A 57671-nucleotide genomic window follows, 5' to 3' on the forward strand; every position below is an offset into this window, starting at 1 on the left:
GACACTAATGATTTACTGGATTAAATATGTTTAATTGTAGTATATTTTTCTCATTAGTATATTAATTTAACTGCTAAAGTTTAAAATAATTATGTAAGCAATCTCTATATAAAATATGGATAAATCACAACTAGTTAAAGAGGTTTTCGATTCTGTAGCAAATCGCTACGACATTATGAATGATATAATGAGCCTTGGAATTCACAGGCTATGGAAAGAGAAGATGGTAAGTAGTGTGCATTTTAAAAAGAACTCCAAGGTTTTGGATATTGCTGGAGGAACCGGAGATATAGCTATAAGAATAGCAAGAGGGGAGCCAAGTGCTCAAGTTACAGTATGTGATATAAATCAAAACATGCTGGACAAAGGGCGTGATAAAGCTATAAATTCAAATCAGCTAAATTTCAATTGGGTATGTGCAAATGCAGAGAGTTTACCATTTGAAGATTCCGAATTTGATTATTATACAGTAGCTTTTGGTATTCGAAACTTTTCCGACCGTAAGAAGGCTTTAAGTGAAGCATATAGGGTACTAAAGCCAAATGGACAATTTGTCTGCTTGGAATTTGCCCCTATGCATTATCAAAATGAGATATTCACCAAATTTTATGACTTATACTCATTTAAAGTAATTCCTAAAATTGGTAGCATAGTTGCTAAAGATAAGGGTTCTTATGAATATTTAGTGAAAAGTATCAGAGAATTTCCAACTCAAACTAATTTTAAAATGGAAATTGAAGAGATAGGCTTTAAGAATGTTGAGTTCTATAATATGAGCTATGGAATAGTAGCATTACATATTGGAACAAAATGAATATTAAACTCTGGTCTATTCAGTAGTTTTTTTGCTAACTTTCTGTAATTTCGCAGCGTTTTTCCTTCAGTAGAAATCAAGCTAAAGTTTCTTGAACGTATTGCTCTAACGAAGTACACTGTAAACTAATATTGTAACTTTTTCCTGAAGCTAAATACTTAACTTTAAAATAAAATGCGATCTAACATTAAGCAGCTATTTTACTATATAAAACCTAGTCTACATTATTTTAGCATAGCTTTTATTGCAGTTCTATTTTCAGCTTTAACGATTCTTCTTTTTGGTAGGGGCTTAAGCAACATAATTGATTCTGGCGCAGAGCATAACTTTACTACCAAGCTCGTAGTTGCAATACTGATAGTTTTAGGCATTTCTTTCACTGCATTTATTCGGTTATATTTCATTGGCATTGGCAGCGAAAAAGTTGTCGCAAGAATCAGATATGACTTATATAGCAGTATTACTGATTTACAACCAAGTTTCTTTGAGAATATAGGTGTGCAAGATGTTATCTCAGCATTAATTACTGATACCTCTGCATTGCAATCGATAATAAACAGCAGCTTATTGACAATATTGAGGAATGCAGTGGTACTAACTGGTAGTGTTGCAATGCTGTTATACACAAATCTACATTTAACCGCATATGCAGCTGCAATAATACCCATACTGCTCATTATCATGACTTCACTTGGAAAAAAAGTTCGCAATTATGCACGCTTTGCTCAGGATAAATTAAGTGAGCTTGCATCATTTAGTGAGGAAAATTTTAGATCTATAGTAACCATTAAATCATTTGTACTAGAAGAAAATGAAAAAATTCGTTTTCAGAAACATCTAAACTCAGTATCAAAATCATACGTAAAATTAGTACTCTTGCGTGCTATTTTAGTAACTCTAGTTATCACGTGTGTGATAGGTTCGCTAGTTATTTTGCTTTTTTTTGGAATAAAAGAAGTCTTAAGCAATAATATAACTATTGGAGAACTCTCCTCATTTGTGTTTTATTCAGCGCTTGCGGCAGGAGCTGTCAACAATTTGAGCGATAACGTCAGTGACCTACAACGAGGTCTTGGAATTGTAGAGCGTTTGTTTGAGTTTACGAACATGAAAAGCTCTATAGTAAATGGCGAAAATCCTATAAGAATTGATAGTATTCAAAAAGAAATTGCGTTTAACGATGTAACATTTTTTTATGCTGATAAGCCAGCATTAAATAACGTATCATTTTCTATAGAGGCAGGCCAATCAGTATCAATTGTTGGACCATCTGGCAGTGGCAAGAGCACCATTTTAAAGCTTCTGCTCCGTTTTCACGATCCAAGTGAAGGCAGTATTACTATCGATGGACAGAATATTAAGACAATTGCGCTAAATGATCTAAGATCGCTGTTTGGCTTAGTACCACAAGATCACATGATATTTTCTTGCTCAATAATGGAAAATATACTATATGGCAAACCGGGTGCTGAATATAAGGAAGTCAGGCGAGCTGCTATCAGCGCTTATGCGATGGAATTTATTGATAAGCTACCGGATAAATTTGATACATTTGTAGGAAAAAGAGGACTGAAACTTTCTGAAGGACAAAAACAACGCATCATAATAGCAAGAGCAATACTTAAAAACCCTCAGGTTTTAATACTTGATGAAGCAACTTCCGCCCTCGACTATAAAAGTGAAAGCCTCGTGCAAAAAGCACTTAGCAAGTTGATGCAAAACAGAACAACAATTATAATTACGCACAGACTGTCAACCGCACTCAAAACTGACAAGATTATAGTGATTAATCACGGAAAAGTAGAAGAAGTAGGAACTCATGACTCTCTAATGAGTAAAGATGGGCTGTATGCAAAATTGGTGAAGATATAGTAGAAGTTGAAAGAAAATTTGAGTCATACTAGATTTAGTATCTAGATTATTATTTTATTAATTATTTTAGCTTATAATAATATCATAGTATTTTTTAAGGATCATTATGGCTTGTACTCGTAATATTTCACCACAACAATATATGGCTTCTCATGCATTAATAAAAGCATCAGGATTGATCCATGCGCAGCCTTATATACTTGCAAATGTACCTAATTCACATAATAGCAACTTTGGCTCATGTCATAATCATTGCAGCCCACATTACAATTATCATGATACATTCCACAATTCTTATGATGGATTAGGGTTTCTCTATTAGAAAATTATTTTTGAATCATGTTGTAATAAACTTGCTTGAAAACATGGCAGACTGTCAGTTTATAGTAAGTTTTCTTATTTTATTTAACTTTATATAACAATTTTAGGAGGTTTTTATGCCCAAAAATATCAATACAGATAAATCTGTATTATATAAAAGAAGTCTTGCTGTATATGCAGGTGAAATTAAAGATGAGGTTGAACTTTTAATAGATAAGATCAAAGGACTTATAGGTGAAATAAAAGTTGTAACGAATGAAGCTAAGGTTGGTGAAGAAGAAGCTACAAGTGGTAAGGTTAAACCTTTAATAGATGATACCAAAGAATGTATAGAAAAAATAAAAGTTTTAATGGATAAAGTTGATGTAGATGAAAAAAATTCTATCATTAATGATTTAAAAGGACTTATAGGTGAAATAAAAGTTATAATGGGTGAAGCTAATGTTGATTTAAAACAGCTTACTATAGATGAAGGAAGGTCTGTCATGGATGAGTTCGAAGAACTTATAGAAAAAATAAAAGTTATAACGGATGAACCTGAGGTTGGTGTAAAACAGCCTACGGTTGATGAAGATGAATCTTCAGGAGATGATGTCGAAACAGATGGCAAAGGAAAGCCTACGGTTGATGAAGCTAAATCTTTAATAGATGAGGTCAAAGAACTTATAGGAGAAATAAAAGTTATAATTGATGGGGTTAAACCTAAAGTTGATGATACAGAAGACAAAGAAAAAGCTACAAGTGATAAGGTTAAACCTTTAATAGATAAGATCAAAGAACTTATAGGTGAAATAAAAGTTATAACGGATGAATCTAAGAGCCTGTTCATAATCTTTTCAGAAGCAAAGCAGCGAAAGCAAGAACGACCATTTGCAGGCTAGTGTTGAGTTTCCGCTCGCAATTTTTCCACAATCGCCTACATTTTTGCAACCAAGCAAAAGATCTCTCAACAACCCATCTTTTCGGCAATACGACAAAGGTGTGTAATTCGTTTCGCTTTATTACTTCAACGGTAGCGCCAATAGTTGCTTTTATTTGTGTTGCAAAATTTTCTCCTGTGTAGCCAGCATCAACTAGTATATTTTTAACTTCAGATAGGTTTTCTTTAGCATTTTTAACCATTCTCACAGCGCTACTACGATCAGTTATTTCTGCCGTTGTTATATAAATTGCGTGGGGTAAACCTTGTGTATCTACCGCAATATGGCGTTTTATTCCTGAAACCTTTTTGCCTGCATCATAGCCTTTTTCTTCAGCAGTATCTGCATTTTTTACGCTTTGTGCATCAATTATGCAGAAGCTGGTTTTTTCTTTCCGACCATTGTTTTGTCGGACCACGCCAACTATTTTTTTTTAATACCAGCTCCAGAACACTTTCTTTATTTGCATCTGCTTTTTCACTCCACTTCTTAAAATAGTCGTAACAATTCCGCCATTTTGGAAACTCTTTTGGTAACATTCTCCACTGGCAGCCACTTTTTAAGACGTATAACACTCCACAAAATACATGATATAAATCAAGTGTTCTTGGCTTTGTCCTCTTCCTGCAAGACTCCAGATCTGCTACAATAATCTCAAACTTTTCTCGACTTATATCACTTGGATATAAACTTCGCATATCCTACTTTATATACTTTATCCTCTCATTCTATCCCTTTTTTGAGATCACGTACAGGCTCTAAGGTTGATGTAGAACAGCCTACTGTAGATAAAGAAAAGTCTATCATGAATGAGATCAAAGAACTTATAGTAGATGGAATAAAGCTTATAATGGATGAAGTTAAACCTAAGATTGATGACAAAGTAGGTAAAGAAAAATCTATAGAAAGTGAGTGGAAACCTATAATGGATGAAATTAAACTCATAATAGATAAGGTTATACCTACGTTAGATGAGAAAAAACCTACGGTACACGAAGAAAAGCTTACAGTAGGTGAGATTAAGACACTCATCACAAATGAGGTTAAAACGATAAATGAGAAAAAACAGACAGAAAATGAGGTTAAATCTGCAATAGAAGGAATGAAACAATCTATAACGGATGCGGTTAAATCTTTAATAGATGAGAAAAAGCCTACAGTAAATGAGGTAAAACCTGTAATATGTGAGTTCAAGCCTATAATCGATGGTCTCTCGCATTCCAAGCATTATCATGGCAGTCCATGTCATAGTAGTTACGATGCAGGATGGAATCACTGTGGCCATAAGATGATGTACGATGTGTTACCTGATACAGTGCATCCAGGGCATTTTGAATATTTCTACTAATTGGCTTTCCTACATCGTACAGCCGTACTGTCAATAAGTAGTGTAAATTATTTACTATGGATAGAGATGCATGCTATGCATCTCTATCCACTAATTGTCTCTTAACAATCCTTTAAAAATACATACTTCAAACAAGTATAAACAACTGATATGAGATAACTCTTCAACTAGCCCCACTTGTCCGCTATACTGCTATAGATTTTATAACAGTATAGTGAATGAGCATTTTTAAGCGGATTTTTTCTCTAATTTTTGGCAAATTAGGTGAATTAAAGCAAACGGGTGTTATAAGCACAAGTGCAGAAAATTTTATCGTAGAGCCTCCAAGCAATAGAGCACATGGTGATATCTATACAAATGTTGCTATGGTGCTTGCAAAACATGAAAAGAAGAATCCCATTGAAATCGCAGAAGTTTTAGCTAAAGAGTTTGAGCTTTTTGATCCAGTTGCAAAAGTGGAAATAGCGGGCCCTGGGTTCATCAACATGCACTTTAAAATAGAAGTATGGCATGGAATTTTAAAACAAATAAATGAGCTGAAAACAGAGTTTGGCACCCTAGATATAGGGAACAATCAAGCCATCAATGTTGAGTTTGTATCTGCAAATCCAACTGGGCCAGTACATATTGGTCATGCAAGAGGGGCAGTATTTGGTGACGTTCTGGCAAATTTATTGAAAAAAGTTGGTTATAAAGTTACTAAGGAATACTATATTAATGATGCTGGAGCGCAGATAGATACACTAATAAAGTCAGTATATTTGCGGTATAAGGAAGCTCTGGGAGAAAAAATTAGCATCGAAAAAGGTTTATACCCAGGTGAATATTTAAAACCAATAGGGGAGGGGCTAGCTAAAAAATATGGCAAGGAGCTTAGAGAAGAGGAAGATAATCGAGTAATTAGAGAATATACTTTAAGTTCTATCTTAGAACTTATAAAGGAGGACATGAGCTTGCTTGGAGTCAATCATGATATTTTTACTTCAGAGTATGAGCTACAAAAAAATGGCAAAATCGAAGAGAGTATAAAGATATTATCTGACAAGGGTTTGGTGTATGAAGGGTACCTAGAGAAACCAAAAGGCAAAGAAAGTGAAAGTTGGACTTCCAGAAAAGAAATGTTATTTCGTTCTACAAAATTTGGCGATGATGTTGACCGCGCACTGAAAAAAGAGGATGGTAGCTGGACTTATTTTGCCTCAGATATCGCTTATCATTTCGATAAGATATCACGTGGTTTTAACAATATGATCGTAGAGCTTGGTAGTGATCACGGTGGTTATGTCAAAAGGCTAAAAGCAGTTGTCTCGGCGCTAAGTGATGATCAAGCAAAGATAGAGGTAAAACTGCATAATATTGTGAATTTTTTTGAAAATGGCAAACCTGTTAAAATGTCCAAAAGATCAGGGAACTTTCTTACAGCCAGGGATGTGGTGGAAGAGGTTGGCATGGATATCACTCGTTTTATAATGTTAACACGCAAGAATGATATGGTCTTGGACTTTGATTTTGTTAAAGTAAAAGAACAATCAAGAGACAACCCTATTTTTTACGTGCAATATGCCCATGCTCGTGCTCACTCATTAATGCGTAATGCTCCAAAAGAGCTTCCAACAGCAGATCCTTCACTTTTAAAGACTGATGGGGAGCTCTTCCTCATAAAAACCTTAGCAAAGTGGCCAGATGTGGTAGGAATATCTGCAAGGCTTTGTGAGCCACATAGAATTACTTTCTACTTACTTGAAGTTGCAGAAGCGTTTCACGTTTTATGGGGGTATGGCAAAAGTGATTTAAACATGCGGTTCATACTAGAAGATAACTTGAACCTCACCGCTGCAAGAATGTTTCTCGTCCAAGCCTTAGCGCACGTAATCGCTTCTGGGCTTTCTATTTTTAATATAGAGCCTTTGAAAGAGATGAGTTAATTTTAAGGCCAAAAATTATACAAGAGGTCTGTTAAAATCACGTATATCGATTGTCTTGAAGTCACACAATTGTTCTGTAGAGCTATGTCCTGTAATAATTACTATACCGTTCTGCTCAGAGCGTATTGAGATTAGGTTCAATACTAATTCACATGTTGTGCTATCAAGATTACAAAATGGTTCGTCTATCAGCCAAACGTTTGCATTAGAAATTAAGAGGCGAGCAAGCGCAACTCTTCTTTTCCAACCTGCAGAAAGTTCACCATATCTAATGTTAAATACAGGTTGCAACTCTAAACAATAAGCAGCTGCCATAACTAATTCTCTAGTGTTCCGTATTCTTGCCCAGAATTGTATGTTTTCACCAACTGTTGAGCTATCTTTACAAGCGTTCTTATGCCCTATGTAGACCATGGAAGGTATAAAGGATTTGGGGTCATCATATATGTCTTTTCCGCAGTATCTTATATTGCCTGATACTGGTGGTAAGAGTCCAGATAAACTTCTGATTAAGCTGGTTTTGCCGCTACCATTTGGACCAGTGATTAAGATTTTTGATTTTGGCTCAGCTTTAAAATTGAGGTTTTTAAATAATACTTTGTTATTACGAGCACAGGATAGATTTTTACATTCAAGCATGGATTATCTGCCTTTTCCTTTATATTTACCCTTAGTTGAAGACTGAGCTTTTATAAATAGCTCCCAAAATCCTTTCTTATCACTTTCTTTGTGTATCAATTGTGCAAAATGTTTCATTAAACTATTACCCATCATAACCATCTTTGTCCATTTGCCTAACGGTTTTGCTATATCAACTATTTCTAGATCTTCTTTGTAAACTTGCATATTCTTTTGTTTCTCCCTTAGCATTTCCTGTTGTTTCATCAACTCTTTTTGCTTATTTTTTTGATATAATTCATTAAATCTTCTATTTTCTTCCCACTCTTCTTTGAGAACTTTTAGAGGAAATATAATTTTTCTAATATGATTTTTGTATATTTTTCTCAAAAAGAGAAATACTGCAATTACAGCAAGTAGTTCCGTACTGTATATAATGATTTGTCCGAACGGCATTTTTATACTCAGCTTATTGGCAAGCGGTATTTATAATTATACCATAACTATAGAAATTTTACAATTTTTTTCTGGATAAAGATAGTAGACTAAAAATTTCTAAAGGACAAAAGCAACGTATTTACGTACAGGCTATCAACTACTACACTCAAAACTGACAAGTGATTAATCATTGGAGAGTAGAGGAATCACGGCTCTCTAATGAATAAAGATGGACTGTGTCAAGCTGGTGAGTAAGGTGGAAATTGAATAATTGTTGGTTATCATGCTAGATCTATAATATAAGTTATAAAATTTTTAATTATTTTGGCTTATAATAATTTCTGAGTTAACCTGAGATTTTCTGAACTGTGGTTTCTTTTACCCATGTTGAATGATTAGCTTTTACACTCTAATTTAATTCCAGTTTTGACTGTATAGGAGGTCACAATGTCAAACAATATCTATAGCGATCAAGTTAATAATAGTAATTTATATGCCAACAAACTTTTTTATGGTGAAGATGATGATGAATTAGAAGGAGATTTACTTCGTGACTGTAGAGATGAAACTGAGAAGGTAAAAGATAAGTTAGTAAAGTGTACAAAAGGTACTGCGGAATTGCAAGAAGAAATTGGAAATGCTGAAGCAGAAACTAGTAAATTAAAGTTACAGGTTCAAGAAGAGAAAGGGAAGGTAGAACAAACTAAAAATGAAGCTAAGACAGCAAAAGCAGAAGTTAAGGAGTTAAAATTACAAATTCAGAGAGAAAAAGAGAATGTAGAGGAAGAATTTAAAGGTAAGATAGAACAAGCTGAAAATGAAGCTAAGGCAGCAAAAGCAGAAGTTGAGGAGTTAAAATTACAAGTTCAGAAAGAAAAAGAGAATGTAGAGGCAGAATTTAAAGGTAAGATAGAACAAGCTGAAAATGAAGCTAAGACAGCAAAAGCAGAAGCTGAGAAGTTTAAAAACCAGGCTAAAGAAGAAAGAGAGAAGGTAGAACAAACTAAGAATGAAGCTGAGGCAGCAAAAGATGAGTTAATACAGTGTAAAAAAGATGCTGAGAAGATGAAAGAAAACGGTGGACAGGCAATTAATCAGGAAAAATGTGATGATATTAAAGCAGAAGCTGAACAAGCAAAATTAGAAGCTAAATTAGCAAAAGAGGAAGTTTTGAGGTGCAAAATTGAACAGGAGAAAGAAGAAGTGATGCAGAGTAAGATTGAAGGAGTAAAAGAAGAACTTTTAAAGTGTAAAATTAACATGGCAAAAGCAGAGACTGAGTGGTATAAAAAAGCAGCTGAAGAATGTAAAAATGAGAAAAGAATCGATACAGATAAACCTAGTATTAAGGGAGGGAATGAAAGTGGAGAAATTACATCACAAGAAATAACCCCAAATCATTCCGAGCAAGAAAATTGTGGAGTGTATGCTCGTTACTATCAAGCGAATAATAAGATAGGTCATCAAGGTTTTAATACATCTGATTTACTCAGGGAATTGTATCCTGAGATGTACAGTAATCCTAGAATTGCAAAACATATAGAAAAGGGAACAGATGGTCATTATGGTGCAGTAAATTTTAAATTTGCCTTTACAGGGGATATTGATTCAGCAGCCAGTTTTAGTAATATGAAATGTGGTCAATGTGTGAGTAATCCACAAGAGTTATCCTGTCAGGACGATAAAATTAAGAGTTTCTGTTACTATGACGTTTTCTTTAATAATATGGAATGCAACAAGAACTTGTTTTCTAGAGAATCATGTCCTGATCTCATTAGAAAATCCGGTGGAATAAGTGTTATAAAAGCAAAACAAGTTTCACCATTTATACTTGTTAATAACTCAGGACAAATGATAGATAAAGAGGGCAATAATACTCAAATACAATATAATTTATTAAAGCCTTATCTAAAGGCTAATGGTAAAATCAAGGACTGTGGAAATGATCAAAATTGTAAAGATTATAATGCAATTATGAAGAAAGTTGCATGGGATACTGATAAGGAAGTATTATTAAAAACTGTTTTTGATGATACGCAAAGAGCGAGTCCTTACTATGAAGATAATTCTGTTTCTGATGATACTAATTTTATATAAGACTAAATGTTTTCTGGGCTTTTCAGCTCAGAGAACATTTTTGTAGAAAAATAGAATTGGTGACCTTACTCAAAAAAAAGTAGAGAAGAAGTTTTTGTTGTGAGAATAAATTTAGCAGAGTTTATAATATAATATTTAAGTTATTTATGATAAAAAATAGATTTCTTGCATAACCAGCCAGTCTGGGATTTAGCAAGAAAATCTAGATTCCAGCGTTACGCGCTGGAACTCTTTAAATTCCAGTAGTGCAAGAAATCTAATTTCTACGTATTCAAATATGGAAGTTCTAGTTTGTTGAACAGAACGTTGAGAAGTATCAATAAGAAGCTCCCTTTTGAGTAAACTTTTCTGCAACGGAGTTATCGTAATAACATCCCTTATGTAAGTTGCATGAGCAAATTGGTCAAATATACGAAAGAGTTATAATACAGATTTTACTCAAAAAATATTGAAACAATCTCACACATCTTAAACTAAGTTCTCAATTTCTCAAAGAAATCTTTTAACAAAAGAGAACATTTTGTTTCTAATATTCCACCATAAACTTCAGGTATGTGGTTACAGAATTGAAATATTCTAGTGCCGTTTTCAACTCCTCCACCTTTGGGATTGTAAGCCCCGAAGTACAGACGTTTAATTTTTGCAAAAGAGATAGCTTGAGCGCACATCGGGCACGGCTCTAACGTTACGTACATTTCAGCTTCATAAAGCGTGGAAGTTGAAAATGCTTGTCTAATTGTTAACATTTCTGCATGTGCAGTTGGATCATTAGATATATTGTGTGCAGAGGAGATGATATTGTTTCCATTAACTATTACAGCACCTATTGGCACTTCGCCATCTTTCTGAGCAAGTTTTGCTTGCTCTATGGCAAGTTCCATGTATTGGTACTTAAACATTAGGTGCTTGGGTAAATATAATTTTCTTTTCTTGGCTTTTCTATTTTTTCTAAGTTATAGAATTCACTAAGGACTATTGTCCTTTTTACAAGGCTATCTATTTCTCGCTTTAAATATTTTTTTATTTCTTCTACCGATTTTAGTTCGTTTATAGCTATAACTACTTCTTCCATTATATCCTCTATAATTTGATCCTCTTCTAATTTATATATTATTTGTTCTACATGCCTATTCAATTCCTCGAAGGTCGCAGATCCATATGTTTACTATTTCTTAGTAACATTTTTTACCTCTCTATTAGAATAGAGTTTATTAAGTTCTATTAAACTCTATTGTCAATAGCTGCCTTAATAAATGATGTAAAGAGAGGATGAGGAGAAAATGGTCTTGATTGAAATTCTGGATGAAATTGCACACCAATAAACCATGAGTGATTTTTTAGCTCCACTGCCTCTATGCATGTTTTATCTTCTGATATACCACTGCATATCATTCCATTCTCTTCTAAGTTATTTTTATAATCTAAATTAACTATATATCTGTGTCTGTGTCTTTCTGAAATAGTGACACTACTATACACATTTGCCATTTTTGAATTTGGACTTACATTACACTTGTATGTTCCAAGTCTCATGGTTCCACCAAGATCAACGTTCTTACCATCAGCGAGCTTGATGATTTGGTGTTTGCAAGTATAAAATTCTTCAGAGTGTACATCTTCAAGCTTAATAACGTTACGAGCAAATTCAATCACTGCAAGCTGCATACCAAGACATATTCCTAAAAAAGGAATGTTATTTACACGGGCATAGTTTATTGCTAATATTTTACCTTCTATTCCATTATCACCAAATCCTCCTGGAACAAGGACTGAATTAGAGCTTTGTAATTTTTCTCTGATAAACTTTGCATCTATAGATTTTCCATTCTCTTCTCTTGAGTTGACCCAATTTATCTTCACTCTAGCTTTATTACTAATTGCACCATGGTTTAATGCTTCAATCAGTGATTTATATGCGTCAGGAAATTCAGTATATTTTCCTACTATGGAAACGATAACTTCTTGTGTTGGATGTTTCATAGAGTGTACTATTTGGTCCCATTCAGGTAAGCTTGGTTTTGGCTTACTTAAGTGAAAGTGATCCAAAATTTGTGTCCCGAGCCCACATTGATTATACAAGGACGGTAACTCGTATATATGGTTTACATCAGGAGCAGGTATTACGTTAGATAAAGAAACATTGCAAAGATTGGCTATCTTTTCTTTTTGATTATCGGAAATTTCTTTTTCACTGCGACATAATATAATATCTGGTTGTAACCCCGCAGAATTTAACTCTCGAACTGAATGCTGTGTCGGTTTTGTCTTTAATTCTTGTGCTGCAGTGAGATATGGTATTAAAGTTAAGTGAATAAGGATAACTTTTTGCTTTCCTAGTTTATAATTAACTTGGCGTATAGCTTCCAAAAACGGTTGGCTTTCAATATCACCTACGGTTCCGCCTATTTCGCATATTACAAAATCTAAATCTTCTGTACCATTAAAAATGAAAGATTTGATTAAATCTGTCACATGAGGAATGATTTGCACAGTTTTGCCTAGATAATCACCACACCTTTCCTTCTTTAATAATTTATTATATACTTTACCAGTTGTTATATTGTCGTCCTTGGTTGCTTTAATTTTAGTAAAACGCTCGTAATGTCCAAGGTCTAAATCAGTTTCAGCACCATCCTCAGTAACAAATACTTCCCCGTGCTGAGCTGGGCTCATTGTTCCAGGATCAATGTTGAGATATGGGTCAAGCTTTCTGATGCGAACATTGAATCCATGAGCTTGAAGAAGTGCTCCCACACTTGAAGCAACTAAACCCTTACCAAGTGATGAAACAACTCCACCTGTAACAAAGATAAACTTGGTTTCTTTCATTAATTTTCAAATGGAACAGAAGTTGATTGGCCTTCTTGCTTCTTTTCTGATATAATCTTCTCTGCAATTGATTTTTTATGTACATCTTTTGAACATAATCCTGATAGTAACAGTGTATTTATAATGAACAGTCCAGCAACTATAGAAGTTATTCTACTGAGTGGATTTTCAGAAGACTTTACCGGAATTATTGAATTCATTCCCTGTTGTGAATTACTAAAGCCACTTAATGAACTACTTCCAGGTGGCTGCAGGAGCACTAAAATTACCAATACAACAACTAATATTATTTGAAGTACACTAAGTACTGTTACTGACATTATGAATAGAGCTAAAATAAAAATTTTAGGAGCATAAGGATCATAAGTCAAGAATATCTTTACCCGAGTAACTTGACTACTGGAATCCAAGTATGTATTAAACCTTATTTAAATTATGAGCTATCACATTTTAAAATACAAAGATTATGAACCAAAAATGGATGAAAGTTCTTTTATCGCAGATGGTGTGCGTATCATTAGGTAACGTTGAAATAGGAAGGAATGCGAGTATCTGGTTTAATTGTGTGATCAGAGGAGATGTTGGATCAATCAAAATAGGTGATGAAACGAATATTCAAGATGGCACCGTAATTCATGTAGATAGAAATCCAGGCGGTGACACGATTATTGGTAGTATGGTGACGGTTGGACATTTTTGTGTGTTACATGCATGCACGATACATGATAAAGCATTTATTGGTATGGGCTCTGTTATAATGGATCATGCGATTGTGGAGTCTGAAGCTATGGTAGCTGCTGGTTCACTGGTGACACATGGAAAAGTGATAAAAAGTGGTGAAGTATGGGCTGGCAGGCCAGCACAATTCTTCAAAAAAATGTCAGATGAGGAAATTAAACATATTACACAATCTGCACAAAATTATATCATGCTGATGAAAGAATATAAGGCTATATGCTAGGTTGAGAAATCTTCAGCTCTGATGGACATTCTACGTTAACTACTTCAAAAGTTTCTTCAACTATAGAATGCTTATCAATATAAGGCTCAATCACTTTTTCAACTCTAGTTTGCTTATCAATATGCTGATTAATAAAACTACCTCTGACTAGAATATCCTTTATTGGCCAGTTTGTTTCTGTTGGAGTACCTGATAGCATAGCTGCATATTGTGCTTTTGCTGATTTTAGAGAAAAAGACATAGTATTGTTCGAGTTAAGAGAGAAATTTACATCGTCTTTACAATCTTTTAGATCTATATCTTCTGGAAAATCTGGTATTTTTGACTGTATCATTGCTCTTATGGGATTCATCCATCTGAACTTTTCAGTAAGTATCCCTACCTCTTTTGGCACTTGTAATGGGATGATAATATCATTGCTAATTCCATTTTCTTCTTGAGAAAAAAGTTCAGTGTATGCTTCTTTTTTACTGTGTTTCTCAAAATACTTAGGAAAATACATATTAAGGTATTCAGAGTGTAGCTCTATACGATTTTTCTGGTCATCCTCTAGAGTAAATGTATATTTACCACCATTTTGCTTAAGCTCGCACAATTTAAATTTACTAAAGTCAGAGTCTGGAAATGGCTTTTCAATTTCAAAAGCAAGTGTAAGAGTGTGCGTTGTGTGATCAAATTCATTTTTTTCTTGTAGACCATCTTGTAGACTATAGTACTTATTTTTTTCATATTCCTTTTTTTCTCTATTAGCATTAACTTCCTGTTCATCAAAACTTTCAACAGCATAAAAAAATTCTTTTTCATCTAGCTCTTCTCCTGTTAGAGCATCCTCAAACACATCCTCTAAATCAATCTCATTACCTTTCGTTTCTATTTTATTCTCTATACTTATTTTTTTTGTATGGTCATTTCCATTTCTAGCAGTTGTTTGATGATGTGTATCGTTAGTTTGAAAAAAGCTCTTTACTTTTGATATTAAGCTAATCCATGAAAGTCTGACTTGATTAAGTAGCCATTTAAAACTCTTCATTGTTTTGCCCCCATCTAACTACTAAAAATTGTAACAGAATAAATTAAATATGTCAATAAGATACACAAATTGTACTAACTGGGAATTAGTGGCAGCACTTAACATCTGTGTAAATTTTGACATAGGCGTTTTCTGCATTTTAACCAAATCAGTGAGGAGAACATCATTGACCTTCTCCTTTTAGAAGCAACTTAAAAAAAATTAATAAAATTTTATCCATCAGATTAAGGAAGTGAATGACTAGTGCTACTTATATATGATTCTCTTGATTCATCTACTTTAGTATTAGGTCTTAGTGCTTCATATGTAGCACCACCAGATACGAGTGCAGATGCTGTGGCTATGACAATTATTGCTAACAGACTTAGTCTAGTTGTATGTGCAAGTACAGTACTTGCTACCAGCCCAACAGCAAGACCAACACCAATAACAGCAGTGTGCAACATTATCGGGTTCGCATTAGACGTACAGCTTACTAACTCTTTGTAATACTTTTCTGATTCTTTTTTTATGCCCTTGAGCTTATTTAGATCTTCTTCTTTTATTTCAGCATTGAATTCTAGTTTATTACATAATTCTTGCATTTCTTTTGCTTGTTTTTCTACTTTTTTAACAAAATTTATTATTTTTATTCCTTGTAATTTTATTATTGTTTCCTTAAGTAGTAACATTGATATTGGCATTGCTATTTCTTCTACCTCTTTTTCTATTTTCTTTTCCAATTCCACTACTTTTTCTATTCTTTCGTCTGATATGTCATCGTCTTTTTTTAGTTCTATTTCAAATTTTCTTTTTTTTAACTCTGCTTTTGCACCTTCTAATGATTCTAATGCATTCCATAGCTTTTCACCAGAATTCTGACTCCGTTTTGGTGACATAGACTGACTGCTTTTGGACTTTTTTGGTGACATAAGCTGAAATTTAATTTCTTTGAGCTTTTTTGCATTTTCACCTGCATTTACTTTAACCATAATAAACCTCGCATATTAAATAATGCTATTACATAATATCTTTAAAGCTCAAGGTCAAATAGTATCTTTACATAATATAACTCATAAACAGATAATTTTAGTGTAAATTGACGTATTTACTTTGTGCTATGGTTTGAGATGGAATAACAACTTGCTTCAATATGGAAAGGCAGTACAACTCTATAATCAAGTTACTGAACTCTCATTTACTCCTCTTTTTTTGTAAAACAATCTACAATTTATTAGAAGATCTTCAGATAGACGTTGATCATTGGTTGCGTTTTTACAGTGAGACAAGACCTCATTCTAGTAAATATTGTTATGGCGATGTAGACTTTCCTGAATAGAAAACATATTGCTTTTTAGAAAAATATTGGTAGCATTACATTAAGAGACTGATATTAGTTTTCAATTTTTCTGTTAGTTAATTCTTGCTTGCTAGGTTAAGTTGTGTCTGGTAACCATAATGGCAAATCTTGTTAATTTGAGGCGTGGATTTTAGCCTCTTTCATCCTTACATTAGTTACATATTCTTTCGCAGAGGGCTAATGAATTTATTAGTAAAATTCAGTAATTTATAACTGACAATTAGAGCTGTTAATTAGCAACTCACTTTAAATAAGTTACTCAACTGTGACAGATTTAGCTAAATTTCTCGGACAATCTACATCTAACCCTTTTTTTTCTGCAATAGAATAAGCAAGAAATTGCATAGCAACACTGTAGATAATTGGAGAAACAAAATTGTCAACTTCTGGAAGTTGCACCACATCTATGCAAATTCCCTTTAAGAGCGGTGCTCCTTGCTTATCACTAAAGGCAATTACTTTACCTTTTCTTGCAATAATCTCTTGTATATTGGATAGCGTTTTAAAGAATAAATTATCGTAAGGAATAATTGCGATAACAAGTACAGTAGAGTCTATCAAAGCGATAGAACCGTGCTTCATTTCTCCCGCTGCAATACCAATTGTGTTGATATATGAAAGCTCTTTTATCTTCAATGCACCTTCCATTGCAACTCCATATGAGCTTCCTCTCCCAATTATAATTATATTATTGTGCTCTAATATACTGCCTGATATATGTTGTATTTCCATCACATTCAAAACATGCTCAACATGTTCGGGAATAGAATTAATAGCACCGCTTAGTTCCTTTATCCTCTCTCTACCCAGTATACCTTTTATTTTTCCAAGTTCTACAGCAAAGCATGCTAAAATTGCAAGCTGCGTAGAAAAGGTTTTTGTCGAAGCAACACCAATCTCAGGTCCAGCAAGAGTATGCAATACAATATCTGAGGCTTTTTCTATGCTGCTATTAAATGTATTAATTATGCTAATGATCATTTGTTTCTGCAATCTCGCATAACGTAGTGCTTCCATAGTATCTGCAGTTTCACCAGATTGAGAAATGAATAAGCCAATACTACCTTCTTCGAGCTTGACGCTGCTATACCTAAATTCTGACGAGATTTCTAGATATACCCGAATTTGAGCAATACTTTCCAGCCAACACTTTGCTATTAGTCCAGCAAAATAGGATGAACCGCATCCAACTATAGTAATGTAACCTAGTTCAGAAAATAATTCTTTGTTGATTTCTTTATATTGTTTATAAAATTGATTTATTGTTTTGTTTAATGCATACGGTTGCTCAAAAATTTCTTTTAGCATAAAGCTAGGGTAACCATTTTTACTAATTAGAAAATTTCTTGGACTGCTATTTTCTGTTCTGCGTTTAACTTGTGTACCATTATTATATATACTAAATTCGTTAGATTTTATTACTGCAATATCATTATCTTCTAAATGCAATATTTTTTCTACAAATGAACTCAAAGCATTAGTATCAGAGGCAGCAAATACTTTATTACAGTTATATCCTATTGCTAAAGGCAAATTTCTTTTTGCAACAAATAAAGTATCTGGATATTCTGCAAATAATAAAGCCAAAGCAAGTGAACCTTGTAAATTGTTTAGACACTGTAATATAGAATCAACTGGTGACAATCCTTCATTAAGATATGCAGTTAATATGTTTGGTATTACTTCTGTATCAGTGTCGGTATGAAAAGATACTCCCTTTTCCTCCAGGTCCTTTTTTAATATATTGTAATTTTCAATTATGCCATTATGAGCAACAACAACATTATTTATATAAATGGGATGAGCATTTTTAAGATTTGGAACTCCATGTGTAGCCCAACGAGTATGTGCTATACCAACTTTGCTACTAGATATCTTGCTCTCATGAACAACTTCACATAATCTTTCAACTTTACCTTCTGATTTTTTGACTTCTATCTTACCTCTATTATTTATAATTGCTATACCTGAAGAGTCATACCCTCTGTATTCCAATTTTTGCAACGCGGTTAGTAAAGTTGGTATTACTGAATCATCGCTACTTACTATACCTAATATTCCACACACTTCTTAAATTATGAAGCATTTTTGTCTTTTTTACTTTCCTCTAGTTTATTTTTCTTGCCATTCTTTTCAACTTTGCTTTTTTCAATAGATTTAGCTACTGGCTTTTGAATTTCTTTATTTAAGATTTCAGATATAGCAGACTTTAGGATTTTTATTTCAATTTTTGGTGCTATTTCTAGTATTAGTTGTGCATTTACTTCGTCAACTTTGTTTACTTCACCTATTATTCCACTAGAAGTAATAACCGTATCACCACGTTTTATTTGATCTATCATCCTTCTATGTTCTTTTAGTTTTTTGTGATTGGGGCGAATAATGAGAAAATAAAATACTACAAATATTAAAATGAGTGGAATAAAGCTAGCAACAGATGCTGATACATTGTTAGTCGCATCTGCCGCAAAAACCTCAGAAATGAACATATTTAATCCCAATTATTAACGATAAAATTAAATAGATTAAGCAGCAATTACAATATCATGTCAAGTCTCTGAAAGAAATTAATTCAAATTAATAAGAAACTTAAAGAATTTTAAGGTGTTTCTGCTGTAATGGCGGGAGTGATGAGACTTGAACTCACGACCTCATGCGTGACAGGCATGCGCTCTAACCAACTGAGCTACACCCCCCATTGCTTTTTAACGTTTGTAATCTTAAAGCTAATCAACGTGTTGCTACTTGTCAATATTTTTTGTTTGCGCTTTTTTGTCTTTTTTATTACTATGTAAATAACTTAATTTCACACATGGCTTATGCAAGTAGTCCCGTTAGGGTTATGCCATGGAGGATAAACTATTTGGAGGAATAAATATGACAAATTTGCCTAAAGTCACTATACGTGATTTAGCTGAATCTGGTGTGCATTTTGGCCATAAAGTTAGTCGCTGGAATGCGAAAATGGCCCCATATATATATGGTGTACATCAACAGAATCGTATACACATAATAGACTTACGGAAAACATTACCATTGTTAGAGGCGGCGATGAAAGCTTTATACGATGTTGCATCTCAAGATGGTCGCATTTTATTTGTTGGTACGAAATTTCAAGCTTTAGATATTGTTGCAAGTGAAGCAGTTCGTTGTGGTCAGTATTATGTAAATGATCGATGGCTTGGTGGTATGCTTACTAATTGGAACACTGTTTCTTCTTCGATAAAAACTTTGATACAATATGAGAAAATATTGAATGATGAAGATAGTATCTTAACAAAAAAAGAATTAGGAAACATTGAAAAGAAAAGAAAAAAGCTTGATAAAGAATTGGGTGGAATTAGAGAAATGGGAGCAGTTCCTGATATTTTATTTATTATTGATACTAACAAAGAGCATATAGCGGTTAAAGAGGCTAAAAAACTGGGTATTCCTGTAATTGGAGTACTTGATACCAATTCTGACCCAGATGGTATTGCCTATCCTATACCAGGAAATGATGATTCAAGAAAATCAATAGAGCTCTATTGTAAATTAGTTGCTGATTCTATATTAGCTGGAATAGAGTCTAGTTTGACAAGGTCTAGAGTTAAGGATGATGAGCTTATTCAAGAAAAAGAAGAGGATATTGTGCAAACTAAAAAGAAGCGTATTAAGGTTGAAATAGAAAGGGAGGTAATAGTAAGTAAATGAAGATGGATTCAAGTAGTATAAGGGAATTACGCGATAGAACAGGGCTTGGCTTAAGCGATTGTAAGAAAGCGTTAGAAGAGTGTGATGGTGATATTAAGAAAGCCGTTGATAGGTTACGTACAATAGGATTTGCTAAAGCTGACAAAAAGTCTGATAGAGTAGCTTCGGATGGGCTTATTGCTATGTGCTTGGCTAAAAATTATGGTGTATTGGTTAAAGTCAATTGTGAAACTGATTTTGTTGCTAGAAATGAGAAGTTCATAACATTAGTTTCAAATTTAGCATCAATTGCTTGTCAAGAACGTTGTACTAGTCTTGATGAGTTAAAAAATGCCAAATATGAAGATGTTGGTACAGTGCAGAAAGCTATTATGAGTGGTACATCGGTTCTTGGTGAGAAGTTAGAGTTAAGCAATCTTTGCTACCTAGAGATTAAGGATGGGATTATTGCTGGCTATGTACATGGTGATATGCCTGGCTTAGGTAAGATTGGTGCTTTAGTAGCATTGCAATCATCTGATGATACACAAGAGATTGGAAAGCAAATAGCTATGCATGTAGTTGCTATGAAACCTGAAGCTTTATCTATAGATGATTTAGATCAAGAAAAATTAAACAATGAGCGTTCTATAATTGAGGAGCAAGTAAAGAGCTTAAATAAACCTGAAGAGGTAGCGAAAAAAATAGTAGATGGACGAATGGCTAAATACTATGAAGAAGTTGTTCTGCTAGAGCAGAAGTTTATAAAGGATGATAAAATGAAGATTGCTGATTTTATAGAATCAAGTGCTGTTAAATTAGCTAATTATAAGTTACTTACTTTGGATGGTGCAAATAAGTAACAAAACTTCAGAAGTAAAATACCCCAGAGTGTTATTTAAAATCTCTGGGGAGGCTTTGATGGGATCAAAGCTATTTGGCCATGATATGGAAGTTATAGATAAACTATCCAAAGACATAGTTGAAGTTTGTAATCTCGGAGTTCAAGTTTGTATTGTTGTTGGTGGTGGGAATATTTTTCGTGGTGCATCAGCATCTTTAAGTGGCTGTGAGAGAGCAAGCAGTGATTATATTGGAATGCTTGGTACTGTCATTAATGCTTTAATTTTGCAAAATTTTTTAGAAAAAAGCTCTATAGTCTCTAGGGTGTTGTCTGCTATACCTATGACTACTATATGTGAGCCTTATATAAGAAGGAAGGCTATTCATCATTTAGAAGAGGGCAGGGTGATAATTTTTGCAGCAGGAACGGGTAATCCATTTTTTACTACGGATACAGCTGCAGCTTTACGCGCTGTTGAAATGAATTGTAATGTTATTTTAAAAGGTACGCAAGTAAGTGGCGTGTATTCTGCTGATCCAAAAAAAAATGAGAATGCTGTAATGTACGATAGGCTTTCTTACACAGATTTGTTAACTCGTGATTTGAAGGTTATGGATGCGTCAGCAATTTCACTTGCTCGTGAAAATTCTATTCCAATAGTAGTTTTTTCTTTGAAAAGTGAAAAAATGGTCAATATTATTAAAGGTCAAGGTACTTATACTATAGTCTCAGATTATAAACATTAGGTAATTTATGTTAAACGAAATAAAAGCTAAAACAAAAGAAAGAATGCTAAAAACTATTCAGTCTTTTCATGATGATATGAAAGGTGTACGTACTGGTAGAGCTAACTCATCATTACTTGATGGTATAGTTGTAAATATCTATGGTGGACATCAAAAACTGAACCAAGTTGCAGGCGTTTCAGCTATAGATAACAAAACTCTATCAGTTAAAGTTTGGGATGCTACTGTTATCGGTGAAGTAAAAAATGCGATAATCAATGCTAACCTGAATTTAAATCCTGTTGTTGAAGGAAATACTATACGTATAGTTCTGCCAGACTTAACACAAGAAACTCGTGAAAAATTAGTGAAATTATTGCATCAATTTTCTGAAAATGCACGAGTTGCAATTAGAAATATACGCAGAGATGTTATGGAAGAAATAGAGGAAATGAAGAAAAATAAGGAAATCTCAGAAGATGATTTTCATGTTGCCAAAAAGGAAATACAAAACATTACTGATGATAATGTAAAAAAAGTCGATGATGACTTATCTATTAAAGAAAAGGATATATTGCATCATTAAGTTAATATGAAAGAATTTTTCAGTATTGAAAAACATAAGAGGATTCGATATAGATACAGTTGTATGAATGCTGTGATTCAGATCTCATCATTACGCACACATTTGATCGTTATACCTTTTGAAATCTAGAAAAAAAGCTTTTCAGTTTGATTTTTTATTACGATAATTAAGTTTACACTCTTGAGCGAAAACGATGCTGAAACGCCTTTTCCTTATTTTTGCATTTGTATTACTCATCCCATTGTCAAATGTTGATGCTAGAAGATATATCAGAATTGTTGGATCTTCAACTGTTTTTCCTTTTATCTCATTTATATCTGAAGAATTCAGCCGTATATTTTCCTTTAAAACTCCAGTTGTAGAATCGATAGGAAGTGGATCAGGGTTCAAAATGTTTTGTTCAGGAATAGGGGAAGGCACACCAGATATCACTACTTCATCTCGCCCTATGAAGGAAGTAGAGAGAGAATTATGTAAAAGAAATAAAGTGAATGAAGTAATAGAGATCATAATTGGCTATGATGGAATTGTTATTGCAAATTCAAATCAAAGCCATAGATTTGATTTTACAAAAAATGACCTGTTTGAAACTTTATCTTCATATTCTGAAGACAATGATAGATTAGTAAAGAATAACAAGAAATTTTGGTCTGATGTAAATCAAGCTCTACCAAAAACAGAAATTAAAATCTATGGTCCACATCAAAATACAGGTACACATGAAACTTTGATTAATTTTATTATGCTTGATCAATATTCATGCATGAACTCAAGGATTTTCAAAGAGAATTATCAAGACCAAGAAAAAAGAAAGAAAGCATGTAGTAATATCAGAGATGATGGAAGATATATAGAAGTTGGAATTAATGAAAACATAATAATACAAAAATTGAAGAGCAATAAAAATGCTTTAGGAATATTTAGCTTCAGCTTTTTAGCGAAAAACCAAGATGAGATTCAAGGAAGCACAATCGCAGGAATTGAGCCAACTTATAAAAATATATCATCGGGGGAGTATATGTTAGCAAGGCCTTTATATCTTTATATAAAGAAAGAACACTTAGATACTGTTGATGGATTAAGGGAATTCATTAGAGAAGTTGTAGACTCTATTAGTACTGAAGGTGGATATTTATCTAGGCTTGGCTTAATTCCACTTTCAAGCGAAAATATGAAAAAAGTCTTGGAAAAGGTTCGTGATATAATATGATGACTTTGATATTTTTTTATTCTGGATACTAGGTTAACAATAGAACGTTTAAATTTCTTGTTTTTATTGTTATCATGCTTAGATTTCCTAAGAACTTATTTACTATAAAATACAACAAGTTCTATTTATTTGAGAAAGTTGTGCGTCTTGTAGAACAGATTTTGTTGTAGGTTTCTCTGTAGCTATTTCAAGGTTTTCTTCTATGCTTTTTTGTTCTGTGTAATCCTTAACTTCTTGAATAAAATCTTCAAGCCACTTCTCACTATCTATCTTGGCATGTCGTTGTTGCTCACCTTTAAGAAGTTTTATTACAGCTGCATCTTGATTTTCAGGCACTCTTTGATATTTAAGCCACAAGTTACGAATATCAGGAGAAGCGTTTTTCAAATGAGCTTCAAAGGTTGCTTTTGTGTCTTTTGTACTTTCTTCTTGTTGATCTTGATGGAATTTAAACCAGAAATCGCGAATATCAGGAGAAGCTTTATCCCAAAGAAGTTTAGTAATTTCTTTTATATTTCTCAGATCTTCTTGTTTCAATCTTTCACCATCACCTATATATCGTTTATTAAGACCAACTTGCAGAGGATAAAGTAAAAGGGTAGTTTTGCTCTGTGAATGTATAGGTCTATTTAAAATCATTGCTAGATTTGTATCACAATCTTCTAATACTGCTTTAACTTTTTTAACATCCAGATAATCTATTGCTTGACGTAATTTGTAGTGAAGATCACTTATTCTCTTTAAATTTTCCACTTTTTGTATAGCTCTACCACAAATACCATTTTTCTGATTAGATTCTTCATAAGTTTGTTCTAGTGGCTTTTTCGGTGTACTTTCTATTGTAATCCTTAACTTCTGGAATAAATTTTTAACATCATAATCTGAACTCTTATTAGCTAATTTGATTGCACTATTACTAAGGAGAATACGAGTTTCTTGATCAGCTTTCTGCCAAAGTGCCTTAATGATATCTCCTTCTTTTTTTTGTGTAAAAATAGCAAAATCTAAGATGGTGTAATTGTAAGAAAATTTGCTTTTCAAGGCTTTTTGTACATCACTATTAGGATTACTGTTGAGTATGTTCTGAACCTTTTTAAGATTGTTCTGCTGGACTGCATAATATAATAAATCTTGAATTTTTTTAACATTTGGATCATTACTCCCTTTTGCTTCTTTCATAACTATACCACTTGAAGTACTCTCAATTTTTTGCTTATATTGGTTAATTTCTTTTTGATTTTTTTGGAACGTAATAAACTTTAAAGTGGTGCAAGGGTTAGGTAAATCCTCTTTAAACTTTTCTTGTACATCGCTAGGCAATTTGCTTTCCAAAACTTTTTGTACATCACTATCGTAATTATTTTTTATACTCTCAAAGTTGCCCTTTATAGCTTCACTAATTAATGAATCTCGAATGTGTTTTTGTCTTTCAGTTAATAACATACCTTACCTCTTATGGCAAATTTAGCGCTATAATTATACGTATTTATAATCAAGTCAAGAGAAAAAATTAGCAAAGCGGTTGAAGTTTTAATAACATATAGCTTTCACAGTACTGTCTATGGAAAATCTGCAAGTTTTACGTTCAATTGCGTTTATTGTGGGAATTTTTCTATTGTTGTTTGGCGTAGCAATGCTTATTCCTGCTATTACTAATAATTATCTAGGTTACGAATGGAAAAATTTTCTGGTTGGATTTATAGTTACCTGCACATTTAGTGCGATTTTTATTCTACTGGGTAAACTAAATAGGGTACATGGAATGCCGGCAATTTTTGCGATTACCAGTTGTACCTGGATTGCATTATCTCTATTTGCAGCTATTCCATTTTATCTTGATAGTTTAAGCTACATTGATGCACTGTTTGAAGCAGTATCTGGGATTACAACCACAGGAGCAACTGTTCTAAGTTACATCGAGCAACAATCTCCGGGGATACTACTGTGGAGAGCAATGCTGCACGGTATAGGTGGTTTTGGAGTAATTACAGTAGGAATTGCAATTTTTCCCATATTTAAGGTTTTGAGCTTAAATAATTTACTCTATTCTGAGTACTCAGATGCTCTTAAAAGAAAGTTACCACATACGCGAAGCGTAGTAATACATATTGCAGAAATATATTACTGCCTAATTTTATTGTGCATATTTTCGTACTATCTAGCTGGCATGCCATTATTTGACGCAGTATGTCACGGAATGTCCGCTGTATCAACTGGTGGATTTGCTAACTATAACGATTCTATAGGCTACTACAATAACCCTATATTGGAGGTCATAACAATTATCTTTATGATTTTAGGCTCTTTACCTTTTCTGAGCTATTTAAAAATTATAAGACGATTAGACGTTTGTTATGATGAACAGGTCTCTTACTTTATTAAGATAGTTGTTATCTCATCTTTGCTTGCTTGTTTTTGGTTATATAAAAATTTTGACTTAGGAGTATTTTTATCATTTAGGTACAGCACATTCACCATTACCTCCTTTATCACATCAACTGGCTATGTAATGTGCAACTACTTGAATTGGAGCTTTATTTCAGTCTTAGCTTTCTTTTTAGCCTTTATTGGTGGATGTGGTGGTTCTGCTAGTGGTGGAATCAAAATCTTCCGTTTAGTCATTTTTCTAAAATCTATAAGGAATTACTTTAGCTCTTTATTAAATCCAAGTGAAAGCGATAGAGTAAAACTCAATGGTAAAATACTGGAAAATGATGAAGTTCAATCCGTCTTTACGTTTTTTGCGATTTACATGTTAACATTCACTATATCATCAATAGTGATGTCTTACTTGAGCAATGCGGACTTTATAACTAGCATCAGCTCTGTTTCTGCAATGCTTACAAATTCTGGCCCAGGGTTTAGTAACCTAATAGGTCCTTCAGGTAATTATTCCTCCTTTAGTGGTGGAGTAAAGCTATTTCTATCGTTTTTGATGCTGCTTGGCAGGCTTGAAATATTGCCAATTTATTTTTGTATAGGTAGTTTATACTGGAAACTTTGCCATTCCAGAGTGTAACGCTAATTCAGGTTTACATTTAAATTCTATTACATATTATTATAAGTATTACAAAACTTTAAAGGACAATTATGGCAGTTATGCCAGATAAATGGATAAGGGAAAAGGCTGAAAACTCTAGAATGATAGAGCCTTTTGTGAATCATAAAAGCAGTAAGGGTGTTGTATCTTTCGGATTATCATCTTATGGCTATGATGCAAGAGTTAGTAATAAGTTTAAGATTTTTACTAATGTTAATTCAGCTATTGTAGACCCCAAGAATTTTTCTGAGAATAGTTTCATAGATAAGGAAACAGATGTATGTATAATCCCACCAAATAGTTTTGTACTTGCCAGCACGGTGGAATATTTTCGTATACCAAGGAATGTACTGGTAATTTGTGTTGGTAAATCAACTTATGCAAGATGTGGTATTATAGTAAACGTCACACCTTTAGAGCCTGGATGGGAAGGTCACGTCACACTTGAATTCTCTAACACTACTCCACTTCCTGCAAAAATCTACGCTAATGAAGGAGCATGTCAATTTGTGTTTTTGAGCGGCGAAAGTGAGTGTGAGAAGTCATATGATGATATGAAAGGAAAATATATGAATCAACATGGTATCACTTTGCCGTTAGTTAAGTGATTACTTTAGATAAAGCTAGATATTGATTCTTTGTATTGAAGATTAGCAAAATTTTCTTTTATTAGTTCATCACATTTTTTATCACCTAAAACTGCACGTGCAGAGTGATTTTTAAATGATTCTATAAAGCTAATAAAGAAATTTGTAGAAGGATTACTTAAAGCTTTTGCAACTTCTTTTTTTTCTTCATCATTGGCAAGCTGATTAAATAATTCTTCACCTTTTTTTTGTAGCTCATTTTGAAATTCTTGTTTTACAGTAGCCTTATCCGCTCTTTGCAAGAAGGAAAACTCTTCAAAAGTGTACAAGGAAGAGACAATACTGTTAAAGGTACCAGTAAAACATGCACTGCCAACAAGTACTCCGTATTCTGTTTGCGATTCTACTAAATGTTTAACCAGTTGATATTTTCTCTGTGATATGCGGGCATTAATATCTATATTATTATCAGTACTTTTTTTATTTTTATCCTTACAAGCTTTCCAAACCAAACTTAAAACTTGCTTCAATCTTAATCCACTTCCACTATGTGAATCAGGGTCATTTTTTATACGCTTTAGGCACTCAAGTGCATGTTTTTTCTCATCTGCTGTGAGTTGATCTTTATCTAAAGCTTTTTGTGTGCCATTTGCTATGCATTCTAACTGATCAATAAATCCTTCTATTTCCTCTATAAACTTATCATCAACATCAGGCTCGCCATAGTTTTCTTTTAGCTTTTGAACGTTAATATTAATTGCATCATTTACATTAGTATCATGCGTTGTTTGTGGGATACGTGCTGCCTCCATAAATGCTTCAGTTCTTTGCTCTAACCATTCCGGTAATTTGCCTCCTGCAAGAACATATAGCTTACTCAATGCTTGAGCGACTAGAATTAATGCTAGAACAAGAACAATAGATGCTATGAGTAATACTACAGCTAAACCAATGACTAGCCACCTCACAGGGGCTAGTAAAATATCTCTTAATTTTGACGTTCTTTGTATGTTACCTGGTGTATTTACTACTACCGACATAATTAATTTTAAATAGTCTCATTATCGTCAATATATTATATTTCTCTTATTTTGTCAACTCACATTTCTACTTCTGTACTTTTTCATTCTTTCTTCTAATTACTATAGATGCATTTCTTTATTAATTGATATCCTTTCAAGCCGCTAAAACTGATTGCATTCGCCTAGTTACAAAAAATGTCTGTGCTAAAACATGCTCATATATAGCTCTTTTTCTAATAGTTCGAATAGCTGGATATTCTTTCTGGCTCAATTTTTTATAACAAACCAATGGTTTGATTAAAATCAGGAGAATATGGAGGCAGATATATAACTTCAGCACCGACACTTTTAACAAATTCACTTATTTTCTATGAAAAGTTGCATTATCCAAAATCACCCAGCAATAAAGCTTGAACTAGCTATTAAAAACGTCTGTATCGCAGTAGCCTTCAAAAATCATAGGCGCCATAATTTTTCCCTTATTCAAAGCTGCAATCATACTAATACGCTGACTTTTGTGTTATCAATTCCAGATTAGTCGATATATACAAGAATTTTAGTGTTTTTTGTTGCTATGAGTTTTTTAAGCTCAGCACGTTTTTTCTGCGTCCTTAAATAGTCCTAATTTTAATTTGTTTTAAGTTTAAAGTCTTTCGTTAGGTTTGCAGAATACATTTCCTTATTATCTTGGTTATAGAAAGTAAATTTGTGATCGTCTAAACCTAATATTGCAAAGCCAAAGCCGAAAAAGTTTCTAACTTCGTGTGCTAAGTAATTTCTACTATTTGGATAGTTAAATTCTACGTTTTGATAAACAGGTTCTTGATCTTGAGCGTGTAATAATGCACCGCCGTTTCCAACTATAATCTGATCTGGAACATTATCCATTAATAAAATCTGGGCTATATGAATGTGGCCAGAAACTATGGTAGTAACATTGCTTGGAAATTTATCTCCAAAAGCTTCAATTTGTGTAAGATTACCATGGCTTTTTAATGTCAAAAATTCTTTTTTTGGAGATCTCCAAAGTGGTTTATGAGTCAAAAACCACGTGGGCTTATCTTGTATCAATTTATCAAACTGCCTCTCAAAAGCATCAACTGTGCTTTGGGTTGTAAAAATTTCCTCACCGGATGAAGAGTCGAAGATAAAAAACTTCATCGGCCCAGTATCTAAGAACCAACTGGAAATAAGATCTTCACATTTTTGAGGGAAAAAGGGGTATGAATCTAAATATCTGAACCATCCTTCGTAAGCTCTATTACAACTCTCATGATTTCCACGAACAAAAAGAAAAGGAGATTGTGTTAAAATATCTTTTGCAGGCTCAAACCAATCAGCGTACCAAGCTTCTTTGCTATATCCATAAATATCGCCGCACTTTTTTGTGTTTCTACATTTTGCTTGTCTATAATGATAATCACCAACATGGATAATTAAATCTGGTTTATGAAAAGCGATTGAATCTAAATTTTTTTTCAAAGGCCAGCTATCTACAGAATTACATTCTTGCTGAAATAACATATTTATTCTACATCCTGTATCGCCAATGAAGGCAATTTTGCTGATCTTTTTCGCTAATACGGGAACTTTTATATTGTCAATACTAATGTTTTGAGCATTTGTTTCTACTATCAGTTCACAAACTGTTTCGGTATTGTTAATTGAGCTGCGACTTAGCATTTCTACTTCCTTATTATCGACGTAAGCAATGGGACACATGTTATTGTCTATAATCGCACGTATGCTTAATTTATTTTCTGGAATGATTTGAGACCATGTGTACAATATTTGTGCATGAGTGGAGTGAAAGCTAATTGTAAGAGATAGAATTAAAAAAATGAAGATATTAGCTACTTTCATTTGTATAAAGACCTAAATTAAGAATTAGTATTAAGATTATCTTAAATGATTAAAGTTTGTAACCATAAAATTCATAGTTAAATTATACAGGCATTTCCTAAATTATCCTAGTATCAGATTGACACTTTAGATGAAAAATCCTAAAATGATTAAGTAATTTAAAGTAATTATATAGAAACTAGAATAAAGTGCGGTCGTGGTGGAATTGGTAGACACGCAGCGTTGAGGTCGCTGTGGCTCACAAAGCCTTGGAAGTTCAAGTCTTCTCGACCGCACCAAGTTGTTTGGTGTAGGTGAAATGTTTATAGGAAATCAAAGTAGAAATAAAGTAGAAAGGGCCATCAGTGAAGTCAGGCGTGGTCTTCCAATTTTAATATATGATGATGAAAATAACTATCTATTGCTTGCTGCTGCTGAAACTTTAGAAAAAAATTTATTTAGTCAATATAAGCTTATATCAGGTAATGTGTATGTTACTGTGACTGCAAGTAAGGTAAAATACATATGTCAGAGTAAAGAACATAGTAGCAAACGTCTATTGATAAGCAATTTTGATGAACTGCTCCATTTAATAAATTGTTCAAAGGAAGATAGCATAAAAGAATTGCAATGCTCAAAGACAATAGATGCGTATGCTGTTGCCTTGCTTAAGTTCTCAGAGTTATTGCCATACGCATTAGTGGCTGATATGACGTTTGAGAATAAACATGAAATGCAAAATTGGTGTGAAGAAAATGACATTATTGCACTAAATACGTTACTTGTGAATGATTTTCAACGAAATCATAGTGTGTATGAAGTTTGCAAAACATCATTATTTTTAAAGCAGACTCAAGAAGTAGATATCATATCTTATAGAACTAAAAGTGGCGGAAGAGAACATTATGCAATTATCATTGGCAATCCAGATAAAGATAATGAGCCATTAGTGAGAATTCATTCTTCATGCTATACAGGAGACTTATTAGACAGCTTATCATGTGATTGCAGAAGCCAGTTACATCAAGCGATTCAAATAATGACCGACTTTGGGAATGGCATTATATTATACTTGATGCAAGATGGGAGAGGCATTGGTTTAACTAATAAGTTAAGAGCATACAGTATGCAAAGAAAATATAATCTTGATACTGTTGATGCAAATAGAGTATTGGGTTTTGAAGATGATGAAAGGAGCTTTGCTGTTGCAGCTAAAATACTTAAGAAATTGAACATTAACAAAATACAATTACTTACAAACAATGGTAGAAAGTTATCAGAGTTGAAAAATAACGGTATAGAAGTTACAAAGTGTATACCACTTATTATGGAACGCAATGAATATAATGATTCATATATGGAAACAAAATTTGGCAAGTTAGGCCATGGATTAAGGGTTTGTTAGCTTGCTATGTTAATTAATATAAGTTAAGATTTTTAAGAATATTGAGATGCTGAAATTTTTAAAACAAGAAAAAAGTAATGAGTCATTGGATAAGGATATAAATTGGAATTCAAGTCGCTATAGCACAGTTGTTGCTCAGAGAAATACTTTACTTTTATTTACATTAATATTACTAGTTGCAATTTCTATAAGCATATTAGCTATATTTAAAATTAGCACAAGTAGCACTATTGAGCCATTCGTTATAGAAATTGACAAAAAGTCAGGAATAGTGCAATTGGTTGATCCTGTTACAGTAAAACAATATTCTGCAAATGAAACGCTGAACGATTATTTTATTTCAGAGTATATAAAAGCAAGGGAGGTTTTTGACCCATATAATTATAATTATAATTATTATACAAAAGTAAGGTTATTTTCTTCTCCTAGTGTATATAGTGAATTTAGCAATTATATAAAATCGCAGAATATGAATGACCTTTTTAATTTATATTCAGATGCTAAAGGTGAGTTGAAAATTCGTTCAATTCAAAAATTAGGTAACGATGCTCTTCAAGTGAGATTTTCTATAGAATTTACACGAAAAGATGGAAATTCCTCAAGGAAAAATAAGATAGTTGTGATGTCGTATAAATATGCATCGCTTGAAATGAATGATCAGCAAAGATATATTAACCCGTTAGGGTTTCAAGTTATTTCATATAGAGTAGATGATGAATATGTGTAGGATATTGTTAGTTTTAGCTTTACTAATAAGTGGCAACTTAAATGCATCTATTAATAATAAACCTATTTCTGTAGATAGTAGAATAAAGACTTTTGTATATAGCCCTAATGAGGTGTTTACAGTAATTTTTAGTCAAGGTTACTATTCTTATATTGAGTTTGCAGAAGGGGAAAAAGTCAAAAATATTGCTGTTGGTGATGCATCAAGTTGGAAAATTAATCCTTATGATAATAAACTGCTTGTCATGCCATTTGAAGTCAGTAGTCGCACTAACATGATTATTACGACAACTAAAAAGAGAAATTACATTTTTGATCTAATTTCAAGACCAAATTACGATAAATACCCAGATGCTGATGCTAAAAAAGTGGATCATGATTATTCCGTTGAAAAGGATATATCTTACGTAATACGTTTTTATTATCCTCAAGAAGAAGATGAATTTGATGTTGATTTAGATGAGGTTTCTTTACCTACTCAAATGCAATACATTACAGAAAAGCCAGAAAAAGTAATACAAGAAAATAATACGAGGTACAACTATACATATATTGATGAAGGTGGTAACGTAGATATAGTTCCAATTGAGTTATTCGATGATGGTTATTTAACCTATTTAAAGTTTAGAAATAGTAATAAAATTCCTCAGGTTTTTATAGAAGAGAATGATAAACCCTGTAAAAGGCTGTTATTTGATGATTATGTTGTAATAAAAGGAGTACATAAAAAGCTATTAATGCGTTATGAAGGTAGTGAAGTTGAAGTTATAAATAGGTCACTTTAGTTGTGGTACATATAATATGAGTAAAGAAAGGCATAATAGTGTAGAAGATGAATCAGAGATAGAAAGCAAGGTAGTAACAGTTGGCTCTAATCAAGGTTATAAGGCATTGATGATAGTTATGGTAGCGCTCTTAGTTGGTGGAGTGTACTATCTTTATTTTAGTCCTTCTAATAAAGAGGGTCCAGAGATTGTTAAAAAAGAGGAAACAAAGCAAAACATTCAAGAATTGAAAGGAAAGTTAGAACAAGTTCCAGATAATGCAATAGTTTCCGAAAGAATAGTAACTGATCTCTTGCCACCCTTACCTCCTCTTCCTATTCCACAAGTCATACCAGAAGTAAAACAAATCAAAAAAGAGGAAGTGACAAAAAAAGAAGAGCAACTAAAAGAAACTCCCTTGTCAAATATACCTGTTCTACCAAAGCAAAATTTTCCTTCTGGTAATGTTATTAGCAATTTGCCTACTTCATTTCCTACAATAGGAAGCGGAGGTTATCCTAAAGAAAGGCGTAGTGCACAAATGTTAGCAATTTCAGGTAGTAGCGGGAAAGATAAAGCTGCAGATGCTGTTTTATCCAATACCTCAGCACAGTCGAGCAAAGCTACCAAAGCTGGAAAGCTTGGTTTAATGATTATTCAAGGTAAAGTTATTGACGCTATTCTTGAAACTGCAATAAGTTCTGACTTACAAGGAATGCTCCGTGCTATTGTTAGTAGAGACGTTTATGCAGAAACTGGTGATACAATTTTAATACCAAAAGGCTCAAGGTTAATAGGTGATTATTCATTCGACTCAAATGTTGTAAAAGCCCGAGTGAACATAAATTGGAATAGGATCACTCTTCCTCATGGTATAGATGTTGCTATTTCATCATCTGGTACCGATGAGCTTGGAAGGGCAGGGATAGCTGGAATAGTTGATAATAAAATAGTAAGTGCATTATTCTCTTCAGTGGCACTTGCTGGTGTTTCGATTGGTTCAGCTGTTGTAGGACAAAAAGCCTCTAATTTTATCGATGCGCTAACTGCCATGGATGCAGTGAAGTCTATTACTGCAACTGAAATAGATATTTTCTCTTTCAAAGAAGTGATTGTAAGTGGATTGGGGGAAGGTGATATTAAAACAGCAATTAAAGCCATTAAAAAAGAAGAATGGAAATTAGGTTCTAGAGCTATTAGTAGAATTCAAAATGCTTCTAGCGAGCAAAATTTATTTGAGATCATGAAAGAAGAGGTCGCGAAGGTTCTAAGCACAGCACTTGCAGGTCAAAAAGTTACTGAAGAGGATATCCCTATTACTTTAGAAGATGTGAAGGCATTATTAAAGCAAATTCAGAAAAATAGTAAGTCTGTTTATGAAAGCGCAATTGAAAAATCAATTAATGATTTTTCCAAAGACATGCGAGATATAGTTGATAGGAGTGTAGATAAAAAACCAACTATTTATGTTAATCAAGGAACTGCATTGAAAGTATTTGTTAACCAAGATATAGTATTTCCTCCACAGTCAATATTAAATAACTGAAATGAACTATGCTGCACTTGATACATACTTGGAGCCATTACAAGGGATATTTCAAGAGGAAGGTGTAAATGAAATATCAATAAATAAACCGAAGGAAGTATGGATTGAAAATCGCGGTGAAATAAGATGCGAAAAGTTAGAAATATTTGATCTTAATCATTTAAAATCTCTTGGCAGGTTGATTGCTCAAGCTACAGAACAAAAACTGAGCGAAGAGACACCGCTGCTTTCAGCTACATTACCAAATGGTTATCGTATACAGATAGTGTTTCCTCCAGCATGTGAGCCTGATAAAGTAGTCATTTCAATTCGTAAACCTTCTTCTATGCAATTGGCATTGGATGATTATGAAAAAATGGGGGCTTTTTCTGAAACTGTTATAGGAGTGACCGATAATCCAGTAGATCGTCACCTAGATTTGCTACTGAAACAAAAAAAAATAAAAGAGTTTTTAGAATATGCTGTAATAAATAAGAAAAATATCATAATTAGTGGTGGAACTTCCACTGGTAAAACCACTTTTACTAATGCTGCTTTGCGTGCTATTCCATTTGAAGAAAGAATTATTACTGTTGAAGATGCAAGAGAGATAGTTTTGAATGATCATCCCAATAAAGTCCATTTAATTGCCTCTAAAGGAGGGCAAGGCAGGGCAAAAGTGACCACTCAAGATTTGATAGAGGCATGTTTACGTTTAAGACCAGATAGGATAATAGTTGGTGAATTACGTGGAGCAGAAGCTTTTAGTTTTCTTAGAGCAATAAACACTGGCCACCCAGGGTCAATATCAACTCTTCATGCGGATAGTCCGGCAATGGCTCTTGAGCAAATAAAACTTATGGTTATGCAAGCAAATCTTGGCATTCCCCCGGATCAGATCATACCATACATTAGAAATGTAATTGATATTGTTATTCAACTAAAAAGAATTTGTGGGGGTAGAAGAATCATTTCTGAGGTATTATTTACTAGATCTTCAGATGGAAATGCTTAAGTTTATACGTAAATTAAGAAAAAGTAGTTTATGAGTAATGGAAATCACCTACGTAATGTTCTTATAGGAGGTGTGGTATCTTTTAGCATATTTGAATTTTGCTTCTATTTGTCTGGTATATTATTCTACCTGTTTGTTGACGGTCCAGATGGTGTAGATTTTAGAGCAATTAATCCTAGCTTGACACCTTTTCCTCAAGCTCTCTGGCCGACAATTTTTGATCATATACAATATTGTTGGCATCATCCAGAGCTATATAGCTTTGAGCTCAAAATTAAATTAGTTGTATCTTCTGTACTGCCTCAAATTGTTTTGATGATTATTTTGTGGAATGTGAGAGAAAGACTAATTGAGTGGCGGCCATTTAAAAAGAAAGAATCACTTCATGGAGATTCACAGTGGGCATCAGAGAAAGACATACGAAAAGCGGGATTAAGAAGCAAAAAAGGTCTATTGCTTGGTAAAGATAAGAGAGGATATTTTATTGCTGATGGGTTTCAGCATGCATTGCTCTTTGCACCTACAGGCTCTGGTAAAGGTGTTGGTTTTGTAATTCCTAATTTGTTATTTTGGAATGATTCGGTAATTGTGCATGATATAAAATTAGAAAACTATGAAATAACAAGTGGTTGGCGAGAGCGACAAGGACAAAAAGTATATGTATGGAACCCAGCGCAGCCAGATGGGGTAAGCCATTGTTATAATCCACTGGAATGGATTAGTGAAAAACCTGGACAGATGGTTGACGATGTGCAAAAAATAGCTAACCTCATCATGCCTGAACAAGATTTTTGGCAAAACGAAGCAAGAAGCTTATTTGTTGGGGTGGTACTATATTTACTTGCTGCACCAGAGAAAGTTAAATCTTTTGGTGAGGTTGTGCGTACGATGCGTAGCGATGACGTAGTTTACAATCTTGCTGTAGTTTTGGACACAATGGGTAAAATAATACATCCGGTAGCGTATATGAACATTGCAGCTTTTTTGCAAAAGGCTGACAAAGAAAGATCAGGTGTTGTGTCAACTATGAACTCGTCGCTTGAATTGTGGGCAAACCCATTGATCGATACTGCAACTGCATCAAGTGATTTTAATATTTTGGATTTTAAAAGGAAGAAAACTACAGTTTATGTTGGTTTAACTCCTGATAACTTAACTAGGCTCAGGCCTTTAATGCAGGTTTTTTACCAACAGGCAACTGAGTTTTTATGTAGAAAATTGCCATCGGATGACGAGCCTTACGGCGTATTATTTTTAATGGATGAGTTTCCAACACTTGGAAAAATGGAGCAATTTCAAACGGGCATCGCATACTTTCGTGGCTATCGAGTAAGGTTATTTTTAATTGTTCAAGATACTGAACAGCTTAAAGGAATATATGAAGAAGCAGGAATGAACTCCTTTTTATCAAACTCAACCTATAGAATAACTTTTGCAGCCAATAATATTGAAACGGCTAATTTGATATCTCAGCTTATAGGAAACAAAACTGTACAACAAGAATCATTAAACAAACCTAAATTTTTAGACTTGAATCCTGCATCAAGATCATTGCATATCTCTGAAATACAGAGAGCATTGCTCTTACCTCAAGAAATTATTATGCTGCCACGTGATGATCAGATAATTTTGATAGAATCGACTTATCCAATTAAGTCAAAGAAAATTTTGTACTATAGTGATAGCACATTCACAAGAAGGCTGATTAAACCAACACGTGTGCCTACACAAGAGCCATATGATCCAAACAAGGTCTTTTCTGCTGCTAACAAAGATAAGATTAGTAATGAAGAAAAGAGTAATGCTATTGAAGCTGCTGATTATCCTGTTGAAGCTAAAACTGAAGATGCAATATATGATGAGCCAGAGATTGAAGATGGATTTGAAGACGAGGATATTGATGATAAGTTTGAAGGTGGTGATGGTTTTGATGATGAGGAAGACGATGATGAAGACAGTAAGGATGAATTTGATGATGATGATGAATTTGAAGATGAGGACAAACTAGACGGCAATAAAATCGAGGATAGAGGTTAATTTTACCTATTTTTTAGCTTAGAAAATAATTAGTTTTTTCATATTAAATCATTTTTAATTAATTAGTACTAGATTAGCTATTTTAACTAGAGGAATAGTCATGATGAGTAAAAAAACATTAGCAGTTACAGCACTTGCTTTATTGTTGTCACAACAATCTTTTGCAAGTGAAACAGAAGGATTTTACTTTGGTGGTGGATATTATGGTCAATATTTGAACTTGGGTAAGTTGAAAGCAAAAATTGGAGGCAAAGATGCTACAGATGATCACCGTGTATCTATAAATGACATAGACGCTCAGAGAACAGAAGGTCAGTTAATAAGTAAGTATAAAGGAGATTATAACCCACCTTTTGCTGCAAATGTAACGTTTGGGTACACAGGAGAACTAGGCAATAATAGCTATAGAGCTGAATTGGAAGGGATGTACTCTTCTGTAAAAGTAGATAATGTTGGTTTATCAAGCAATCAAGTAACTGTTTCGTATCTAAAAGAGGATGCTAATAAAAAAACTTATATGTATAAAGCTGTAATTAATCATGACCAAGTAGAAAACGCATCTGTAATGGCAAATGTTTATCATTATTGGAAAAGTGATAGTTTCTCTTTTTCTCCTTACGTTGGTATTGGAGTTGGTGGAACAAGAATGACAATGTTTGAAAAATCGTCAATAAGACCTGCAGGTCAATTGAAAGCTGGCTTTGATTATCGTATAAACGAAGATATAAATATGCACGTCGGATATAGAGGTTTTGGTGTTCTTGGTAGTAATGTTGATTTTGAAGCAGAGGTGTTAGGAGAAATGAAAGAAAAGCAACCGGCAAACCCAGATGGAAAAAAGATATTAGAATTGAAGAAAGATCAAAAACCATCGGAGCAGAATTTACACAAAGAAAGTATCAGTATAGGCAATCAAGTGTTTCACACACACGGTATAGAAGCTGGTCTTACTTTTCATTTTGCCAGCAAAGCTTAACTCTGATAGAGACATTTTCCTGGTAGCACGTCTGCGTCACACGACTGTAGCTGCTAACCAGGTGACAACTTTCTCGTTATCTGAATATTTTCTTTCTTGTAATTCAGGCTCTTTTTTCTCAGTTCCAGCGTGTAGGGCTGGAACAACAATAAAGAACATATAAAGAATGGTTATGCAAGAAGTCTACTTTTTATTCTTAATTAACTCTAAAGCCTTCTTCAGATCTATACTTTCAATATCTGCATTCTTGCCCAAAGCAACGTTTGTTTTACCGCATTTTATATAGAATCCGTACCTACCGTTGCAGATAAAAACTTCTTTTCCCTTTTCATTAAAACCAAGAGATTTTAGCTCTTTGCGTGGGCTGCTCTCAATAATTTGTATAGCTTCGTTTAATTGTGTGTCTAATACCTCCTTAGAGCTTTTTTTAAGAGAAAAGTATCGATCATCATAGAGAATATAGTACCCAAATCGTCCAAGACCTATTTTTACTTCCTTTCCAGTTTCAGGGTGCTCTCCGATTATTTTCGGCAGGGAAAGTAATCGAGTGGCGGTATTTAGATCAATATCATTAACATTTATATCTTTTGGTACAGAAATCTTTTTTTTCTTTTCTGACTCACTATTAAACTCCAGATAAAGTCCAAAAGGACCTTTTTTGATCATTACCTCTTGGCCTGTCACATCATCTATACCCAAACTTTTTGGATATTCTGAATTGTCATTACTGCCCGTAATTTCTTTTGTATGATTGCATGCAGGATAGTTAGAACATCCAAGAAACACACCGGCTTTTCCAAAATTTAATTTCAATATACCACCAGAGCAATTAGGACATTTTTTACCTATTTCTTCCTTTCCTTCCTCTGAGCAAAACCAATTGACTACCAAATCATGAATACCACTAAAAATCTCATCATGTGTCATTTGCTTAACAGAATTTACATGATTAAAAAATGGCACCCAAAAATAGCCTAGTTCTTTTTTCCAATCTGCACGTCCATTTGAGATTGAATCAAGCCTTTCTTCCATTTGTGCTGTAAAGTCATACTCTACACAACGCTGAAAAAAAGTTTCCAAAAATATAGTCACGATCTTACCGCGGCTGCTTGGAATAAATCTTTTGTTATCCAATGAAACATATTCACGATCTTGTAATACCGAAATAATTGTTGCATAAGTTGATGGGCGACCTATACCGACTTCTTCCATTTTTTTTACTATACTCGCTTCACTATAACGAGGTGGCGGTTGAGTAAAGTGCTGTTTCGGATCAACAGAAATCAACTTGCACGCTTCCTCTTCCTTCATGGCAGGTAGCAGGCCTTCATTTTCGGCTTCTATGTTATCTTGATAGACTTTATAAAAACCATCAAAGAATATACTTGATCCACTTGCTCGCAGAATCACTTTCTGGTCAATAGAACTAATTCCAACTACCACTTGATCAAGAATCGCCGATTCCATTTGACTTGCAATGGTTCTTTTCCAGATTAAATCGTACAATTTAAATTGCTCTGGCGTTAAGTAATCCTTAATACTACCCGGCGTTCTATTAATATCAGTTGGACGAATTGCCTCATGTGCTTCCTGGGCATTTTTGACCTTTTTTACATACTTACGAGGAGACTGCGGTAAATATTTATCACCATATAATGACTTAATTGATCCCCTGATTGAGTTTATAGCCTCATCTGCAATATGAAACCCATCTGTACGCATGTAAGTTATCAACCCTACGGTTTCACCACCAATATTGATACCTTCATATAAATTTTGCGCTACTCGCATAACATTTTTCACATTAAAATACAGTTTATTCACTGCATCTTGCTGAAGACTTGAGGTGATAAATGGAGGAAGCGGGTTTCTCTTAACTTGCTTGCGTTCTACTGTGCTTACAGCATACTGCCTTGACTCGATCTCCCTGACTAAGTTCTTTGCCTCTTCTTCATTCTTAATATCAAATTTTTCTAGCTTTTTATTGTCATAGTGGCTTAGCATAGCAAAAAAAGCCTCATCTTTGCTATTTTGCATTTCTGCCTTTATGTTCCAATACTCCTGTGTTATAAACTTACTGATTTCATTTTCTCGTTCGCATATAAGCTTTAATGCAACAGACTGCACTCGCCCTGCAGATTTGCTTCCCGACAATTTTGTCCACAGCAGCGGTGATAAGCTAAATCCAACTAGATAATCCAAAGCTCTGCGTGCTTGCTGTGCACGCACTAAGTCCATATTAATTTCACGTGGATTTTTTATAGCTTCTTGCACTGCTCTTTTTGTTATTTCGTTAAAGACTACTCTATGAATGTTGCTTTCATCATTGATTGCTTTTCTTTCCTTTAGTGCCTCTATCACATTCCAAGCTATTGCTTCTCCTTCTCTGTCTGGATCTGTTGCAAGGTATATATCTGATGTTTTACTAGCTTCCTTGACTAACTCTTTTACATACTTTTCTGCTTTTTCAATAATCTCATACTTCATGGCAAAGTCATTATCAGGATCAACAGAACCATTCTTCGCTGGTAGATCTCTGACGTGGCCAAAGGATGCAGCCACTTTGAATTCTTTACTCAAATATTTACCTATCGTCTTTGCCTTTGCTGGTGACTCAACTATCAATAATGCCATAATTATTAGTACTTAAAGGTAATATGTTGAAATATATAGAATAAAAAGTAAAAAAATATTTTAATGGTCTTTCCAATTTTTCTAAGTAATTGTTTTAATGTTAGCAAAAAAACTAATGAAAGAGCCTACTTTACAAATTTTCCCAACTCCCTTACCATAAGGATAACGCTATACTATTTATCTTCGTCTGTGCAGATTAAATGACAAAAGCATAACGCAGTTGTCGTCTTATTTTTAATTTTTTGCACTATGTGCATCTTATTTCTTTACAAAACTTCCAGTTTTTTAACCATATAAGCTGAAACGGGCTGTTTAAGACAGGCCAATTTTCAGGAGTCACAACTAGCTAATAGGGGGTTTCTTTTGTCTTTTTTCTACTTGGTAAATTTCTTGATATTTGTAGCTAAAGTAATTTAAGAGAGGTGTCATCCCAGTGCTCCGACACTGGGATCCATTTTTCCATCATCAGAAACGTTGATTACTTTTATACTCGTAAATTTAACTGGATCCCAGTGTCGGAGCACTGGGATGACAAGAAAAGGAGTACTGGAATGATAAGAAGGACATTCCACCATGTCATTCCAGCGCATGACCAGATTTTCTTATTTGATCCCAGACTGGCTGATTATGCAAGTTCCAATTTTAATAATATTTACATATAAGCCATACGCTTGAGTTGCAAAGTTCTAAAAAGCAGCCAAAATAAAAATAAGTAGACATTTATAAATTAAACTAAGTGTACAATCAACAAACAAGAGTATTGATTGCAACAATACTCTGTAGAATCGCAATATGGTATGACCATATGCTCTTTATTGATCTGGTTAATATAATTAGTAGAGAATTTTGTTATGCAAAAGATATCTACTACAGCATATTGCAATTGTTTGGAATTGCAGGACTGGGTGCAATGGTAAGACCACTTGGTGCATCTGTATTTGGTCACATTGGTGATAGGTATGGAAGGAGAATGGCGTTAACGATTGCTATCTTGCTAATATCGATTCCTTCTAGTCTCGTTGCGTTTATTCCAAGTTATAGCAAAATAGGGATAACCTCTACTATGTTGCTTCTTACAATCCATCTGATACAAGGGGTTGCACTTGGCGCTGAGCAAGGAGGTAGCTCTGTTTATCTCATAGAGCATTTACCTAATAAGAAAAAACTAGGAATGTTTTTTGGAATAATAAGTTTTGGTCGCTCCATTGGCATATTGCTCTCTGTGGTTGCAGTGATCATTTGTAAAAAAACCACTGATTTTAACGCTTGGGGTTGGAGGCTGCCGTTTATTTTTTCAGCCATTTTAGGATTAATAAGCGCATATAGTATATATACACTAGGAGAAACTCCAGTGTATGAAAAAAATCGAGAACAAAGAAATTCACCTAATTTACCAATAATAGAGCTTATAAAACGCTATAAGAGAGCCCTGATGCTTGCCATTTTAATATCTGTACCTGTTAATGTTGCTGTTGGATTTACCATATTTCTTAGAACAATTGCAAAAGAAATAGTGTCGGTTGAGACTTATGTCACAACGTATGTCAACGAAGTTGTACTCATTATAACCAGTATATTAATGCCGATATCTTCAATAGTGCTTGGAATTTTAGCTGATAAAACAGGAAGAGAACGTACTGCAATCTTATTTATAGTGATCACAACGGTAATATGTTGTCCTATGTTATCTATTGCATATTACTATAAAAGCTACCTCATAATTATGTTGAGTGTGATGGCTCTTTCTATAATCGAGAGGGGTATTAATCCTATAGGGATAGTTACTGCTGAGCTTTTTCCTACTAATGTTAGATTTAGTGGTGTTAGCTTATCACGCAACATCTCTTTTGCCTTGCATGGAGGATTTACTCCTATGATATGCACTTGGTTTACTATAATGTTTCCTAAAATAGACTTTGCTGCTGGGCTTTATGTAATTTTTTGCTTATTAGTCAGCTTAGTAGCAATATTGCAAATAAAACCACAAGATAAAAAGTGTGATTGGTAATTTTCTCTATTTAAATTTATTTCACTTATTTAGCTAATTTTTATTACAATTATAATTTTGGCTTTTATGAAAACTGCATACGTATGTCAATTCTGCGGTCATAGCACTGGAAGGTGGGTAGGAAGGTGTATTGCATGTGACAGTTGGGATACGGTTGTCGAAGAAATAGTACTAAAAACAGAAACGAGAAGTACATCTGCACCAATTTCAATAAAAGCGTTATCAGATAGTGAAATTATTACCCCCGATCGTTTTTTAACAGGAATAGAAGAGTTAGATAGAGTTTTTGGTGGAGGTATCGTTCAAGGTGCTAGCATTTTAATTGGTGGTGAACCTGGAATTGGAAAATCTACTCTTTTGCTTAGGATTGCAGCTAATGTTGTACAACTTTCCTCTTTTGAATGTCTTTATGTATCTGGCGAGGAATCTTTAGAGCAAGTGAGCCTCAGAGCAAAGCGTCTTAAGATAAATGAACCTAAAATTAAGCTTTTATCTACAGTATCTTTAACTGATGTAGTAGCAACAATAAGGAAAAATAAAAGTATTAAGTTCTTGATAATTGATTCTATACAAACTATGTATGATAGCAAAGTCACATCAGCACCAGGAACTGTAACTCAAGTCCGCACCTGCGCTCATGAATTGACTGTTCTTGCAAAGCAATATGGTGTTTCTCTCTTAATAGTTGGCCATATAACGAAAGATGGACAAATAGCGGGACCTAAAACCCTGGAGCATATGGTAGATACAGTACTATATTTTGAGGGTGAAAATAGTAATCAATATCGCATTTTACGTACTATTAAAAATAGATTTGGCCCTGCAAATGAAATTGGTGTTTTTGAGATGTCTAAAGCAGGACTCATGCCTGTTGATAATCCATCATCATTATTCTTGACCGTACATGATAGAGAAGTAGTTGGCAGCGCCGTATTTGCAGGAGTTGAAGGCTCAAGACCAATCTTAATGGAAGTGCAAGCATTAATAGCAAGGACTAATATGGCAACTCCAAGAAGAGCAGTAGTTGGTTGGGATATTAATAGATTAGCTATGATCATCGCGGTTCTAAGTGCTCGTTGTAAAATGTTTTTGCATGATAAAGAAGTATACCTAAACATTGCGGGAGGACTCAAAATACAGGAACCATCAGCTGACCTTGCTGTTGCTGCTTCCCTTATTTCAAGTTTAGTAAATTTACCGCTACCAACTTCTTCAATAATCTGCGGTGAAGTTGCACTTTCAGGAGAAATTAGGAATGTTTCGCATGCTGATCTCAGGCTAAGGGAAGCACAAAAATTAGGATTCAAAAAAGCAATTATGCCTAAAAATGGCAATTATTCTTCTCATGATATTGAAATAATTAAGCTTGGTCATATAAAAGAGTTAAAAGAGGTCTTCAATCATAGTTAAATATTATCTACATGAACATTTTGCTTGTGAGCAGGATGTCTTCCATAATGTCATTCAAGTAGCTGACATAGGCTTCTTTTTTTCTGGATTCCAGTGTCAAGCACTGGAATGACACTATCATACCTGCTTGAAATATGGGTGTCATTCAAATTGTCCTCCGTTGTCATGCCAGTGCCCAGACACTGGCATCCAGTCTTTTCGTCATCAAAAACATTGTAAAGTGTTTAGCTGGATTCCAGTTTCACGCACTGACCATTTGCTGTTTTTACTCATAACTACCTTGTCTGGACGAATACGAAAACAAGTAGCTAATTATCGCATAAAAAAAAGAAGATGTAGAATATCTTCTTTTTTGTGATTAAAGATACATTAAATCTTGATTGTGTATTTCCTCTGCTATAAGCAATAATTTTTCGCTCTCATCATAGAGACTTTTTGCGCTAGCTGCTAATTTCTCACTAATTTGTGGTAGACATTGTCATAATATACTCCTTAAATTTTTAAAATATATTTATGTTGGTATACAAGTATCAATATTACATTAATATAATAACTTTTTAGGCATGAGTGACAAGCTGAAGTGGTTTTTAATTACTCAAAAAACAGAAACGTTTCTATTTCCTACACTTTCTAAAACCATAGGTACCAGTTGGTTTTTAGCTAAAGTAAAGGTCAAGTATCTGGAATTCTGAACATAAAATCCTCCTGTGTAAAAAAGAGTTAGAAAAAAAATGCAGTGCACATACGACAGATATACACTGAAGAATACATTTTTTAATAAGTTTGATTAAAAAGTCTGCAGACTAAAGATAGATTTTGAGCTCTTAAAATATCTCTATTTGTAATTATAATGAGATTGAAAATATGCGGAAGTGATTTTTATACGTTAGCTATCTATGACGATTCACCCAACCCAATAATCACTTGCAACCAGCGTCACATGCTGGAATGACAACATCTAAAAACGGCTTCTCATGATAATTAAGCTTAGTCATATGAGAAAATTAAAGAGATCTTCAATCACATTTAAACAGCGCTTCAGCAAACTCTTTGCCAGTAAATTCCCTCAGGTCTTCTATACTTTCACCAATTCCTATAGCGTGTAATTTCACCTTATAAGCTTCTGCAAGCCCAATCACTACTCCACCTTTTGCAGTACCATCTAGCTTTGTTACAATTAACCCGGTAACACCAACCATTTTACTAAAGGCCTCTAATTGGCTATAAGCATTTTGACCGGTAGTTGCATCAAGAACTAAAATAACATCATGAGGAGCAGTATCATCCAATTTCTTTATTGTTCTATGTATTTTTGACAGCTCTTGCATGAGATTTACATTGTTTTGTAGCCTTCCTGCTGTATCAATCAAAACAACATCAACGCTATCTTTTATCGCTTGATTTACAGCTCTATATGCCACACTTGCAGAATCGCTACCGTGCTCTCCAGTGACAATAGAGCAATCAGAACGTTCTGCCCAAATATTTAATTGCTCACTCGCAGCAGCTCTAAATGTATCGCATGCAACAAGCATAACGGATTTTCCCATCTCCTTATATTTATATGCGAGCTTGCCTATGGTTGTGGTTTTTCCATTACCATTCACTCCGCACACCATTATTATGTGTGGTTTTTTATTCAAAATGAGCGGCTGCACAACAGGGTTTAATATCGCTTCTATTTCGTTCATTAACTGCTGTGTGATAACGTTGTGCTCAACTTCTGATTCAAATTTGATACTTGCGAGCTTATCAATAAGCAGTCTAGAAGTTTTATGACCTATATCCATGCTAATCAGCAGCTCTTCCAGCTCATCTAAAAGCGACTGATCTAGTTTTTTTTTACCAGAAAAAATATTTTTTACTCCATCACTAAAACGAGAGGAGGTTTTTAATAGTCCTTGATAAAGATTACTGAATAAACTCAAGAAATACTCCTTCTAAAATTACCATATAAAGAATGACATGCACTATATGTATTTGTAAAGTAAATACACTTGTAACCATATATTTTGTGAGTAAAATGTACCGCTTGCTAGTGTATTTTACTTTAGTTTTTAACCTAAATATGTTATAATGTAAGTAATGGTTTACGGGTAATCTATGAGTTATAATGAGAAAATTTTAGATCATTACGAAAATCCAAGGAATGTTGGTTCTCTGGATAAAAATGATCCAAATGTTGGTACTGGTCTAGTTGGTGCACCATCATGCGGAGATGTAATGAAACTGCAAATAAAGGTCAACGATAAAGGTGTTATTGAAGACGCAAAATTTAAAACTTTTGGTTGTGGTTCTGCTATAGCTTCAAGTTCTTTGCTTACAGAAATGATCAAAGGAAAAACTATTGAGGATGTAACAAAGATAAAGAATACTCAAATAGTAGAAGAATTGTCTTTGCCGCCAGTAAAGATACACTGTTCAGTACTTGCTGAGGATGCTATAAAAGCTGCTATTCATGATTATCAAAATAAACAAAAACATTGAGGAATATGAGTGAATTTCAAGGAGTAAATTCTGTTAAAAAACCTATCACTCTAACTGCAAATGCAGTAGAGAGGGTAAGGTTTTTATTGGACAAAAAGAAGCATGCTAACCTTGAAGAAGCAATAGGAATAAGAGTTCTAATTAAGCAAAAAGGATGCTCTGGTTTAAAATATGATATTGAATATGCATATGATGTTCGTCCTTTGGAGTCGGTAATTGAAGAAAGCTGCAGTGATGATCAAAAAGTCAAGGTGCTGATCGATCCAAAATCTATCATGTTTATCCTTGGCTCTGAAATGGATTATGTAGAGGAAAAATTCTCATCAGGTTTTATTTTCAAAAATCCTAATGAGAAAGGAAAATGTGGTTGTGGAGAGAGTTTTCATGTCTAGCAACCATTTCACATTATTTGGAATTGAACCGGCTTTTAACATCAGCTTTGATGAGCTGGAGAAAAAATATATTGAGCTAAGCAAAACTGATATAAATGAAAGAGAGTCCAAAAATATGGAAAATATCAACAAAGCTTATCAGGTACTGAATTCACCGCTGAAGCGTGCCGAACATTTGTTGGATCTTTTTGACGTACAAAGCAAAAAAGAGCATCTTGATCCTGAAATATTAAATGAATCAATGGAAATAAGAGAATACTTTCTAGACTGCGATGATTTACAATTTGCAAGTAGGATGATTGATGAAAAGGTAAAAGATTGTACTAAAAACCTAATTAATGCTTTTGCTACAAAAAATTTTGATGAAGCTGCTACGCAAGTTTTTAGATTGAGATATTTATATAAGTCATTTGAGGAGATGAAGGAAAATGCAGCCAGTTCAAATTTCTGAACCAAGTTCAAATGAGGTAGTTTTTGGTATAGATCTTGGAACTACTAACTCTTTAATTGCCATGGTGAATAAAGCTGGCAATGTAGAAATATTTAAAGATGAGCAAGGTCGTGAACTATTACCTTCTGTCATTTCATATGAAAAGGATGTACTAAAAGTAGGCTACGATGTTGGCGAAAACGCTATCTGCTCTATAAAACGCTTAATGGGTAAAAGTGTTAAAGACTTGCATAAAGAAGGTATCAATTGTGAAATAGATAACGAAAGTGAAAAAGTTATTAGGGTAAAATGTTCAGAAGAAAAGTATCTCACTCCTATTGAGATCTCTGCTGAGATACTAAAAACTCTATGCAAGAGGGTAAAAAAATTCACAGGGATGAAAGTTAACAAAGCAGTGATTACTGTACCAGCTTATTTTGATGATTCAGCACGTAACGCAACCAAATATGCAGCAAAATTAGCTGGCATAGATGTTCTTCGCCTCATTAATGAACCAACCGCTGCAGCACTTTCTTACTCCATTGAAAAGAACAATAACAGTGGCATATATGCAGTTTATGACCTCGGTGGTGGAACATTTGACATTTCAATATTAAAATTACATCAAGGAGTGTTTCAAGTTCTTGCAGTTGGTGGTGATACTAAACTTGGTGGTGATGATTTTGATCATCTACTTAGTTTAATCGTGCTTGATAAGTATAGAAAAGAGGTATCAAGTGCAGAAGAGATGCTTAACACCCAGCTGCACGAATGTTGTACCAAGAAAGATGTCATCCCAGTGCCCCGACACTGGGATCCAGAAAATTTAATTGCAAATGAGCACACCTTGCAACCGCGTAATAAGAGCTGGATTCCAGTGTCAAGCACTGGAATGACACCATCTGATACAACTACCTACAAATTACAACATTCATACACTAAAACTGGTATCTGCAATATACGTGCTATAAAAGAGTACCTAAGTGAAGATACCTCTGGCACTTTTGAATTCAATATTAATGGTGAATTATTTGAGTGCAAAATTACCAAAGAAGAATTCGAGCAAGCAATCAGTCCTTTAGTTAATAAGACTATAAATATAGTTACTCGTACTATAAGCAACATAGATCTTAAAATCGATGATATAAAAGGGGTAATTTTAGTTGGTGGCACAACTAGAGTGCCATTAGTGCAAAATTCACTAATCAAACTCTTTGGCAATAAAGTGCTGAATGATGTGGATCCGGACAAAGCAGTTGCCAATGGGGCAGCTTTGCAGGCTCATTATTTAACTTCAAACTCAAAAGATAGGAATATTCTCCTTGATGTGCTGCCTTTATCACTTGGCATAGAAACTATGGGGGGAATAGTTGAAAAAATTATACCAAGAAATACACCACTACCAGTTTCAGAAATAAAAGAGTTTACAACTTACGCTAACGGGCAAACAGCAATGAAAATTCACGTTTGTCAAGGAGAACGTGAAATGATAAAAGATAATAAATCTCTAGCACGATTTGAACTCAAAGATATACCACAATTGCCTGCAGGTTCTGCAAAAGTTGAAATAGGATTTACAGTTAGCATTGATGGAATATTGACTGTCACTGCAAGAGAAAAAACTACTGGAGTCGAACAGACAGTTGAAATAAAGTCAAGCTCTGGCTTAAGTGAAGAAGATATTCAAGATATGGTTAATCAATCAGTAACCAACTTTGACGAAGATATGAAGGCTCGTTCCCTTGCAGAGGCTAAAATTCACGTTAACAAGCTCATACATCTAGTTGAAAATGTTTCCACTGAGCAAAAGTTGAAAATTTTATTACAGAACGCAAAGGAAGCTTTACAGGGAAATGACTTAGATAACATTAATAATGCTATCGCTGAGTTAGAAAATTCTGCTTTAGAATTATGCGAATCAGCAAACAGATAGAGTTTACATAACTTTGTGCAATACCCTGTCGAATCTCAGAGCAATAGGTAACCTAAAATCAAACGGCAACCAATCAACTTTGCCTAATTTAAACGATAAACCAACCATGCTTACGCGTCCAACTATATTTTCAGTTGGTATTAACCCAATTTCAGAAAACCTGCTATCAAAAGAATTATTTCTATTGTCTCCCATAACAAAAAATTGATCATCAGGCACATAATAAACTGGAGTATTGTATGATAACTTATTAGAAACATTATCTATTAGAATTTCATGCTCCTTGCTGCTTGGGAGTGTTTCGATGTATCTTGCTATATTACGCTTTGACTCATAATCAAAAAAATTTTCAATTTGTCTTCGCTTTACTTTCTGATCATTTAAATATAACTCCCCCTCTATCATTTGCACTTTATCGCCCGGTATTCCTATTACCCGCTTAACAAATCTAATGCTGTCATTTCTTGTAGGCTTGAAAACTATTATATCACCACGCTCCGGAGGGGTATAAAAGATTCTACCGCTAAAGATGTTTGGAGAAAATGGAAAAGAGTGTTTACTATAACCATATGAATATTTACTAGTAAAAATATAATCTCCCTCGAGTAGAGTGCTTTTCATTGAACCAGAAGGAATATGAAATGGCTCAAATAAAAAACTACGTATTGATAGCGCAATTAGTAGCAAAAAAAACAGTGAAGATAAAAACTTTCTCGTTCTTGCTATCCGGTTCTCTCTCAATTCTTTCAATTTTATTTTCTTTATAAATTTAAACTTATCATAACACATAAAAGTGGTAATGTGAAATTTTACTCATAGGTGTTATTGCTCTTTTTCAAAAGTCGAAATAAGCTCTCAAGTAATTGAAAGTGATTGACAACCAATAGACATCATTTGCTATGCAATATTGTATAAATCACAATGCTAGTTTTACTGAAAATTATACTATTTTAGATATAATTATAATATTTAAACTTAAGGTATAAGGATGAATCCTACAATTAGAAAAGCTTTTAGTACTTTTCTTATAATACTGTTTATTTCTTTTTCTCACACTGGAAGTGCTGATGCTGGTGCTGATACAACTGCTCAAGTAATATGTAATATTATTGGCTACGTTTGGGGAATAGGTGGACCGCTTATGACCGTAGTGATAATAGGAGCAGCTTTACTTGCAATATTTGGTAGAATGCCGTGGCCTGCTCTTTTTGCTCTTGGTGTATTTTGTGCTGTATTTTTCGGTGCTAAAACTATTGTTATAAAAGTAATGGGTGGTATAAACTCTACAGATACTTCTTTTTTGGAGAAGTGTGGAATGGAAGATAAAAAAAAGAATTAATGGGGCTATTTCTTTCTAAAGCAGACTTGGTGCACAGCTTCGACTATATCTTCTACTTGCGGTAATGCTTTCTTTTCTAGATTTGCAGCATAAGGCAAGGGAATGTCCTTGCCGGTTACACGTGCAACCGGAGCATCAAGATAGTCAAATCCTTGTTCCATAACCATGGCTGAGAGTTCTGCTCCTATTCCTGCAAATGGCCAACCCTCTTCTATGCTTACTAATCTATTGGTCTTCTTAATAGAGTTAATAACTGTTTCAGTGTCAAGTGGTCTTAAGGTTCTGAGGTCGATAACTTCAGCTTCTATTCCTTCACTAGAGAGTAAATCTGCTGCATTTAACGCATCCATTAGTTTCAATGAAAAAGCAGTGATAGTTACATCCTTTCCTTCCCGTATAACAGCAGCTTTGCCTATCTCAAGTAGATAATCTTTATTTGATAGCTCAGAATCAGGAATCTCATGTTCATGCCCATAAGCAATCTCGTTTTCTAGAAATATTACTGGATTAGGATCACGAATTGCAGCTTTAAGCAGACCTCTGCAATCAGAGGCAAAGTAAGGTGCTATTACTTTCAAACCTGGAACATGCGAATACCAAGATGCAAAGCACTGAGAATGTTGTGCGGCAACTCTTGCTGCAGCTCCATTTGGTCCACGAAACACTATAGGGCATCCAAGTTGTCCACCTGACATATAATTTGTTTTTGTTGCGGAATTCACAATTTGGTCAATAGCTTGCATAGAAAAATTAAAAGTCATAAACTCAACAATAGGTTTGAGCCCAGCAAACGCTGCTCCAACAGCAAGACCAGCAAATCCATGTTCGGTAATAGGTGTATCAACTACCCTATTTTCTCCGAACTCTTTCAGTAATCCTTTTGTTACTTTATAAGCACCATCATACTCTGCAACTTCTTCACCCATGATAAATACATCAGGGTCATTTTGCATTTCTTCTCTGATTGCCGTGCATAACGCTTCTCTTACACTTAAGCTTGCCATTTGTAAATCTGTAAATTTCAACTGAAATAACTATATCAAAATTACCAGGAAGCGCACAAGTTAAGTTTTACAGGCATCATGTTGCATTGAGCATTGAATACTTACTTCTTTTAATTCAGTAGGTTGCGTTGATAGTGCGTATGTAACTCCACCGACTATTAATGAAGACATCACAGAAGTTGCAATCATCAATAGAATTGGTAATTGGAAAGCTATACTAAAGGCAACACCTACTGTCAACATGGTTACAAAATTTACAGAAGCAATTTTTAAGAAAGACAGTTGTCCTTTTTCTGTTTTTTCTAGTAATACTTTATTTGCTTTGGTTTTGCTTAATTCACTATTAAGTGTTGTATTCTCGTTTTCCAGATCTTTTATTTTTTGCTTTAGTGATTGATTCTCTTTATTGAGCTTGCTAAGTTCTTCCAACTTAATCTTATGTTCATTTAAATCATTAGAGTGCTGACCTTTTATTTTTTCTAATTCACTATTAAGAGTTGTATTTTTACTTTTTAGATCTTGTATTTGTTGTTTTAGTGATTGATTCTCTTCACTGAGCTTATCAAGTATTTCTAACCGAGTCTCATGTCCAGCTACGTCACTCTTTAATTTTTCTAGTTCTTTCTCAACATGTTTTAATTCTTTACCTGGCTTTTCTAACTTCCGAATTTGTCTATCTTGCAACTGAATTTGAGGTTGCAGACTTTCTAAAATTTGGTCATTAACTTCATTAGCTGCTCCGTCGTTATTTATTTCAGAGCAGAAAGAAGTATCAAATGTAGCCTCAGACTCTAGACCGCTGTCGTCACTACTAACACTTTCACCAATAGGAGTCTGTTTACCACTATATGTAACACTTCCTCTTTGCGTTGACTCAAATTTTTCTACCATATTCTTAACACCAGCATGTAAGTATTGCTCACTTACTATACTGTCACTACTTCCACACGTAATGGGAGTCTGTTTACCACTACGTATGGTATTGTATTGTTCCACAGAATTTATAACATCTGCTGATGTATCAGTTTTTTTCTCATGCTTTGTATAAAAATTTTGTTCTGCTTCCTCTAACATTTGTACTATTGCTTCCTTATTTTCTGTATTACCTACCACCTCCCTTGGAGTCTTATTTTTACTTTTTAATGAAGGATTCACTCGATCATCACTTAGTAATTGTTTTACCATGCTTTCATGTCCACAAGAAGTAGCAATATGCAAAGCAGTTAGCCCATCATTTTTAGAACCATCTTTTACTCGAGCGTTAACACTTGCTTTCTTTTTTAGTAAGAGTTCCACTATTAACATATTGTTGCATGCTGTAGCAAGATGTAACAACGTCCAATCTTCTGCAGCTTCTTCTGAAATTTTTATACTAAATTGGTGTTCTTTACTAAAATTTTTACTAAACTTGTTGTACTCTCCTGCATCTTTTCCTTTTAACTCATTCTTTATTCTTTCAAGTAAATTATCTTCATCCAAATCGCTACTTTCACTTACCTCATTTATTATTTCAAAAAACTTCTCCTTCTCTATTGCCATAACCTTTCCCTCTAAATTTATTTTTATCGCTGCATAATCTCACAAAAAAGTTAAATTTATCAATATTCTATATTTTATATAAAATAAAATTTGCTGTTTCCAAAAATTGGTAAGCATGTTTTTGATGAGATTGTAGAAAACATACTTTTATGACACCATTTGTTGTACTAATTACCTTGGCGAAAACAGATGTTTATATAGTTGTGTGGCAAAATGTTTTGCACTAGTTGTGCTATCTCGTTTTCCGTAATAGTTGAAAAAATTAGTAGCAAGTTGTTGTAAGTTTATGTATTTTGAGGCTGTAATGGTCAAAGGTACATGAAGTATGATCAGAGTTAAAGGTGCAAGAGAGCATAATTTGCAGGGTATTGATGTCAATATACCAAAAAATAAGTTAGTTGTTATAACTGGATTAAGTGGTTCTGGTAAGTCTAGCCTCGCATTCGATACGATTTATGCAGAAGGCCAACGCCGATACGTCGAAAGTCTATCGGCTTATGCACGTCAATTTCTTAATATTCAAGATAAACCAGATGTTGAGTCAATCACAGGCCTCTCTCCTGCAATATCAATTAACCAAAAATCGATCTCAAAAAATCCAAGATCAACCGTTGGAACTATTACTGAAATTTATGACTATCTACGCTTAATATATGCACGAATAGGAATTCCTTACTCGCCTGCAACTGGATCGCCAATAACGAAACAGACTGTATCTCAAATTGTAGATACTATTACAACATTACCTTTAGAAACTAAAGTATATATACTTGCTCCTATTGTGCGTGGCAGAAAGGGAGAACATCTAAAAGAGATATTGGAAATTAAAAAGCAGGGTTACGTCAGACTAAAAATAAACGGTGAAATATATAATATAGATGATTTGCCTAAACTCGATAAAAACAAGAAACACGATATTTTCGTGATTGCAGATAGGGTGTCCATGTCAGATGATATAGGAAATCGACTACCAGGCAGTATAGAATTAGCATTGAGGCTGGGCCATGGCTTAATGTATGCAGAAATAATAAACTTACCTGATAACCACAATTCCGAGTATAAAAATGGTCAAATTTTAACTTTCTCAGAGAATTTTGCATGTCCTGAGTCTGGCTTTACTCTTGAAGAAATAGAGCCAAGATTGTTTTCTTTTAACAGCCCCCACGGTGCATGCAGTTCATGCAGTGGGCTCGGTAAAAAACTAAGTGTTGATGCAAAGCTAATAGTGCCAGACGAAACGCTCTCGATATCTGAAGGTGCTTTAAAGCCAGTGGGTCAAATGCATGCAAATTCTGGGTCTCTAAAAAATGCAATTCTGTCACTGGCTGAAAATTGTAAATTTAGTCTTGATGTTCCGTGGAAGAATATAGACCAAAAAGTGAAGGATTTAATACTTTTTGGCTCTAGAGAAATGAAATTTCAAGGTTTGGTCAGTATCCTAGAACGTCAAATGGATTACGATGCATCACTTATTGATAGGTATTGTTCTGTTACTGACTGCAAAGAATGTGCTGGCTATAGATTGAGAAAAGAAGCACTTACAGTGAAAATTGATGAAAAACATGTAGGTGAAATATCAAGGCTCAGCATCGATGAATCCCTTGATTGGTTTGAAAATTTGCCAGACAAGCTCACAGAACAACATAAGCAAATTTCAAATAAAATATTAAACGAAATAATCAAAAGGCTGACATTTTTAAAGAATGTAGGGCTAAATTACCTTACACTTGACCGTGAATCTAGCACTCTCTCTGGTGGTGAAAGCCAGAGGATCAGGCTTGCTTCGCAAATTGGCTCTGGTTTAACAGGAGTGCTATACGTGCTTGACGAACCCTCAATTGGCCTTCATCAATGTGATAATGATCGATTAATTGCCACACTTAAAAATCTGAGAGACATGGGTAATACTGTGATTGTTGTTGAACATGATGAAGACACAATAATGGCTGCTGATTATGTGATTGATATTGGTCCTGGAGCTGGTGTAAACGGAGGAAAAGTTGTTGCAGAAGGAACACCAGATCAGGTACAAAAAAATTCAGGGAGCATAACAGGACAGTATTTAAGTGGAAAGAAGGAAATTTCAATTTCAAAAAGAAGAAAGCAAGCAACTCAGTTCATAAAGGTAGTTAACGCGTGTGAGAACAACTTAAAAAATATAAATGTTGAATTTCCTATAGGGAATCTCATTTGTGTTACTGGAATATCAGGAGGAGGAAAATCAAGTTTAGTAATAGAAACACTATATAAATACTCAGCACAGAAGATAAATCATTCATCTGCAAAGCATGGTAAATGCGATAAAATAGAAGGCCTTGAGTATATAGATAAAATTATAGAAGTTGATCAGTCACCAATTGGTAGGACCCCAGCATCAAATCCAGCAACATATGTTGGTATGTTTACTCACATCAGAAATTGGTTTGCAGGTCTTCCAGAATCGAAAGCTAGGGGATATAATGTAGGCCGATTTTCATTTAATACCAAGGGAGGAAGATGTGAAGCTTGTAAAGGTGATGGGCATTTAAAGATCGAGATGCATTTCCTACCGGATGTTTATGTGAAATGTGAGCAATGTAGAGGAAAGAGGTATAACCGAGAAACATTGGAAGTTACTTACAAGGGAAAATCAATTTCTGATGTGCTTGATATGACAATAGATCAAGCATGTGACTTTTTTGAAAATCTTCCAATGATAAAGGAAAAGTTGATTTCTTTACAGGAAGTGGGGCTTGGCTATATAACGCTTGGACAGTCGTCAACAACGTTGTCCGGGGGTGAAGCACAACGAATAAAGCTGTCTAAGGAACTATCAAAGCGATTTACCGGGAAAACATTGTATATTCTCGATGAGCCAACAACTGGATTACATTTTGAAGATGTAAATAACTTACTGAAAATACTTCATAGGTTAGTTGATTTAGGAAACACTGTTATAGTTATTGAGCACAATTTACATGTTATAAAAACTGCAGATTATATAATAGACATTGGTCCAGAGGGAGGAGTGAAGGGTGGAAAGGTGGTTGCTGTGGGAACTCCAGAAAAAGTTGCACAAACTCTAGAAAGTGTTACAGGCAAGTATCTCAAAACGTATTTGTTAGATCAAGTATCTCTTAATCACTAGGTTATTAGGAGCATTTTAAAAGCTATACCTAATATATTAAATTCATGAATCTTCTTTTACTAAAAAGAGCTAAAGACCTCATATTTCCAAACGTATGCGTAAATTGTGAACGTATAATTGATAAAAGTTATGATTTATGTAGTGAATGCAATAAAAAAATCAATTTTTTAACTAAGCATTACTGTAATGTTTGTGGTGTAGTAATTCCAGATAACATTGATACATGTGGTAAGTGCATCAGCAACCCTCTACCATTTAAAGTATTAAGATCAGTTTTTGCTTATGATGAACATAGCAAAAATATGATTATAAATTTTAAATTTTTTGATAATTTAAATTATGTGAAAGTCTATGCAAAGTGGATGTACAAAACTAACAAAGACATATTTCAAAATGCAGAGGTCATAGTTCCCATACCGCTACATAAAATACGCTTATTTAAACGTAAATATAATCAAGCAGCATTGCTCGCAAAGGAATTAAGTAAGTTATCTAATTTATCTTATACACCATTTGCAATAAAACGTATTCGTCACACCAAACCTCAAGCTGGTCTTTCACTTAAACAGCGTGAAAAAAATTTGAAAAATACTTTTAAAGTAAGTAACAGCGAAATTATCAAAAACAAAATCGTGATATTGGTTGATGATGTAGTAACAACTGGCGCAACCGCAAGGTCTTGCTCTCAGGAAATTTTAAACTCTGGTGCAAGAGAAGTGAGAGTGTTATCGCTTGCAAGAACTATATGAAAATCAGTTTTAAGGTATAATTTTCATTTTTGAAAACTGTTTAGTGTCTTAGTACTAACTTCTGTATCACTCCTCTTAAAAAAAAGTCTAGTTATAGTGTATACGGAGTCTATAATTATAGCTCTTTTTCT

The 57671-nt window shown here is 34.0% G+C and carries 49 protein-coding genes, 2 tRNA genes and 3 pseudogenes; 32 read left to right on the plus strand and 22 right to left on the minus strand.

Going from position 1 to position 57671, the window contains the following annotated elements; translation table 11 throughout:
* Positions 1-115 precede the first annotated feature (115 nt).
* The 3 genes from ubiE (at position 116) to ABWU24_RS05890 (ending at position 3888) form a co-directional block, all read left to right on the plus strand.
* The gene (gene ubiE / locus ABWU24_RS05880) at positions 116-814 is read left to right on the plus strand and encodes a bifunctional demethylmenaquinone methyltransferase/2-methoxy-6-polyprenyl-1,4-benzoquinol methylase UbiE (protein ID WP_353274587.1); all 699 of its coding nucleotides are present in this window, start codon (positions 116-118) and stop codon (positions 812-814) included.
* 174 nt (positions 815-988) lie between these two features.
* Positions 989-2686 (plus strand): ABC transporter ATP-binding protein, encoded by a 1698-nt coding sequence (locus ABWU24_RS05885; RefSeq protein ID WP_341815787.1) that lies wholly within the window; start codon positions 989-991, stop codon positions 2684-2686.
* A gap of 437 nt (positions 2687-3123) precedes the next feature.
* Entirely contained in the window at positions 3124-3888 is a 765-nt protein-coding gene (locus tag ABWU24_RS05890) for a hypothetical protein (RefSeq protein WP_341815788.1), read from the plus strand.
* On the opposite strand, the gene ABWU24_RS05895 is transcribed toward ABWU24_RS05890, so the two are convergent.
* Positions 3833-4625, minus strand: a protein-coding gene (locus ABWU24_RS05895) for an IS5 family transposase (protein ID WP_341815401.1) whose coding sequence is annotated in 2 segments (ribosomal slippage) — positions 3833-4360 and positions 4362-4625 — 792 coding nt in all. Because the reading frame shifts where the segments join, the coding sequence is not laid out codon by codon here. The genes ABWU24_RS05890 and ABWU24_RS05895 overlap by 56 nt on opposite strands.
* Before the next feature lie 41 nt (positions 4626-4666).
* Between ABWU24_RS05895 and ABWU24_RS05900 the strand changes: the two genes are divergently transcribed.
* Entirely contained in the window at positions 4667-5275 is a 609-nt protein-coding gene (locus ABWU24_RS05900; RefSeq protein ID WP_353274589.1) for a hypothetical protein, read from the plus strand.
* Between the two features lie 218 nt (positions 5276-5493).
* The gene (gene argS, locus ABWU24_RS05905) at positions 5494-7200 is read left to right on the plus strand and encodes an arginine--tRNA ligase (RefSeq protein WP_341815790.1); all 1707 of its coding nucleotides are present in this window, start codon (positions 5494-5496) and stop codon (positions 7198-7200) included.
* Between the two features lie 15 nt (positions 7201-7215).
* On the opposite strand, the gene ccmA is transcribed toward argS, so the two are convergent.
* Positions 7216-7839, minus strand: a complete 624-nt coding sequence (gene ccmA, locus ABWU24_RS05910; protein ID WP_015588392.1) for a heme ABC exporter ATP-binding protein CcmA — start codon at positions 7837-7839, stop codon at positions 7216-7218.
* A 3-nt stretch (positions 7840-7842) separates the two neighbouring features.
* A complete protein-coding gene (locus ABWU24_RS05915; RefSeq protein ID WP_015588393.1) occupies positions 7843-8274 on the minus strand; it encodes a hypothetical protein in 432 nt (143 codons plus the stop codon).
* 429 nt (positions 8275-8703) lie between these two features.
* Here ABWU24_RS05915 and ABWU24_RS05920 point away from each other — a divergent pair, with 429 nt between their 5' ends.
* Positions 8704-10353: a hypothetical protein gene (locus ABWU24_RS05920; protein WP_341815791.1), complete on the plus strand. Its 1650-nt coding sequence runs from the start codon at positions 8704-8706 to the stop codon at positions 10351-10353.
* 473 nt (positions 10354-10826) lie between these two features.
* Here ABWU24_RS05920 and ABWU24_RS05925 read toward each other — a convergent pair whose 3' ends face one another.
* The 4 genes from ABWU24_RS05925 to secG form a co-directional block, all read right to left on the minus strand.
* Positions 10827-11234: a nucleoside deaminase gene (locus tag ABWU24_RS05925; RefSeq protein WP_010404879.1), complete on the minus strand. Its 408-nt coding sequence runs from the start codon at positions 11232-11234 to the stop codon at positions 10827-10829.
* A gap of 17 nt (positions 11235-11251) precedes the next feature.
* On the minus strand, positions 11252-11425 hold the full coding sequence (locus ABWU24_RS05930) for a hypothetical protein (protein ID WP_353274591.1): 174 nt from the start codon (positions 11423-11425) through the stop codon (positions 11252-11254).
* Positions 11426-11574: 149 nt separating this feature from the next.
* Complete coding sequence (locus tag ABWU24_RS05935; RefSeq protein ID WP_015588395.1) at positions 11575-13182, minus strand: CTP synthase; 1608 nt, start codon at positions 13180-13182, stop codon at positions 11575-11577.
* Positions 13182-13502, minus strand: coding sequence for a preprotein translocase subunit SecG (gene secG / locus ABWU24_RS05940; RefSeq protein WP_007302593.1), 321 nt, complete (start codon positions 13500-13502; stop codon positions 13182-13184). The genes ABWU24_RS05935 and secG overlap by 1 nt, the downstream gene beginning before the upstream one ends.
* A 115-nt stretch (positions 13503-13617) precedes the next feature.
* Between secG and ABWU24_RS05945 the strand changes: the two are divergent.
* Positions 13618-14143, plus strand: a pseudogene (locus ABWU24_RS05945) (gamma carbonic anhydrase family protein).
* On the opposite strand, the gene ABWU24_RS05950 reads toward ABWU24_RS05945, so the two are convergent.
* On the minus strand, positions 14133-15173 hold the full coding sequence (locus ABWU24_RS05950; protein ID WP_341815792.1) for a hypothetical protein: 1041 nt from the start codon (positions 15171-15173) through the stop codon (positions 14133-14135). The pseudogene ABWU24_RS05945 and the gene ABWU24_RS05950 sit on opposite strands and share 11 nt — an antisense overlap.
* A gap of 224 nt (positions 15174-15397) precedes the next feature.
* Positions 15398-16144 (minus strand): hypothetical protein, encoded by a 747-nt coding sequence (locus ABWU24_RS05955; RefSeq protein ID WP_015588398.1) that lies wholly within the window; start codon positions 16142-16144, stop codon positions 15398-15400.
* 212 nt (positions 16145-16356) lie between these two features.
* On the opposite strand from ABWU24_RS05955, the pseudogene ABWU24_RS05960 reads away from it, so the two are divergent.
* Positions 16357-16510: pseudogene (locus tag ABWU24_RS05960) on the plus strand (IS481 family transposase); the annotation flags it as partial.
* A gap of 257 nt (positions 16511-16767) precedes the next feature.
* Here ABWU24_RS05960 and glmS read toward each other — a convergent pair.
* From glmS to ABWU24_RS05975, 3 genes are all read right to left on the minus strand, one after another.
* Entirely contained in the window at positions 16768-18579 is a 1812-nt protein-coding gene (gene glmS / locus ABWU24_RS05965) for a glutamine--fructose-6-phosphate transaminase (isomerizing) (protein ID WP_015588399.1), read from the minus strand.
* A gap of 8 nt (positions 18580-18587) precedes the next feature.
* Positions 18588-19001: a preprotein translocase subunit YajC gene (gene yajC, locus ABWU24_RS05970; protein ID WP_006012489.1), complete on the minus strand. Its 414-nt coding sequence runs from the start codon at positions 18999-19001 to the stop codon at positions 18588-18590.
* A gap of 130 nt (positions 19002-19131) precedes the next feature.
* Positions 19132-19208, minus strand: a tRNA-Asp gene (locus ABWU24_RS05975).
* A gap of 181 nt (positions 19209-19389) precedes the next feature.
* On the opposite strand from ABWU24_RS05975, the gene rpsB reads away from it, so the two are divergent.
* From rpsB to ABWU24_RS06000, 5 genes are all read left to right on the plus strand, one after another.
* Positions 19390-20205, plus strand: coding sequence for a 30S ribosomal protein S2 (gene rpsB / locus ABWU24_RS05980; protein WP_135352868.1), 816 nt, complete (start codon positions 19390-19392; stop codon positions 20203-20205).
* Entirely contained in the window at positions 20202-21047 is an 846-nt protein-coding gene (gene tsf, locus ABWU24_RS05985; protein WP_341815796.1) for a translation elongation factor Ts, read from the plus strand. The genes rpsB and tsf overlap by 4 nt, the downstream gene beginning before the upstream one ends.
* Positions 21031-21774 (plus strand): UMP kinase, encoded by a 744-nt coding sequence (pyrH, locus tag ABWU24_RS05990; RefSeq protein WP_015588403.1) that lies wholly within the window; start codon positions 21031-21033, stop codon positions 21772-21774. The genes tsf and pyrH overlap by 17 nt, the downstream gene beginning before the upstream one ends.
* 7 nt (positions 21775-21781) lie before the next feature.
* Complete coding sequence (frr, locus tag ABWU24_RS05995) at positions 21782-22339, plus strand: ribosome recycling factor (protein ID WP_015588404.1); 558 nt, start codon at positions 21782-21784, stop codon at positions 22337-22339.
* A 193-nt stretch (positions 22340-22532) separates the two neighbouring features.
* Positions 22533-23549 (plus strand): substrate-binding domain-containing protein, encoded by a 1017-nt coding sequence (locus tag ABWU24_RS06000; RefSeq protein WP_135352867.1) that lies wholly within the window; start codon positions 22533-22535, stop codon positions 23547-23549.
* Positions 23550-23651: 102 nt separating this feature from the next.
* Here the strand turns inward: ABWU24_RS06000 and ABWU24_RS06005 are convergent, their stop codons facing one another.
* Complete coding sequence (locus tag ABWU24_RS06005; RefSeq protein ID WP_353274593.1) at positions 23652-24881, minus strand: hypothetical protein; 1230 nt, start codon at positions 24879-24881, stop codon at positions 23652-23654.
* A gap of 229 nt (positions 24882-25110) precedes the next feature.
* Between ABWU24_RS06005 and ABWU24_RS06010 the strand changes: the two genes are divergently transcribed.
* Together ABWU24_RS06010 and dcd are read left to right on the plus strand one after the other, a co-directional pair.
* The gene (locus ABWU24_RS06010; RefSeq protein ID WP_341815798.1) at positions 25111-26568 is read left to right on the plus strand and encodes a TrkH family potassium uptake protein; all 1458 of its coding nucleotides are present in this window, start codon (positions 25111-25113) and stop codon (positions 26566-26568) included.
* Positions 26569-26639: 71 nt separating this feature from the next.
* Complete coding sequence (gene dcd / locus ABWU24_RS06015) at positions 26640-27197, plus strand: dCTP deaminase (RefSeq protein WP_006012513.1); 558 nt, start codon at positions 26640-26642, stop codon at positions 27195-27197.
* A 5-nt stretch (positions 27198-27202) separates the two neighbouring features.
* Here dcd and ABWU24_RS06020 read toward each other — a convergent pair whose 3' ends face one another.
* The 3 genes and pseudogenes from ABWU24_RS06020 to ABWU24_RS06030 form a co-directional block, all read right to left on the minus strand.
* Positions 27203-28216, minus strand: coding sequence for a hypothetical protein (locus tag ABWU24_RS06020; protein WP_341815799.1), 1014 nt, complete (start codon positions 28214-28216; stop codon positions 27203-27205).
* Positions 28217-28468: 252 nt separating this feature from the next.
* Positions 28469-28810, minus strand: a pseudogene (locus ABWU24_RS06025) (transposase); the annotation flags it as partial.
* 15 nt (positions 28811-28825) lie between these two features.
* Positions 28826-30061: a metallophosphoesterase family protein gene (locus tag ABWU24_RS06030; protein WP_341815800.1), complete on the minus strand. Its 1236-nt coding sequence runs from the start codon at positions 30059-30061 to the stop codon at positions 28826-28828.
* Between the two features lie 190 nt (positions 30062-30251).
* On the opposite strand from ABWU24_RS06030, the gene ABWU24_RS06035 reads away from it, so the two are divergent.
* The 8 genes from ABWU24_RS06035 (at position 30252) to ABWU24_RS06070 (ending at position 38488) form a co-directional block, all read left to right on the plus strand.
* A tRNA-Leu gene (locus tag ABWU24_RS06035) sits at positions 30252-30339 on the plus strand.
* A 20-nt stretch (positions 30340-30359) separates the two neighbouring features.
* Positions 30360-31445, plus strand: a complete 1086-nt coding sequence (locus tag ABWU24_RS06040) for a GTP cyclohydrolase II (RefSeq protein ID WP_341815801.1) — start codon at positions 30360-30362, stop codon at positions 31443-31445.
* 46 nt (positions 31446-31491) lie between these two features.
* A complete protein-coding gene (locus tag ABWU24_RS06045; RefSeq protein ID WP_007302609.1) occupies positions 31492-32172 on the plus strand; it encodes a virB8 family protein in 681 nt (226 codons plus the stop codon).
* Positions 32159-32956, plus strand: coding sequence for a P-type conjugative transfer protein VirB9 (gene virB9, locus ABWU24_RS06050; RefSeq protein WP_015588551.1), 798 nt, complete (start codon positions 32159-32161; stop codon positions 32954-32956). The genes ABWU24_RS06045 and virB9 overlap by 14 nt, the downstream gene beginning before the upstream one ends.
* Before the next feature lie 16 nt (positions 32957-32972).
* Positions 32973-34481 carry a TrbI/VirB10 family protein gene (locus tag ABWU24_RS06055; RefSeq protein WP_341815802.1) on the plus strand — a complete coding sequence of 503 codons (1509 nt, stop codon included), beginning with the start codon at positions 32973-32975 and terminating at the stop codon, positions 34479-34481.
* A gap of 1 nt (position 34482) precedes the next feature.
* Entirely contained in the window at positions 34483-35475 is a 993-nt protein-coding gene (virB11, locus tag ABWU24_RS06060; RefSeq protein WP_341815803.1) for a P-type DNA transfer ATPase VirB11, read from the plus strand.
* A 30-nt stretch (positions 35476-35505) separates the two neighbouring features.
* Complete coding sequence (locus tag ABWU24_RS06065) at positions 35506-37512, plus strand: type IV secretory system conjugative DNA transfer family protein (protein ID WP_353274595.1); 2007 nt, start codon at positions 35506-35508, stop codon at positions 37510-37512.
* 100 nt (positions 37513-37612) lie between these two features.
* Positions 37613-38488 carry a P44/Msp2 family outer membrane protein gene (locus ABWU24_RS06070; RefSeq protein WP_341815805.1) on the plus strand — a complete coding sequence of 292 codons (876 nt, stop codon included), beginning with the start codon at positions 37613-37615 and terminating at the stop codon, positions 38486-38488.
* Positions 38489-38671: 183 nt separating this feature from the next.
* Here the strand turns inward: ABWU24_RS06070 and topA are convergent, their stop codons facing one another.
* Positions 38672-41122 (minus strand): type I DNA topoisomerase, encoded by a 2451-nt coding sequence (gene topA, locus ABWU24_RS06075; protein ID WP_341815806.1) that lies wholly within the window; start codon positions 41120-41122, stop codon positions 38672-38674.
* A 425-nt stretch (positions 41123-41547) separates the two neighbouring features.
* Positions 41548-41712, minus strand: a complete 165-nt coding sequence (locus ABWU24_RS06080) for a hypothetical protein (RefSeq protein ID WP_158673912.1) — start codon at positions 41710-41712, stop codon at positions 41548-41550.
* 146 nt (positions 41713-41858) lie between these two features.
* On the opposite strand from ABWU24_RS06080, the gene ABWU24_RS06085 reads away from it, so the two are divergent.
* On the plus strand, positions 41859-43130 hold the full coding sequence (locus tag ABWU24_RS06085; protein WP_341815807.1) for an MFS transporter: 1272 nt from the start codon (positions 41859-41861) through the stop codon (positions 43128-43130).
* A gap of 66 nt (positions 43131-43196) precedes the next feature.
* On the plus strand, positions 43197-44540 hold the full coding sequence (gene radA, locus ABWU24_RS06090; protein ID WP_341815808.1) for a DNA repair protein RadA: 1344 nt from the start codon (positions 43197-43199) through the stop codon (positions 44538-44540).
* Positions 44541-45556: 1016 nt separating this feature from the next.
* On the opposite strand, the gene ftsY is transcribed toward radA, so the two are convergent.
* Positions 45557-46468, minus strand: coding sequence for a signal recognition particle-docking protein FtsY (ftsY, locus tag ABWU24_RS06095; protein ID WP_015588559.1), 912 nt, complete (start codon positions 46466-46468; stop codon positions 45557-45559).
* Between the two features lie 175 nt (positions 46469-46643).
* Between ftsY and iscU the strand changes: the two genes are divergently transcribed.
* Genes iscU through ABWU24_RS06115 form a run of 4 tightly spaced genes read left to right on the plus strand, consistent with a single transcriptional unit; the run spans position 46644 to position 49782 of the window.
* Positions 46644-47027, plus strand: a complete 384-nt coding sequence (gene iscU, locus ABWU24_RS06100; protein WP_006012607.1) for a Fe-S cluster assembly scaffold IscU — start codon at positions 46644-46646, stop codon at positions 47025-47027.
* Between the two features lie 5 nt (positions 47028-47032).
* A complete protein-coding gene (locus ABWU24_RS06105) occupies positions 47033-47419 on the plus strand; it encodes a HesB/IscA family protein (RefSeq protein WP_006012614.1) in 387 nt (128 codons plus the stop codon).
* Positions 47412-47870 carry an iron-sulfur cluster co-chaperone HscB C-terminal domain-containing protein gene (locus ABWU24_RS06110; RefSeq protein ID WP_015588560.1) on the plus strand — a complete coding sequence of 153 codons (459 nt, stop codon included), beginning with the start codon at positions 47412-47414 and terminating at the stop codon, positions 47868-47870. Before ABWU24_RS06105 ends, ABWU24_RS06110 begins: the two co-directional genes overlap by 8 nt.
* Entirely contained in the window at positions 47848-49782 is a 1935-nt protein-coding gene (locus tag ABWU24_RS06115) for an Hsp70 family protein (protein WP_341815809.1), read from the plus strand. The genes ABWU24_RS06110 and ABWU24_RS06115 overlap by 23 nt, the downstream gene beginning before the upstream one ends.
* A gap of 3 nt (positions 49783-49785) precedes the next feature.
* Here ABWU24_RS06115 and lepB read toward each other — a convergent pair whose 3' ends face one another.
* Positions 49786-50571, minus strand: a complete 786-nt coding sequence (gene lepB, locus ABWU24_RS06120) for a signal peptidase I (RefSeq protein ID WP_341815810.1) — start codon at positions 50569-50571, stop codon at positions 49786-49788.
* A 199-nt stretch (positions 50572-50770) separates the two neighbouring features.
* Between lepB and ABWU24_RS06125 the strand changes: the two genes are divergently transcribed.
* Entirely contained in the window at positions 50771-51121 is a 351-nt protein-coding gene (locus tag ABWU24_RS06125) for a TrbC/VirB2 family protein (protein WP_341815811.1), read from the plus strand.
* Between the two features lie 5 nt (positions 51122-51126).
* Here the strand turns inward: ABWU24_RS06125 and ABWU24_RS06130 are convergent, their stop codons facing one another.
* A complete protein-coding gene (locus tag ABWU24_RS06130) occupies positions 51127-52125 on the minus strand; it encodes a pyruvate dehydrogenase complex E1 component subunit beta (RefSeq protein ID WP_135352844.1) in 999 nt (332 codons plus the stop codon).
* 60 nt (positions 52126-52185) lie between these two features.
* Positions 52186-53664 (minus strand): ankyrin repeat domain-containing protein, encoded by a 1479-nt coding sequence (locus ABWU24_RS06135; protein ID WP_341815812.1) that lies wholly within the window; start codon positions 53662-53664, stop codon positions 52186-52188.
* A gap of 325 nt (positions 53665-53989) precedes the next feature.
* Between ABWU24_RS06135 and uvrA the strand changes: the two genes are divergently transcribed.
* Both uvrA and ABWU24_RS06145 read left to right on the plus strand, forming a co-directional pair.
* Complete coding sequence (gene uvrA / locus ABWU24_RS06140) at positions 53990-56791, plus strand: excinuclease ABC subunit UvrA (RefSeq protein WP_135352845.1); 2802 nt, start codon at positions 53990-53992, stop codon at positions 56789-56791.
* Positions 56792-56835: 44 nt separating this feature from the next.
* Positions 56836-57540, plus strand: a complete 705-nt coding sequence (locus ABWU24_RS06145; RefSeq protein ID WP_135352846.1) for a ComF family protein — start codon at positions 56836-56838, stop codon at positions 57538-57540.
* Positions 57541-57671 lie beyond the last annotated feature (131 nt).

The sequence above is a fragment of the Wolbachia endosymbiont (group B) of Hofmannophila pseudospretella genome (assembly GCF_964028515.1).
Classification (GTDB): Bacteria; Pseudomonadota; Alphaproteobacteria; order Rickettsiales; family Anaplasmataceae; genus Wolbachia.

Bases quoted from the DNA above. Each gene is read 5' to 3' on its own strand.
- ABWU24_RS06115 (WP_341815809.1), top strand. From the start codon at position 47,848: ATGCAGCCAGTTCAAATTTCTGAACCAAGTTCAAATGAGGTAGTTTTT.
- ABWU24_RS06110 (WP_015588560.1), top strand. From the start codon at position 47,412: ATGTCTAGCAACCATTTCACATTATTTGGAATTGAACCGGCTTTTAAC.
- ubiE (WP_353274587.1), top strand. From the start codon at position 116: ATGGATAAATCACAACTAGTTAAAGAGGTTTTCGATTCTGTAGCAAAT.
- ABWU24_RS05920 (WP_341815791.1), top strand. From the start codon at position 8,704: ATGTCAAACAATATCTATAGCGATCAAGTTAATAATAGTAATTTATAT.
- ccmA (WP_015588392.1), bottom strand. From the start codon at position 7,839: ATGCTTGAATGTAAAAATCTATCCTGTGCTCGTAATAACAAAGTATTA.
- ABWU24_RS05890 (WP_341815788.1), top strand. From the start codon at position 3,124: ATGCCCAAAAATATCAATACAGATAAATCTGTATTATATAAAAGAAGT.
- ABWU24_RS06080 (WP_158673912.1), bottom strand. From the start codon at position 41,712: ATGCGCTGGAATGACATGGTGGAATGTCCTTCTTATCATTCCAGTACT.
- rpsB (WP_135352868.1), top strand. From the start codon at position 19,390: ATGACAAATTTGCCTAAAGTCACTATACGTGATTTAGCTGAATCTGGT.
- radA (WP_341815808.1), top strand. From the start codon at position 43,197: ATGAAAACTGCATACGTATGTCAATTCTGCGGTCATAGCACTGGAAGG.
- frr (WP_015588404.1), top strand. From the start codon at position 21,782: ATGTTAAACGAAATAAAAGCTAAAACAAAAGAAAGAATGCTAAAAACT.
- ABWU24_RS06040 (WP_341815801.1), top strand. From the start codon at position 30,360: ATGTTTATAGGAAATCAAAGTAGAAATAAAGTAGAAAGGGCCATCAGT.
- ABWU24_RS05915 (WP_015588393.1), bottom strand. From the start codon at position 8,274: ATGCCGTTCGGACAAATCATTATATACAGTACGGAACTACTTGCTGTA.
- argS (WP_341815790.1), top strand. From the start codon at position 5,494: ATGAGCATTTTTAAGCGGATTTTTTCTCTAATTTTTGGCAAATTAGGT.
- ABWU24_RS06070 (WP_341815805.1), top strand. From the start codon at position 37,613: ATGATGAGTAAAAAAACATTAGCAGTTACAGCACTTGCTTTATTGTTG.
- ABWU24_RS06135 (WP_341815812.1), bottom strand. From the start codon at position 53,664: ATGGCAATAGAGAAGGAGAAGTTTTTTGAAATAATAAATGAGGTAAGT.
- secG (WP_007302593.1), bottom strand. From the start codon at position 13,502: ATGTCAGTAACAGTACTTAGTGTACTTCAAATAATATTAGTTGTTGTA.
- ABWU24_RS06130 (WP_135352844.1), bottom strand. From the start codon at position 52,125: ATGGCAAGCTTAAGTGTAAGAGAAGCGTTATGCACGGCAATCAGAGAA.
- ABWU24_RS06105 (WP_006012614.1), top strand. From the start codon at position 47,033: ATGAGTGAATTTCAAGGAGTAAATTCTGTTAAAAAACCTATCACTCTA.
- iscU (WP_006012607.1), top strand. From the start codon at position 46,644: ATGAGTTATAATGAGAAAATTTTAGATCATTACGAAAATCCAAGGAAT.
- ABWU24_RS05935 (WP_015588395.1), bottom strand. From the start codon at position 13,182: ATGAAAGAAACCAAGTTTATCTTTGTTACAGGTGGAGTTGTTTCATCA.
- ABWU24_RS05930 (WP_353274591.1), bottom strand. From the start codon at position 11,425: ATGGAAGAAGTAGTTATAGCTATAAACGAACTAAAATCGGTAGAAGAA.
- ABWU24_RS06055 (WP_341815802.1), top strand. From the start codon at position 32,973: ATGAGTAAAGAAAGGCATAATAGTGTAGAAGATGAATCAGAGATAGAA.
- yajC (WP_006012489.1), bottom strand. From the start codon at position 19,001: ATGTTCATTTCTGAGGTTTTTGCGGCAGATGCGACTAACAATGTATCA.
- ABWU24_RS06020 (WP_341815799.1), bottom strand. From the start codon at position 28,216: ATGTCGGTAGTAGTAAATACACCAGGTAACATACAAAGAACGTCAAAA.
- virB9 (WP_015588551.1), top strand. From the start codon at position 32,159: ATGAATATGTGTAGGATATTGTTAGTTTTAGCTTTACTAATAAGTGGC.
- ABWU24_RS05885 (WP_341815787.1), top strand. From the start codon at position 989: ATGCGATCTAACATTAAGCAGCTATTTTACTATATAAAACCTAGTCTA.
- lepB (WP_341815810.1), bottom strand. From the start codon at position 50,571: ATGTGTTATGATAAGTTTAAATTTATAAAGAAAATAAAATTGAAAGAA.
- ABWU24_RS05950 (WP_341815792.1), bottom strand. From the start codon at position 15,173: ATGAAGAGTTTTAAATGGCTACTTAATCAAGTCAGACTTTCATGGATT.
- dcd (WP_006012513.1), top strand. From the start codon at position 26,640: ATGGCAGTTATGCCAGATAAATGGATAAGGGAAAAGGCTGAAAACTCT.
- ABWU24_RS06045 (WP_007302609.1), top strand. From the start codon at position 31,492: ATGCTGAAATTTTTAAAACAAGAAAAAAGTAATGAGTCATTGGATAAG.
- pyrH (WP_015588403.1), top strand. From the start codon at position 21,031: ATGGTGCAAATAAGTAACAAAACTTCAGAAGTAAAATACCCCAGAGTG.
- ABWU24_RS06065 (WP_353274595.1), top strand. From the start codon at position 35,506: ATGAGTAATGGAAATCACCTACGTAATGTTCTTATAGGAGGTGTGGTA.
- ABWU24_RS06010 (WP_341815798.1), top strand. From the start codon at position 25,111: ATGGAAAATCTGCAAGTTTTACGTTCAATTGCGTTTATTGTGGGAATT.
- ABWU24_RS06030 (WP_341815800.1), bottom strand. From the start codon at position 30,061: ATGAAAGTAGCTAATATCTTCATTTTTTTAATTCTATCTCTTACAATT.
- ABWU24_RS05925 (WP_010404879.1), bottom strand. From the start codon at position 11,234: ATGGAACTTGCCATAGAGCAAGCAAAACTTGCTCAGAAAGATGGCGAA.
- uvrA (WP_135352845.1), top strand. From the start codon at position 53,990: ATGATCAGAGTTAAAGGTGCAAGAGAGCATAATTTGCAGGGTATTGAT.
- ABWU24_RS06125 (WP_341815811.1), top strand. From the start codon at position 50,771: ATGAATCCTACAATTAGAAAAGCTTTTAGTACTTTTCTTATAATACTG.
- topA (WP_341815806.1), bottom strand. From the start codon at position 41,122: ATGGCATTATTGATAGTTGAGTCACCAGCAAAGGCAAAGACGATAGGT.
- ABWU24_RS05955 (WP_015588398.1), bottom strand. From the start codon at position 16,144: ATGGTTAAAGTAAATGCAGGTGAAAATGCAAAAAAGCTCAAAGAAATT.
- tsf (WP_341815796.1), top strand. From the start codon at position 20,202: ATGAAGATGGATTCAAGTAGTATAAGGGAATTACGCGATAGAACAGGG.
- virB11 (WP_341815803.1), top strand. From the start codon at position 34,483: ATGAACTATGCTGCACTTGATACATACTTGGAGCCATTACAAGGGATA.
- ABWU24_RS06000 (WP_135352867.1), top strand. From the start codon at position 22,533: ATGCTGAAACGCCTTTTCCTTATTTTTGCATTTGTATTACTCATCCCA.
- ABWU24_RS06145 (WP_135352846.1), top strand. From the start codon at position 56,836: ATGAATCTTCTTTTACTAAAAAGAGCTAAAGACCTCATATTTCCAAAC.